Below are 54,900 nucleotides of genomic sequence, written 5' to 3'. Positions count from 1 at the left end.
TGCGCCATCGCCTCAGCCTCAATGGCCGTCGGCACCTGTTTCTTCTGCCCGAAAGGGCTGATGCCGCCAACATGGTAACCCGTGGCGCGTTCCGCATCGGCCGGTTTCATCATGCTGGCGGATTTGCCGCCGAAAGCGGCGGCGAGCTTCTTCATGCTCACCTCGCGATCAGACGGGACAACGACGCAGATCGGCTTGCCGTCCAGCTCAGCCATCAGCGTTTTCAACACCAGATGCGGCGGTTCGCCGATCGCCTCAGCCGCCTGCAGGCCGATCCTGTCGGCATTTGGATCGTAGTCATAGCTGATGGTGGTGAAGGCGACGCCAGCCTTGGCCAGCATTTGGGTAGCGCGGGTCGTTTTGGACATTGGGAACGGCGTTCAGGCAAAGAGGGTCTGGTAGGTTTCCGGTTTGAAGCCGACGGTGATCTTGCCCTTCGCTTCCAGCACGGGGCGCTTGATCATTGAGGGCTGCTCCAGCATCAGCCCGATGGCCTTTTCGTGGTCAAGATCGACCTTCTGGCTGTCATTCAGTTTCTTGAAGGTCGTGCCGGCCCTATTAAGAACCGTTTCCCAGCCTGCGGCATCACACCATGTTTCGAGATGGGCGCGGTCGATGCCGGTCGCTTTATAATCATGGAAAGAATAGTCGACACCATTGGTTTCCAGCCAGCTTCTGGCTTTCTTCATCGTGTCGCAGTTCTTGATGCCGTAAATCGTAATCGTCATGCTGCCAGCCTCTTTGTCTTCAAGCTCTCCGGCATAACAAAATATACGCCTTATTCAACCGTCCGCTGAAGTGCCCTGCGTCGTTTGAGAGCGGTAGCACCCAAGCCATGCAGAATCGCAATGGCTGATATCCAAACGAGCGCGAGCAAAGCTGCATGGCTTCCCTGCTACATCATGAGTTGTAGAACCGGCCCGAAATGCCCATTATCTGGGCATCAAAGATGGAGAGAAAAATGCGTCAGGTTGCAAAGACATCGCGTAACTTCTTCGGCGAAACTTTCGCCGTTCTGGGTGCAGCACTTTCGGTTTCGGCCGCTGTTCGCGCGCACCGCAAGCCGGCCCGCGCCGACCTCGAAGCCCTCGGCATCGATGGCAAGGCTTTCGACAAGGTTCAGCTCTAAGCTGTTATCATTTGTAGCGAGGCGGCACCGCCTCGCTTGCGCTCGGGGTCGAAATCCATGCCGGTTTCGACGGGCGAGGTGGATGCGTCGCCGATGGCTCAAGACGCGTTCCGTATTCACACAGGAAGGTTGCCCCGTAGTCCTCGGAGGACAGATGCGGGATAAATTGTCAGCGCGGGATTGTTGCGCCGCTTTGAGTGCACGTCATCGAGATACTGCACTCTGTTTCGGCCGCTTCGACGGGCCGATCACTTTTTCCGATAAATATAACTGGCTCTCAGGCCGCTCATAACGATCCGCCTTCGCTGAAAGCGCAAAGCGTGCCAGCAGCTCGTGCCTTGTTTCGCCATTATGGCTGAAGACAAGTTCGAAATTGCCCGCCAGCCAGCTATAGGGTTTACCGGCGGGCATAAGCTCAATCTTCCCACAGCCATAGATCATGGTGAGATGCGGCGTAAAAGATGATGCTGTAACAAAGGGAAGATTTGCCCGCCAAAGGGCGCGTTGCAATATCTTCACGAGAGCCTTGATTTCCGGCATGTCGCGGCTGCTTCGCAGCACCAGACTATTGCGATTACCAAAAAGCGACGTTTCTTCGAAAGTGACAGGAACGGGCCGCGCATTGATTTCCCCCAGCGCCGCCTTCAGCCTGTTTATCAGCCCGTGAGGCACCGTCTCGAAACATCCGATACAGAGCAGCGTGATATGCAGAAGCTCTGCCGGATAGGCTGCACGCCTTGTCCGTCCTTCCGCATACTGTGAAGCATCGGCAAAGATTCTATCGGCCAGGGCTGCCGGCGGCTTCAACAATAAGAGAAGCTTGCTGCGAAATCGCGGATTGAGGCGCTGTATTTTCGGCGTCTCCAGCCCTTCAAAGAAAAGCTGCCTTACACCTCCTTTATCCGTCAACTCGAAACCCATGACGATACTCCACGGCCTTTGCCAAGGCCGCGATATTATCATTGCCAGAAGAAATTAAAAGAACGAAAAGAGAACAAATGCATTCCCGACAGGCAGGGGAACTCCAGAAAATAACAGCATGGTGCGTTGAGTTGACAATCTACCTACTAGTTGGTAGGCAATGAATATGAGAAACCCACAAACCAAGGCCGATGAAATTCTTCGTTGCGCGCGTATCCTGATTGTAAGCGGCGGCTACAACAGTTTCAGCTACGCCGATATTTCCAGCGTGGTCGGCATTCGCAATGCCAGCATTCACCACCATTTCCCGAGCAAATCAGACCTGGTCCGCAAACTGGTCGAGCAATACAGGCAGGAAGCTGCAGCCGGACTCGCCGAGCTGGAGCGAAACATCTCTGATCCGCTCGAAGAGCTTCGCGCCTATATCGGCTATTGGGAAGGCTGTATCGCTGATGCGACCCATCCCTTCTGCGTCTGCGCTCTGCTTGCCACTGAAATACCGGTCCTTCCCGAATCTGTGGTTCTTGAAGTGCGTGCGCATTTTCAAAGCCTCTCGGACTGGCTCGCCGCCGTGCTGGAGCGCGGGGCTGCCCAAGGACGCCTTGTGCTGACAGGAACAGCGCACACCAATGCCGAAATGTTCATGGCCACCGTGCATGGTGCAATGCTCTCGGCCCGCGCCTACGGTGATGCCGCAGCCTTTGGCGCGATAACCCGCCCCATGCTGGAGCGCATCACAGCTTGAAAATGAAACGTCGCGAGGGAGGTGAATGCATGACCTGAGCGACATCCCGACCCGATAAATAGACAGCATTACGCTTCCAGATCAGTCGTCAACAGTCTGCTTCCCCGGGCCGTCATCGCCCCTGTGGAAGAGAAAGGCAATCTCTCATGTTCGGAATTTCTCCGCTTGGCTGGGTCCACACGCTCGGCAGCCTGCCCGCCATTCCCGTGGCCATTTACATGTTTGCCCGTCACGGTCGGATCGTTCCGCGATCCAGGCCGGGTTCAATCTATTTTGTGTCCATGCTGATTGGCGCTGCGACGGCCTTCCTCGTGGCGCATCAGCCGGTCAGCTACGCCATCGGCGCGCTGACCATCCTGTTCCTGCTCGCAGGTTACGGAATTGAACGCATTCTCGGCTCAACGCGCACCGCCAGATATATAGAAACCATCTGTCTGAGCGTGAGCGCATTTCTCCTGATGGTACCGACGGCGACCGAGACCCTGCGTCGTGTTCCGAATGGTCATCCCTTTGTTACCGATTTAAAATCGCCGCTGCTTCTCGGTGTTCAGGGCGGGTTGCTGGCGATCCTCGTCCTCGGCCTAACCGCCCAGATCATCTACCTCGCAAGACAAAACAGAAACGCCGCGAGCTAGTCGCGGCGTCATCGTCTAAGCTATGCCTATTGTAGGCGTTATTCCCACTCGATCGTGCCGGGCGGCTTGCTGGTCACGTCGTAGACGACACGGTTGATGCCACGCACCTCGTTGATGATGCGGGTTGCCGCACGGCCAAGGAAGTTCATGTCATAAGGATAGAAATCCGCCGTCATGCCGTCCACGGAGGTCACGGCGCGCAGCGCACAGACAAAGTCATAAGTGCGGTAGTCGCCCATGACGCCCACGGTCTGTACCGGCAGCAGAACGGCGAAGGCCTGCCAGATGGTGTCATAGAGACCGGCCTTGCGGATTTCGTCGAGATAGATCGCGTCCGCCTTGCGCAGAATATCGAGCTTCTCGCGGGTAATTGCGCCGGGGCAGCGGATCGCCAGACCCGGACCGGGGAAGGGGTGGCGGCCGATGAAGCTTTCCGGCAGGCCGAGTTCGCGGCCAAGCGCGCGGACCTCGTCCTTGAAAAGCTCACGCAGCGGCTCGACGAGCTGCATGTTCATGCGCTCGGGAAGACCGCCGACATTGTGGTGGCTCTTGATGGTGACCGAGGGGCCGCCGGAGAAGGAGACGCTTTCGATGACGTCAGGGTAAAGCGTGCCCTGCGCCAGGAAATTCGGTGCGCCCTTGCCGTCGGCGGCGATCTTGGCCGCTTCGGCCTCGAAGACCTCGATGAACAGGCGGCCGATGGTCTTGCGCTTCACTTCCGGGTCAGAGACGCCCGACAGTTCGCCCAGGAACAGATCGGCGGCATCCACATGCACCAGCGGAATATTGTAATGGTCGCGGAACATGCCGACCACCTGCTCGCTTTCGCCAAGCCGCATCAGGCCATGGTCGACGTAAACGCAGGTGAGCTGGTCGCCGATCGCCTCATGGATGAGGATCGCCGCAACCGAGGAATCGACGCCGCCGGAAAGGGCGCAGAGCACACGACCGGTGCCGACCTGGTCGCGGATCTTGCGGATCATCTCGGCGCGGTAGGCCGCCATTGTCCAGTCGGATTTGAGGCCAACGATCTTGTGTACGAAGTTGGAGAGCAGCTTGCCGCCGTCAGGCGTGTGCACCACTTCCGGGTGGAACATGGTGGTGTAATAATGGCGTGTCTCGTCGGCAGCGATGGCGAAAGGTGCGTTTTCCGATGTCGCAATGATCTCGAAACCTTCCGGTAGCTTCGTCACGCGGTCGCCATGGCTCATCCAGACCGGATAGCTCTTGCCCTGTTCCCAGAAGCCCTCGAAAAGCGGGCTCGCCTTCTTGATGTCGATATCGGCGCGGCCGAATTCCGCCGCGTGACCGCCCTCGACTACGCCGCCGAGCTGCGTGCAGAGCGTCTGCTGGCCGTAGCAGATGCCGAGGATCGGAACCTTGCTGTCGAACACCGCCTGCGGCGCGCGCGGGCTTCCTTCCGCCGTCACGGATGCGGGGCCGCCGGAGAAGATCACGCCCTTGGGCTGAAGCTTCTCAAACGCCTCTGCGGCATTCTGGAACGGATGGATTTCGCAATAGACCCCGGCTTCGCGGATGCGGCGCGCAATGAGCTGCGTCACCTGGCTGCCGAAATCGATGATGAGAATGCTGTCGGGATGGGCTATCTGGGTCATGGCGAGCCTTTAAAGAAAATGGCGGCTTTAGGCAACCCGCAAGCGGGCATCGAACAGCGGAAATTTGCGAAAATCGCAAGGTTTCAAAGGGCGATCGCACCATCCTCGATCGCGCGGCAAAGCCGGTCGACGGCATCCGCCAGCTTTTCATCGATGATGTGCAGATACTCCGTCCAGTCGTCCACATGGTTCACATCGGCCTTGCCATCGGAAATACCGCGCAGGCCGATGAGCGGCACGCCGAAGCGCTGGCAGGTTCTCAGGATGGCAAAGGTCTCCATTTCCACCATATCGGCATCTATTAGCCCATAGGCCGCGCCGGAGACAACGTTGGCGCCCGTGGAAAGCCGCGCCTCGGCTATTTCGGGTATCCGTAAGGGCAGGGCCACCTCGGCCGGCAGATCAAGCAGCGGCGTGCAGCCCTTTTCGAAACCGAAGGCAGAGGCGTCCATGTCGCGATAGGAAACCGAAGTCGCCTGATAGATACCCGTTTGTTCGAGCGTTCGCGAACCGGCAGAACCGAGCGAAACGACAAGGTCCGGCAGATGGTCGGCGGCATCGAGACCGGCAAGAACGGCCGTGACTGCAATCGCCGCCTCCACCGGGCCGATGCCTGTCATCAACGGCGCGATGCGAGCCTGGAGATGGGGACCATATTCGGGGGAAGCCGCCATGACAAAAAGAACGGATTTATCCGCAACCTGCGAAAGCCGGTAATTCATCCGGTAATATCCTCGCGACCCTTCATCACCATCATTGTCCCTGTCATGGAGGCGATCAGCTTCGCTGGCCCGTCCGACAGTGCGTAGGCGCGGCCATCGGCGACGATGAGATTGTTTCCGGGCTTGATGATTTCGCCACGAAACAGGAACCGCTCGCCGCGTCCGGGCGACATGAGGTTGACTTTGAACTCGATGGTCAGCAGCGAGGCTTCCGGCTCGATGATCGTGTAGGCGGCATAGGTGCAGGCGGTGTCCAGACCGGCGGCAATGACACCCGCATGCAGGATGCCGTGCTGCTGCGTCAGCTTCTCATGAAAGGGTAGTTCGATTTCCACCAGCCGGTGTTCGATACGGCTGATCTCGGCGTTGATTGCCTGCACCACTCCCTGTCGCGCAAAACTTTTTTCTATCCGCTGACGAAAATCGCCGGGATCCGTGATCTCCATGGCCTACCTGCCTGCTTTTAGTCCCCATCGCAAACTGACATGGCGCGTGGCGGCGGGCAAGGCAAGGGTTGCGCGGGCAAAATTTAGTTCAGCCAGTCGATACTTGCGTTCAGCAGGGTGGCAAAGGCGACCCAAACGGCATAGGGCACAAAAAGCCACATCGATACCCTGTCACGGCTATAGGTGAGCGTGACGAAAGCGATGATGCAGATCAGCATTGGAATGATGATGACCAGTGCACCCGTTGGGCTTTGCATACCGAAAAAGATCGGCGACCACAGGAAATTCAGCACCATCTGGGTGAACCACAGGCGCATGCGCGTTCCCATCGGCTTGCGGATCCATGTCCGCGCACCGGCGATGCCGATCAGCACGTAAAGCGTCGTCCAGACCGGCCCGAAGATCCAGTTGGGCGGATTGAAGAATGGTTTCTGGAGTGATTGATACCACTCGCCGGGCACATTGTTGACACCGATCAGTGCCCCAATGGCAACAACTGCAACCACGAAAACAATGTACACGGTAAGGTTTTTCATGACCCATCCAATGCGCTGGCCATGCTTTTGTTCCCTTGCCTTTTCAGTATTTTAGCCAGAAAGCCGCACGATGTGCTGATCCCATGCCACGTCGCTGCGAACGGCCTCGAAAAATCCGTCATAGGAAGAAACGGCAATGCCGCTCGCCGCCGGGGCGACGCCCGCCGCCTCCCGGACGGATGTCTCTGCTACAACACGCCCGGTTTTAGCGTCCAGCGTCACCGCAGCATTGCCATTGGGGGAGGTCAGGCCCACCAGCCCTTCATGCCGGTTGACGGCGATGGCCCCGACATAATTGGCAAGACGCACCGTCGTTTCCTCCGGCAGATCGATGAAAGACAGGTCCTCGCCCTTCGAAAAATGGCCGACAAGCGGTGGAAGATCGTTGCGCGGCCCCTCATATTGGCAGGCGAACCAGATGCGCCCGTCATCGCCGAGATCGACATGGCGGGTGGAAAGTTGCCGCAGTCGATCCGGCATCGCGTGTTTCTGGATCAATTCGCCGCTTGCAGCATCCAGAAGCACGAGAGACGGTTCCATGCTGTCGATATTGAGCTTGGTGCGGCCAAAATCCGGGTGAGTCTCGATGCCGCCATTAGCGATGACGATCAGCCGCCCGTCATCGCTCACCGTCATGTCATGCGTACCGACGCCGTGGGCGTCATATTCGCCGATGCGGGCAAATCCGTTACGCGCGTCGTAGAGTCCGATAACGCCGCGATTGCCGTCGAAGTCGTTTTCGCTGGCATAAAGGATCGCCCCATCGGGGGAAAATTGCCCATGGCCGTAAAAATGGCGGTTCTCCGGCGTGTGCATCACGACAGGCTCGCGTCGCCGCGCGGGATAGAAGGCCATGAAGAACGTTCCCGGCCGACGCGCAAAGGCCACCGTCATGCCCGTGGCGTGGCTTGTCGCCATTCCATGGGCGCGCGCGGGGAGCGCAACGCGGTCGATGATCTCGCCGCGCTCGCTCACCGTTGCGATGCCGTAGGACCCGTCACGGGCGCGGAAGGCAGAAGCGAAGACGGCGTCGGCGCGTTCGAGCGCATGGAGTGAACGGGGAGCCAGCGCTGCGAGAAAGGGAATACCCGCTGCCTTGATGAAGCTGCGCCGGTCTATCAGCATCCGCTTCTTGCCTGTTATCATCGCCTCAGTCTCCGTCGGCGAAGGAAAAGCCGGAGCTGAGACCGATCGCACCGCCATACTGGTCGTTGAGGCGGTAGATCAGGTCTTTGCCGTTGAGCAGCAGGTAATCCACCTTGGCGCGCTGATCATCCTTGTCCAGCGCCTTTTCCACATCCGTATCGATCGTCCCCGCAATACGGATCATCGATTTGGCGATGAAATCGATGGAATTGACGATGGAGCGCTGGTCGGGAGGCACGAGTTCAACCATATCCGCCGTGTGCAGCAGGGTTTGAACGGCCTTGATATTGGCCGAAATGCTTTTCCAGGTCAGGCCAGAGCGCCAATAAATGGCGGTGCGGGGAAATTTGGCCTTGTCCGGCCCCTTGTAGAAGGTTTCAATCCGCTGGTCGCGGATTGCCTCGGAGCCGTGCACGAGAATGCCGAGCAGGGCAACCAGCGCCTCGCGCTCGTCGCGAAAGACGGGATTGTCCGGTCCCGGCTGGGTCCAGTTTTTCTGTGCGCCATCGGGCGCGTTCCAGCCATCGGAAAGCTCCGCCGCGACATTGGCGATATTGCCGGCGATGGCCGCGCCGAAGCGGCAGCGGAAATCACCTTCCTTGCCAAGCAATTCATCCGCGCCGGTGCCGTAGAGCACGAATTCCAATGCCCCGAGGCCCTGCGCTGCAACGCTTTTACCCTTCAGGCCGTCGGCGCTCGTAACGCTTTCGTCCTTTTCCGCAAGATAACGCTGCACCTGCTTCAGGCCGAGGCCCTTCTTGTCGGGGTAATAGAGCACACGCTCGAAGCGGTTCTGCTCGATCACCGGGCCAATCCGCACGATCTCGATCGTGGACCAGCTTGAGACCGTATCGGCAAAGGCTGCCTTGGCCGCCTCATCCGCCGTTTTGGAAGGGGCGGCGCAGAAAGCCTTCATGCTGTCTTGCAGATTCTCTGCCGATTGCCGGAAGTGGTCGTAACCGGGACGAATGAAACCGTTCACCGCCTTTTCCATGACGCTCCGCACCTGTGCGGGATCGAGGGGCGGCGGCGGCATCAACTCCACATCCTGCGCCATTGCGGGCTGATGGGTCATAAGCAGCAGCACGGACATGAGGCCGGAGATTTTTCGCATGGCATTTTTCATCAAAGGGACTCCAGAAAAGCCAGCAAAGCCTGCCGGTCGGTTTTTTGCAAGGCGGCAAAGGCGTCGCGCGCTTTTTGCGCTTCGCCGCCGTGCCATAATATCGCTTCCGTCAGGCTGCGCGCCCGGCCGTCATGCAGGTAAAAACTGTTGCCGTTCACCCGTTGCGTCAGGCCGATACCCCAGAGCGGCTGGGTACGCCATTGCCGCCCGTCTGCTTCGCCCACCTGCTGGCCGTCGGCAAGCGCCTCTCCCATGTCATGCAGGAGGAAATCCGAATAGGGCCAGATCAGCTGGGAAGAATGCATGGGGTCGCTCGCATCGCGACGGGTGACGAATTTCGGCCTATGGCAGGCGGTGCAGCCGGATGTGTAAAAAATCTGCTTTCCCTTGAGGACGGTCGGATCGTCGACATTGCGGCGTTGCGGCACGGCAAGATTCTCGGTGTAGAAGGTCACGAGATCGAGGACAGGGTCCGGCGCTTCCACCGGCCCCAGCCGTGGCTGCACGCCGGTCGGCATGGCAAGACAGTCCTTCTGGGCATCCGTGCAATCGCCATAGGCGTTCGGTGCGTCCGGTGTAGAAATGCCAATATCGTGGGAAAAGGCGCTGGCGCTCTGATCGCGCACACTCGCATTCTGGGCCTTCCAGCCAAACCGGCCAAGCCTGACCTCGCCCGTGCGATGATCTCTCACAAAGGCCGGACGCCCGGAAATGCCGTCGCCATTTTTGTCATCGGGATCAGCGCCTGCCACAATATCGGCCTCGGCAATCGCCTCGATCAGCCCAAGCCCGAGGGTGGGCATGGCGATGCGGGCCGAAAGTGTCGTGTCGGGGCCGAGGGGACCATATTGCAGCTCGGCCACCGCATAATCGGGCTTGCGCAGCATCACCACTTCGCCATCCAGAAGGCGCACCGGCTTTTCGGTATAGGTGACGACCGGCTTGCCCTCGGCGGCGAGACCGGGAATGGCGAGGTTCTGCAATTGCCGGCCATAGGTTTCATCGGGAAAATTCAGCACCTCATGGCGTGCAATCGCGGCCCGTTCTGCCTCGTTGCGGGCCGGTCGGGCCAGCCGGAGAAACAGGGAGACCGCATCTTCCCCGGCAAGCGGCGGGCGACCCCTGCCGTCCTTCACATGGCAGGTCTGGCAGGATCGGGCGTTGTAGAGCGGCCCCAGCCCGTCCGAGGCCTGTGTGGAGGAGGGGGAAGACACCCAGAGTTTCTGGAACAACGCATTGCCGAGCTTGAAATCCAGTTTCCGCTCGAACGACATGGTGGCGGAAGGATTTGAAAACGCGCGACTATCGGCCTTGCTGGTGCTGGTCGTCGCCCCGCCGGACATGGCCTCGAAGGGTTCCGGCCCGGTGAAATCCGTCGCGGGCGCGGTCATGGTCTGGCGGCTGCTCCGGTCTTTCTCGGTCAGATCGTCCCGCAGCGGTTCGGCAAGCGTCATCGATGCCACAAGGCAGGCTGCCCCGGTGAAGAAGAACGGCTTACGGATCGGCGGCAGTGAAAATCGCATGGGCGTAACGGGCCGCAGCAATCTGCGGCCCGCCTTGGCACTTACTTGGAGACGGCGCTCGGATTGTCGAGGCTGTCGGATCCTTCAAGCTCGATCTTGCCGAGATCAAGCGCGGCGATGACACGCTCGACGGTCTTCGTCTGGTCGATCAGGCCGTCAATGGCCGCCTGAACCACGGCGTTGCCTTCCTTGTTGCCTTCACCGATCATCTGGTCATAGGCCTCGACGGTCTGGGCGCGCTTTTCCATCGCATGCATGGCGTCGAGCGTCTTGTTCAGCTTCGCCGTCATCTCGTCGTTCAGCGCCTTGTCCTTGGCGCCCACAAGTTCCGCCAGCGAGGCACCGGTCATCTTCGTGCCGTCCACACGGGTATAGTTGCCGGTATAGGCCGAAGCGATGCCGATGGCGTCGTTGAGATGCGAATTATAGGTGTTGTCCGAGAAGCAATCATGCTCCTCTTCCGGGTCGTGCAGCAGAAGGCCAAGCTTCATGCGCTCTCCCGCCAACTCACCATAAGAGAGCGAGCCCATGCCGGTGAGAATGGCGGTGAGGCCAGCTTTCGGATCGGCTTCCACCGCCTTCGTGGCTTCACCCTCCGGCGCCCAGGCATCCACCATCTCCTGAAGATCCTTGATCAGCAGGGTGGAGGCGGATTTCAGGTAATCGGCGCGGCGGTCGCAATTGCCGTTCGTGCAGCTCTTCTTGTCATAGTCGGTATAGGGACGGTTGCCCGCGCCGGGTCCGGTGCCGTTCAGGTCCTGGCCCCAGAGCAGGAATTCGATGGCATGGTAACCGGTGGTCACATTGGCTTCGACATCGCCCGCCTCGTGCAGGCTTTCGATCAGCTCGGGGGTGATCTTCGAGGTATCGACCTCTTCACCGCTGATCTTGATCTTCGGATTGGCGATGATGTTGGCGACATAAAGCTCGTTCTCGTCGCTTTCCGTGCCATAGGAGCCGTCGACATAATCGATCAGACCCTCATCCAGCGGCCAGGCGTTCACCTTGCCTTCCCAATCGTCAACGATCGGGTTGCCGAAACGATAGACTTCCGACTGTTGATAGGGAACACGCGCCTTGATCCACGCTTCGCGGGCGGCCTTCAGGGTTGCTTCGCTCGGCGTTGCGATAAGCGCATCGATCGCCTTGTCCAGCGCCTTCGCCGTGGTGAGCGAATCCTCGTATTTCGCGTGCGCGACATCGGTATAATGCTTGATCACGGCGGCGGCGTCGGTCGCGGCCTGTGCGGGAAGCGCGGTGAAAGCCGCCGATGCGGCAAGAAGCGCAAAAGACGCGCTGAGAATGGTTTTGCGGATCATGATCCCTCTCCTTGGGCAGGCATGAAAAGACTTCACGCCGCGGCAAGCGAGTTCTGACCCAATCACAAACTTGTGTCAAACATTCTAGTTTAGAATGTTTTGAAACAAGTTTGATCGGCATTTTCCAAGTAAAATCGCTGCGTGCAAATCCGGTTTTATGCTTTGCGTTTCATCAAGCAGAAGAAGAAACCGTCCGTATCTGTGGTTGCAGGCGTCAGCGTCACTGTCTGTCCGTCGGAGGAATGCGGTTTTCTGGCATTGTCGCCGAAAGTCGTCTGCCAGCGTTGCAACGCGGAACTGATGGAGAATTCCGCATTTTCCTCGCAGAAGCGCCTCACCTGCTGTTCGTTTTCTTCAGGCAAAACGGAACAGGTCACATAAAGCAGTTCACCGCCCGGGCGCACGAAACCCTTTGCCTGCGAAAGCGCTTCGCCCTGCTGCTGCACGCGCTCTTCAAGATTGCGCGCGGTCAGCCGCCATTTTGTATCAGGGCGTCGGCGCCATGTTCCCGTGCCGGTGCAGGGCGCGTCCACCAGGACGCGGTCGAATTTCTCATGGAAGGGGACCAACCCGGCTGCGCGGTCATGAACCTGCACATTGCGTGTGCCGGCCCGCTTCAGCCGCTCGATGATTGGCGCGAGCCGCTTGCGGTCGGCATCGAAGGCGTGAACCTGGCCCTTATTGTTCATGCTGGCCGCCATGGCCAGCGTCTTGCCGCCGCCACCGGCGCAATAATCGAGGACCTGTTCACCCTCACGCGCGCCGGCGAGATCGGCGACGATCTGCGATCCCTCGTCCTGCACTTCGAACCAGCCCTTCTGGAAGGAGAGTTCGGCGGTTACATTCGGTAGGCGGGAAGGACCCTCACCGGCGGGGATGCGTACACCCTGCCGGGCGATATGTGTGGCTTCCGCGCCGCTTTCCTCAAGCGCCTTCAGCACCTTGTCGCGGGTTGCCTTCAGCGTGTTGGCGCGCAGGTCAAGGGTCGGCCGCTCGTTCAGCGCCTGCGCCTCGGCGAGCCAGCCCTCTCCGAATGCCGCCTCAAAGGAAGGCTGCACCCATTCGGGGATGTCGCCCTGAATATGGGCTGGTGCATCGGAAAGTGAGCGGGAGAGAAAGGCTTGCTGCCTTTGTTCGTCGGGTGCGTCGGGGGCGAATTTATCGCCATCAAATTCCGCCGCCAGTTCAGAAAAGCTTTTGCCCCATTGACGTAGCAGCACGGCATAACCAAGCGAGGCGGCGCTGTCGTCATCCATCAGCCAGGCGTGCGACAGTTTCATGCGCAGCGCGTCATAGACAATGTTGCCGATTGCCGCCCTGTCGCCGGAACCGGCGAAACGATGGGCAAGGCCCCAATCTTTCAGAGCATCGGCGACGGGACGCCTGCGTCCCTCAATATCCGCCAATACTTCGATTGCTCCGGCCAAACGCCCGCCTAAACGCATTGTCTACCTCATCTTGCTGATAGGCCGGTTGGTAGACGCGAATGGCGGCAAGGGCAAGGCTCAATCGGCTTTGACGATCTCGTAGCAGACCTTGGCGGTGCCGGAGCTTATCATGCCGATGTTCTTGGCGGCTGCCTTCGAGAGATCGAGAACGCGGCCCTTGATGAACGGACCGCGGTCGTTGATGCGCACCACCACGGCCTTGCCGTTGCGGGCATTCGTCACCTTGACCTTGGTGCCGAACCGCAGCGAGCGGTGGGCGGCGGTCAGGTTGGCGGCGTTCATGCGCTCGCCAGAAGCAGTCTTGGAGGTCAACGCATACCACGATGCGCCTCCACAACCATTTGCCGCATTCGCCTGAAGAGGCGCGATGATGGAACAGGCGGCTATAGTTGCAGCGGTGAAAGTTATACGACGGATATTCAACAAACTGTGCTTCCCTGAAAACCGGCCCCGCGCCGGTTGTTTGTGCCCTTGCTAAACGGCCATTTGCTGGCCTGAACGCCTTTTGATGCGAGATTGTAGGGCGAGGGAAAAATGGCGAAAAAAAGCTGAGCTCAAATCACGAACTGTTACAGTCTGTAATATTTGTGATCGTTAGCCGGAAAGGCGCCTCGAGGCCCCTATTGTCACAATTCGGAAAAAATAATGCAGAATCAATGCTCAATGGAAATGCTATTGCAAGTCACTGCTTCGTGAATCCACTTCACGAAATGTCACTGAAATATTTTTCTAATGACTATGATTTTAGCGATTTTTGTTTGGTTAATAAAATCCTAATTGACTGAAATGCGACGAAAACCATCCGCAAAAGTGGGTTTGGAAGGATTTTTCATCGCTTTCCGTGGCGGGATTTTCAGCCCCGCCAAAGGTCGTTTTTCCACAATTGGGCCAGCGACATTTTGTAGTCCGGGAACCCGAAATCAAAGCCGAGGCGCCTGATCCTGGCGTTGGAAACGCGTTTGTTCTCGCCATAAAAGGAGCGGGCCATCGGCGTCAGATCGGCGGTCTCGAATGGCTGTTCAGGCGGCGGCTCAATGCCCATCAGCGTGGCGGCATAGCTCACCACATCCTGCGGCGGGCCGGGTTCGTCATCCGTCACGTTGAAGACGCCGCGTTGGTTTCTCTGTGCCAGGAAAGCCAGAGCCGCGCCGATATCCTCGACCCGGATGCGATTGAACACCTGATCCTTCTTCACCAGCCTTCGCGCCGTTCCCTTTTCGAAATTCATGAAGGCATTGCGTCCGGGACCGTAGATTCCGGAAAGACGCAGGATTGCAAGTGGCACATCCGCCCTTTGAGCGGCCGTAGCCCAGGCGGTCTCAGCGGTAACCCGTTCCACGGACCGGGCGGAAACCGGGCGGCAGGGCGTATCCTCATCTACCCAGGCGCCGTCATGGTCGCCATAAACGCCGACGGTGGAAAGATAGGCCAGCCATTTCAGATTGGGCAGCAGCCTTTTCAGATCATCGCCGAGCAGTGCAAGCAGAGGGTCGCCTTCCTTGCCCGGTGCAATGGATTGCACCAGATGCGTGACATTACCCATGGCAGTGATGAGCTCGTCATTGAGATGCGCACCGTCAAAGAGAAAGGGCGTCATGCCTGCGGCGGTCAGGCTTGAGAATTTGTCTTCGCTGCGGGTGGTGCCGGCAATGGTCGCAGCTTCGGTTTTCAGCGCGTTTGAGATGGCCTTGCCTGAATATCCCGCGCCGAAAATCATCACATGCATGGTTCACGCCTCTGCCAGTTGCCATTCCATTTCCGCCTCCGGATCAGTCTCCGGTGCGCGCGTGGCAGAGTATGTACGGAATTCCTCCCTGTCCATAAGCCGCGACAAGGCCCATGCGGCCATACCACGCACCTCCGGCGAAGGATCTCTCTCGGCGAGCGCCTTGCATTGCTCGAGGAATTGCCGGTCGTGGGAGTTTCCCGCCGCGATCAGGACATTGCGAATAAAACGGTTGCGGCCGATACGCTTGACGGGCGAGCCGCTGAAGAAGCTGCGGAAGGCGGCATCGTCAAGCGTCAGCAGGAAGGCGATCGAGGGTTCCTTTAAATCCTCGCGCGCCTGCAATTTCATCTCGGAGGCGCTGGCCGCGAACTTGTTCCAGGGACAGGCGGCAAGGCAATCGTCGCAGCCATAGATGCGGTTACCGATCATAGGGCGGAACTCGTGCGGGATCGGCCCCTTGTGCTCGATGGTGAGGTAGGAAATGCAGCGGCGAGCGTCCAATTGATAGGGGGCGGGAAAGGCAGCCGTCGGACAGGCGTCCAGACAGGCACGGCAGGAACCGCAATGATCCTTCTCGGCCTCATCAAGACAGAGCTCGGCGGTGGTGAACATGCTGCCGAGAAACAGCCAGGAGCCATGGGTGCGGCTCACCAGATTGGTGTGTTTGCCCTGCCAGCCGAGACCGGCTGCCGCGGCAAGCGGCTTTTCCATGACAGGGGCAGTGTCGACGAAGACCTTCACATCCTCGCCGGCGCGCGCTGCAAACCGGGTGGCGATTTCCTTCAGCCGCCCCTTGATAACGTCATGATAGTCGCGATTGCGGGCATAGACCGAAATTGCCGCCTTGTCCGGTTTCGAAAGTACACCACGCGGGTCTTCCTCCGGGCCGTAATTGAGCCCGAACATGACGATGGAGCGCACGTCACCCCACAGCGTTTTCGGCTCTGCCCGGCGCGCCTCGTTCTCCTCCATCCACGCCATCGTGCCGTGGTAGCCCTTGTCGAGAAACTGCCTCAGCCGCTCCGGCGCGAGCGGAATGCTGTCAGGCGCCGTGATGCGGCAGAGATCAAAGCCAAGCGAAAGCGCCTCCTGACGAATGAAATCCGTCAGTTTGCGTGCGCGTATCCGCTGCTTGTCGCTGGCGACGTCGATAGCCGTTTCTCCCGCAGGTTATTCTGCGACATATATATGCCTGGTGCGCGCCGCAGCAAATAACCGGAAGACCGGAAGTTAGAAATCCAGATCGGCGTAGTGGGAGGAGGGGGCGAGGCGCGGAATGCGCTCGCTCAGGAAGGGCCGGAAGGACGGCCGCGATTTCAGCCGCTGATACCATTCCTTGGCGATGGGTGCTTCGAGCCAGTTGATCTCACCGAGATAGTCCAGCACCGAAACGCCGGCGGCGGCGGCGAGATCGGCATAGCTCAGCCGGTCGCCGGCAAGCCAGGTGCGCGAACCCGCCAGCCATTCCAGATATTTGATGTGCTGGCGGATATTGTTGCGGGCGGTGCGCAGAAGCTTGGAGTCCGGCGGCCCGCCACCCTGTGCGGCCGTCATCTGCAATTTATAGACACGCTCCCGCACCAGTGGCCGGGTCACGTCATTTTCCATCTTCTGCAGGAACCATTCCGTCAGGCGGCGGATTTCCGCGCGCTGAAACGGGTCTTCGGCCAGCAACCGCCTGTCGCGCTTCAAGACCCCGTGCGTTTCGTCGAGAAACTCGGCAAGCACATAAGGCCCACTAAGCGATCGCATGTTATCGTCAAGATAGACCGGCAGGGTGCCGGCCGGATTGAGCGCCAGAAACTCCCGCCGTCTTTCCCACGGCTGCTCCTCGACGAGATCGGTCTGGAACCCGTATTCCGAAAGGATCAGACGAACGAACCGGGATGCGGTCGACATCGGAGAATGATAGAGAGTTGGCATTGGTACTCAATTTTTACGATTGGTTGTCATGATCGGCATTTGCCGGAAAACTTTTTCAGTTTCGCTTCATCAAGACGCTATAAGAGCTTGGCTACTTTAAAACAAGTTTAACGCAATTGCTTTCCATTGCCGCTTTCCCCTGAAAAAAAGGATACCTCATGGGTGACCAATCGATCATCAGCGCGCTTCTGCTGGGCATTATCGAGGGTCTGACGGAGTTCATTCCCGTTTCCTCAACGGCGCATGTCCTGCTGGCCGGCCATTTCCTTGGCTTCAAATCGCCGGGCAACACCTTTGCTGTCCTCATCCAGCTTGGCGCGATCCTTGCCATCCTTCTTGTGTATTTTCAAAAGCTTGTGTCGATCGCGCTCGCTTTGCCGACAAGTGCCAAGGCGCGCCGTTTCGTGCTGGCCGTCGCTCTAGCCTTCCTGCCGGCGGCGGTCATCGGGGCGTTGGCGCATGATTTCATCAAGACGGTGCTGTTCGAAACGCCGATGCTCATCTGCGTTGTGCTGATTATCGGCGGCGTCATATTGCTGGCGGTCGACCGGATGCCGCTGAAACCGAAATATACCGACATCATGGACTATCCGCCGTCGCTTGCCTTCAAGATCGGCCTCTTCCAGTGCCTTGCCATGATTCCCGGCACGTCGCGGTCCGGGGCCACGATCGTCGGATCGTTGCTGATGGGCACCGACAAGCGCTCCGCCGCCGAATTTTCGTTTTTCCTGGCGATGCCGACCATGCTCGGCGCTTTTACTCTCGATCTCTACAAGAATCGCGACGCGCTGAGTTTCGATGATGGCGCGCTGATTGCCGTCGGCTTCATCGCCGCATTCGTCTCCGGCCTCTTCGTCGTTCGCTCGTTGCTGGACTTCGTCTCGCGACGCGGTTTTGCGCCTTTTGCCTGGTGGCGCATCGTCATCGGTTCGCTCGGCCTGATAGCACTTCTGGTTTTCGGTTGAGCCGATTCTAGAAATAGCCGCTCATTTTGAATGGCCGGACTGAAAACGAAAAAGCGCCCCGGAGAACCGGAGGCGCTTTTTCTTTGAAACTCTCAAAGGCCGATCAGTTCGTGCTGATCGAAGCCGTTGCGCAGGGGTCGACGCCATAAGCGGGAGCGCAACCGCTCTTGCCCGCTGCCACCGTTCCCGGCGCCATGAAAGAACCCGCCAGAACCACCAAAGCCGCACACGCAAAAAAGAGTGCGATAGATCTGCCCATTTTATTATTGCCTTTCAGACGTTCGTTCGCGCGGATTACGCCGCCGTGTGTGAAGTGAGGGTTCTGGATATGTTTGGAATGTGGCCATTATCAATAAAGCGGCTTGCTGAATACCGGGTTAATGCGAAGTCTTTTCCACAGTTGCGCTTGTGCCACGCTTGCGTGTGGAGGCCAGATGGCCGCTAAATTTTACCCGGCTTTTCAAAGCAGCTTTAGTCGATTGTACACATCCCCTTTAGTTGAGGGGGAAATGCACAAATAGCGGTTTGGTTGCGATTGAATTGCGCAAAAACAAAAAGCGGGAATGGCTCCCGCTTTCGTTTAGATCGCTGGTATCCGAGGGAGCCTCAGGCCGCCTTGCCTGCATTTGAGAACTGGCCGTGCGGGCGATATTGCACCATGTAGGACGGCAGGACGGAAGCGACACGAACAGGTGTGATGCCGATACCTTCTAGCGTCAGGCCGTTCTTTTCCGCGTCTGCGGAAACGACATTGTCCTTTTTCAGCATGGTTACCTGATCAACCGTCAGCGGCGGTGCGATGAGCGGCACCAGCGATGTGATCTTGGCGATCGTCGAGGCAATGCCGAAAGGCAGATTGACGAAAGGACGCTGGCGATAGGTTGCAGCGAGAACCGCCTCGAGACAGTCACGGAATGTCATCACATCCTGGCCGCCGAGTTCGTAGATGGCGCCGGGCTTCAGCTTGCCATCGACGCTGCGGGCCACGGCCTCGGCGACATCCTCAACATAAACCGGCTGGAACTTTGTTTTTCCCTCGCCGATCAACGGCAGGAAGGGTAGGCCACGCGCCATCTTGGCGAATTTGTTGAAGAAATCGTCTTCAGGGCCAAAAATGATCGATGGACGCAGAATAACCGCGCCGGGCAGGATGGAATGAATGGCGGCTTCTGCGCGGCCTTTGGTGCGGCTATAACCGGTAGGAGAGCCCGCTTCCGCGCCGATAGCGGAGATATGAGTCAGCGTTGCGCCTGCATCGCGGGCGGCTTCGGCAATGGCCTTCGCACCGAATTCCTGCACGGCGTCGAAGGTGTTGCGGCCGCTTTCAGTCAGAATGCCGACGCAATTGACCACATGGTCGGCGTCTTCGACGGCTTTGACGATGGAATCGCGATAACGCAGGTTGGCCTGTGCAAAGGAAATCTGACCGACATTGCCCAGCGGCTGCAGGAAGCCGGCAAGATCGGGACGGCGCACGGCGACACGGATGCGGTAGCCGCGCTTGGCGAGCATTCTCACGACATGACGCCCGACAAAACCCGAACCGCCGAAAACGGTGACGAGGGGTGGAAGGTTGGCCAAGGTCATGGGAGGCTCCTCAGAAGCTGTCGATAAAGCGTTTTTCAGTCTCTTAGCCCAAAGCCGGGCGCAGGTGAAGAGACGTTGTCGTGCAGCCCGGGTCTAGTTTTGGGGCCGGTTTTCGAAATGCGGTTGACGACCGTCAAATTCCCTCGACGATCATCATCTCCGCATCCGCAATTTCCTGGCGGATTTTGGCCGCGGCCTGGTATTCGGGCGAATTGTAGCAATCGATGGCGTGTTGCACGGAGGGGAACTCGATGACGACATTGCGCGCACGCGCCTTGCCTTCCAGTTCGGTCAAGGCGCCGCCACGGGCCAGGAAATTGGCGCCGAACCGCTCGAAAGCGGGTTTCGCCGTCGTGACATAATCCTTGTAGCGCTCGCTGTCGCGCACATCGACGCGGGCGATCCAATATCCCTTGGGCATGTCATCTCCTTCTGTCGTTATTGATTGGCCGGAAAGCTGGCGCGCAGCATGTCATCCAGAATGGCGCGGGCTGCCGCCTTCGGGTCCTCCGCCCTGACGATCGGGCGGGCGACGACCAGATGGCTCGAACCGGCCTTGATGGCGTCGTAAGGCGTCATCACCCGCTTCTGATCGCCGAGATCCGCGCCGGCAGGGCGAATGCCGGGGGTGACAACGGCAAGATCAGGGCCGAGGATTTCACGCACGGCGGTCGATTCCTCCGCCGAACAGACGATGCCGCCCATGCCCGCTTCGCGCGCCTGTTGCGCCCGGCGCAATACGAGCGAACGGGCATCCGCGGCGTAACCGGCCTCAGCAAGGTCGGTGTCGTCCATCGAGGTCAGCACGGTGACACCCAGCAGGCAGAGGCCGGAGCCTTCGGCAGCCTTGACAGCGGCGCGCATGGCTTTGGGATAGGCATGCAGGGTCAGCATCGACATGCCCATGCGGGCGATGTTTTCGACACCGGAGGCGACGGTATTGTCGATATCGAGCAGCTTCATGTCGAGAAAGACTTTCTTGCCGCTCTGGACAAGGTCACGCGCGAATTCGAGGCCGCCGGCGAAAACCAGCTGATAGCCGATCTTGTAGAACAGAACCTCGTCGTCGATTTTCGACACGATGTCTTCGGCCTGCTGCACAGTCGGAACATCGAGCCCGACGATGAGTTTTTCGCGCGCGGTCATTGTCTTATCCCTGCCATGTTTCCATTGCCGTCCAGTCGCATGTGGGGGACGCGGCTGCAAGAGAAAAGTCGGCGATGGAAAAGCGGAAAAGATTACCGCCGCCGGGCGGCTGGTCCTTGCTGCGGCTGATGCCGCGGCCTTCTATATGGCATTTGAGAAGTGTGCCCACGCCACCATGGCCGACAAAGGCGATCGGCTGCTGCGGGTCGTGCCGGTCGAGAACGGCTCTGACAGCATCGACAATCCGCACTTGCGCATCGATTGCCCTTTCCCAGCCGTGAAAACTTTCCTGCGGATGGGCGAAGAACCAGTCAGCCGCTTTCTCGAACTCCGGCGGCGGCAGGAAACCGGTGGCCGACCGGTCGTTTTCATGCATCGTCTCAATGATGTCTATTGTCGCACCGGATGTCTGGCAAAGGATGCGGGCGGTTTCGATCGCCTTGGTTTCGGCACTGGAGACGATGCGCCGCAATGCCTGCGCCCAGGGCAGGCGGCTCGCCTCCCGCACCCGCTCGGCACCGATGTCAGAAAGTCCCCACTCGGGAACGGGAACCGCCAGATCGATCCTGACCTGGGGGTGGGTGATGTAGAGCGCATGCATCAAAATCGGTCCTTGATGGCGATGGAAAGGGTAACTCAAAACCCTAACCATCCGTCACGACCGGGAAATGACGGTCTTGCCCATTCTGCCGCGCGGTCAGGCCCGCGTATAGGTCCACAATTGCGCCGGCGGAATATTGCGCACGATGAAATCGAAATGGCGGATATGGTAGAGATGCGGCTGCGCGACGATCGGGGAAATGGCGCCGTAGGATATCTGCACGACGGGGCGGCCGTGCGGCACGCGCTTCAGCAATTCGTCGAGAAGCTTGATGCGGGCGGCCATCGGGAAATTCAGCATCGGCACGGCGGAAATTACGCTGTCGAACATCTGCCCCTTGTGCTCGCCGAGTGTCGCATCGAGATCGAAGGCGTCGCCATTGACGAAATTGACGCCGGGATAGCTTCTGAGCAGCTGATTGTAGAAATCGGTCGAATATTCAATGGCGGTCAGGTTCTCGGGTTTGATGCCGCGCGCCAGAATAGCCTTGGTGATGACGCCGGTGCCCGGGCCGAGCTCAAGAACAGGCAGGCCGGAATGGGGATTGATGACGCTTGCCATTTTTTTTGCCGTGATGGAGGAGGTCGGGACGATGGCTCCCACTTTTTTCGGCTGGCTGACCATGCCTTTGAAAAAACGGATTTCTTCCTCGAATTTCTGTTCAAGGCGTCGCTTCAGGTTAAGTGCCATGATTCCCCTCGGATAAATTTTGGTCATTGTCAAAAAACGGTTACGTACTGTTGATCCCATTTGGCGCAAAAACAAGGCAAAATGTCGTAACTGGAAAAATTCACTTAAGGTTTGAAATGCGCAGCCGCCGAATCAAAAAACGCCGGTGAAGCGATCCACCGGCGTTTTTGATTAAATTGAAGAAAATGGAGGCGGTTTAGACGCGCATCGGCATCAGAACGTAAAGCGCATCGTCACCGGCAGTGTCGCGAACGAGCGTCGGCGAGCCGGCATCCGCCAGAAGGAAAATCGCGTCGTCGCCGGATAGCTGTGAGGTGATGTCGAGAAGATATTTGGCATTGAAGCCGATTTCCATCGAATCATTATCGTAGCCCACAGCCACTTCTTCGGTTGCGCTGCCCGAGTCGGGATTGTTGACCGTCAGCGTCAGCTGGCCATCTGTCAGCGCCAGTTTCACGGCGCGGCCGCGCTCGGAAGAAATGGTCGAGACGCGGTCGACAGCCTGCGCGAAGGTCTGGCAATCCACGCGCATTTCCTTGTCGTTGCCGGTGGGGATGACGCGCTGATAGTCGGGAAAGGTGCCGTCGATCAGCTTCGAGGTCAAAACGACCGAGCCGATGGTCAGGCGGATTTTCGCATCCGAGACTTCAACGGTGACTTCCAGTTCAGGATTGTCCATCAGCTTCTGCAATTCGCCGACGGTCTTGCGCGGAATGATGATGCCGGGCATGCCTTCGGAACCTGCGGGCGCATCCACATCGGCGCGCGCCAGACGGTGGCCGTCCGTCGCAACCGCGCGCAGCTTCAGCTCGCCATTGCTTTCGATGGTGTGGAAGAAAATGCCGTTCAGGTAATAACGCGTCTCTTCGGTCGAAATCGCAAATTGCGTCCGGTCGATCAGCATCTTCAGATCGGTCGCCTTCAGTTTGAAAGTGTGGCTGAAGGTGCCGGCGGTCAGATCCGGGAAATCGGTTTCCGGCAGGCACTGCAGTGAGAATTTCGAACGGCCGGAGGCAACCGTCATCGTGGAGCCGTCTGGATTGGTCGCCAGAAGCACTTCGGAACCATCAGGCAGCTTGCGCACGATTTCATAAAGCAGGTGCGCCGGCACGGTGGTGGCACCCGCCTGCTCAACCATGGCCGGTGTCGCTTCGGTGATTTCGAGATCGAGGTCGGTCGCCTTCATGTCCAGATTGGCGCCGGATGCGCGCAGGAGAACGTTGGACAGGATCGGGATCGTGTTGCGACGCTCGACAACCCTGTGGACGTGGTTCAGCGATTTAAGAAGGTTCGACCGCTCAAGAGTAATACGCATGGACGCTACCGCTTTCAACCGTTGCGAACCGGCCACCGCCGGATCGGCAAGAAGAGTCTTGACCGGCCCAAAAGCCGGATAATGTGGACGGGCAAAATGGCAGAGTTATTGCAGAAAATGCAAGAGCCGAGTGCATCTGCGGGAGGTCATTTTGCTGCTATACAGCATGATCCACAGGTTGCGGCAGCCCGCAGACCTTGTTCGCCGCTTCCCTATTGCCCATAAAGGGGCGAAAATGGAGCGACCGGCCGTCAATGATCGGCCAGAATGATTGGAAGCCGCGTGACGGAAGAAATAGCGAACAGGGACCTCAAACCGACGAACAGGGAGTTCAGGATCGGCACGGCCACCATTCCGGCGCGGCCGCTGGAGCCGGCACTTTATCTCGTTGCCACCCCCATCGGCAATCTGGGTGATATCACCATCCGGGCGCTGGAAACGCTGGCATCCGCCGATGTTCTCGCCTGCGAGGATACCCGCGTCACCCGCATCCTGCTCGAACGTTACGGTATTCGCACGCGCCCGCTTTCCTATCATGAGCATAATGCGAACGAGGCTGGTCCCAAGCTCATCGCCGCGCTTGAGGCTGGAAAGTCCGTGGCGTTGGTGTCGGATGCCGGAACGCCGCTCGTCTCCGATCCCGGTTATCGTCTGGGTCAGCTTGCGCTCGAGGCCGGTCATCGCGTCGTACCGGTGCCGGGTGCGTCCGCACCGCTTGCCGCCCTCGTCGGATCGGGCATGCCGAGCGATGCCTTTCTGTTCGCGGGCTTCCTGCCGGTGAAGGATCGTGGCAAGCGCGACCGATTTGCGGAACTTGCGAAAATTCCCGCGACCTTGATGTTTTTTGAATCGCCGCACCGCATCGGCGCCACCGTCAGGGTTGCCTCGGAAGTGCTCGGTCGCGACCGTCGCGCCGTGGTCTGCCGCGAATTGACCAAGACTTTCGAGGAGTTCCGTCGTGGCACGCTCGGCGAACTTGCAGATTATTATGACGGCGACCGCGTGGTGAAGGGCGAGATCGTGCTTTTGGTGGAGCCGCCCTCCTACGATGAAATTCCCGATATCGAAGACGTTGAGAAGCTGTTGAAGGATCTCGTCACAACGATGCCTGCCGCCAGGGCCGCCGCCGAGGCGTCGAAGCTGACCGGCCTGCCGCGCAAGGAGCTTTATCAGCGGCTGCTGGATATGAAGGACGCGGATGGCCGCTGACGGGCGAAACAACAAAAGACGCGAGGCCGAGCGACGCGGCCACGCCGCGGAATATTGGGCCGCGCTTTATCTGCTGTTGAGAGGCTATCGTATCCTCGCCATTCGATACCGCACCCGACTTGGGGAAATCGATCTCATTGCCCGCAAGAAGGATGTCGTCGCCATCGTCGAGGTCAAGGCGCGATCATCCGCCGAAGGCGCGGTCGACGCCGTCGGCTGGCGTTCGCAGCAACGCATCCGCGCGGCGGCCGATCTCTGGCTGTCCCGGCGCAGGGATGCAGGGCGATTTTCGCTGCGTTTCGATATCGTCGCCGTTCTGCCGCGACGCCTGCCGCAGCATTTCATCGATGCATTTTGAAGGGGAGGGACAATGATGCCGACCGAGCGGGAAAAAATGGCCGCGGGCGAATGGTACAGCTGCATGGACGCCGAACTGGATGTGTTGCGTTCCCGCGCCCGGCGCGCGGTTCACCAGCATAATACCATGCCGCCGGATGAGCGCGGAGCCATGGCGCCATTGCTGGGGGCGCTTTTCGCCGCCAGCGGGGAAGGGGTATTTATTGAAGCGCCGTTTCATTGTGCCTACGGCTTCAACATCACCCTTGGTAAAAACGTCTACCTCAATACCGGCTGCACGATCCTGGATTCGGCAAAGGTGACGATAGGCGATGGCTCGATGCTGGGACCCGCCGTGCAGATCTATTGCGCCGAGCACCATCTGGACCCGGTTCCGCGTTCGCAGGGCATTGAAATCGCAAAGCCGGTGACGATCGGCCGTGATGTCTGGATCGGCGGCGGAGCGATCCTTCTTGCGGGCGTCACCATCGGCGACGGCGCAATCGTCGGTGCCGGTTCGGTGGTAACCAGGGATGTGCTGCCGGGCACGACCGTGGTGGGAAATCCGGCCCGTCCGATAAAGCGCAGGGACCCGTGAGGCACGCGTTTTTGAGGGAGCGGCCTCCATTCGCAGGCGCTGTAACAAATCTGACATCAAACTGTTAAAGAGGCGTCATGGAACGTCTCTATTCGCATCCTCACCCCACTAACTGGCGGAGAGGACAAAATTATGTTGAAGAAGATTTCCATGGCCGCGGTGGCCGTCAGCATTTCGGCTACATCTTCCATGGCGGCGACCAACATCACCTGGTGGCACGGCATGGGCGGCCGCAACGGCGAAGTCATCAACGAAGTCGCCCAGAAGTTCAACGAAGCCCAGAAGGAATGCGCGCTGACGCCGGTTTCCAAGGGCTCCTACGAAGAAGCACTGGCAAGCGGCATCGCCGCCTTCCGTTCGGGCGAACAGCCGAACATTCTCCAGGTTTTCGATGCTGGCGCTGCCACCATCATCAACGCCAAGGGCGCTGTCATTCCCGCGGAAGACCTCATCAACAAGGCCGGCTACAAGTTCGACCGTGACGCCTTCATCAACGGCGTGCGTTATTTCTACGCTGCTGCTGACGGCAAGTTCGTCGGCATGCCGTTCAACTCTTCCGCGCCGATCATGTATGTCAACGACGAAGCCCTGAAAAAGGCCGGCGTCGAAGCTCCGAAGACCTGGGAAGACTTTGAAAAGGTCGCTCCGAAGCTGAAGGAAGCTGGCTACATCCCGCTCGTCCAGTCGCAGCTGACCTGGCAGTTCACGGAGAACTTCTTCTCCCGCAACAATATCCAGTTCGCAACCAACAATAACGGTTACGACAGCGTTGCCGACACCAAGCTCAAGGTCACCGACCCGAACCTCGTCATGATGTTCGACAAGCTGAAGGACTGGAAGGACAAGGGCCTGTTCGCTTATTATGGCGCTGGCTGGAACGACAACCAGAAGCCCTTCGAAGAAGGCAAGGTTGCTTTCTGGATCGGTTCTTCGGGTTCGTTCGGCGGCCTGCAGAAGACGGCGACCATGCCGTTCTCGGCAACCTTCCTTCCCTACTGGGGCTCCATCAAGGGTGCCGGCACCAACTCCTTCATCGGCGGTGCAGCCCTCTTTGCAATGTCGGGCAAGTCCGAAGCCGAAAACAAGTGCGTGGCTGACTTCTTCCAGTTCCTGACCTCGCCGGAAATCCAGGTCTTCTACCACAAGGCAACCGGTTACGTCGCCATCACCAAGGCTGCTTACGAAAAGGCCAAGGCTGAAGGTTTCTACAAGGAAAAGCCGATTGCCGAAGTTGGTATCCAGCAGCTGTCGCTGCCGGGCGGCGAATGGTCCAAGGGTTACCGTCTCGGTTTCTACCCGCAGATCCGCGCCATCATGGAACGTGAATACAACCGCATCTTCTCCGGCGAAGTCACGCCGAAGGACGCCTTCGACATCATCGAGAAGGAAGGCAACGACCTTCTGGCCCGTTTCGCCAAGACGGCCGGCTGATCGATCTTTTCGAAACCAATGATCGTTGTCGAGCCTCCTTTCCAACGGAAGGGAGGCTCGCTTCTGGATAAGGAGGCGCAAGCGTGGCCTATACATCGTCTCAACCGCGTCTGGCCCGGTTTTTGTCCGGCCGGTCCGCAAAGGCTGGAAAACCCGTCAGCGCCGCCGAAGCCGGCATGAAGCGCGTGCAGTTCTCCTCGTCCTTCGTGCCCTATCTGTTTCTGGCGCCGCAACTGGCGGTGATTTTCATCTTCTTTTACTGGCCTTCCGTTCAGGCCGTGCATTCATCGTTTTATATTGAAGACCCCTTCGGCTTCGGCGCCTCTTTTGTCGGGTTCGCCAATTATTCGGACGCGATATTCAATCCGGAATATCTCAGCATCGCCAAGTTCACGGTCATCTTCACCGTGCTGGTGACCTTCTTCTCGCTGGCGCTTGGCCTGCTGCTCGCCGTCAAGGCCGATGCCGTCATTCGCGGCAGTTCGACCTACAAGACGGTGCTTATTTCCGTCTATGCCATTGCGCCGCCGGTCGCGGGCCTCATCGGCATGATGTTCTTCGACCAGCATATCGGGCCTTTCGTCAAGATGGCCGCGATGCTCGGCTGGGACATGAAGGTCGGGCTCAATTATTTCGATACGGCTTTCGCCATGGTGGTCGTCGCTGTCTGGAAGCAGATTCCTTACAATTTCATCTTTTTCCTGTCCGGCTTGCAGGGTGTCTCCGTCGCTGTGCGTGAGGCTGCCGCCATCGACTGCCGCTCGGGTTTTCGCCGGTTCTGGACGGTCATCATGCCGTTGCTTGCACCCACCGCCTTCTTCCTGCTCATCATCAACATCACCTATTCCCTGTTCGATACGTTCGGTGTCATCGACGTGATGGTGAAGGATAAGGCAGCCAACAACCCGATCACCCTGGTCTACAAGGTGTTTCTCGACGGTTTCCGCGGCAATGACATCGGCGGTTCCTCGGCCCAGTCCGTCATCCTGATGCTGGTCGTCTTTGTCCTCACCATCATCCAGTTCCGCTTCATCGAGAAGCGCATCCATTACAATTGAGGGAAAAGACGATGTACAAGACAAAACCCCTCGATCACCTGGTGCTGATCATTGGCGCGCTGTTCCTGATCTTGCCGGTCGTCGTGGCTTTCATGACTTCCACCCATACAGCGGCGGAAATTCACCGCAGCGGCCTGACGCTGGTTCCCGGTGATAATTTCATCGAGACCTATGAAAAGGTCCTGACGCAGAAGGGTGGCTTCACCGGGCAGATCACCGGCATCAACATGGTGATCAACTCGCTCATCCTCGGCATCGGTTTTGCCGTCGGCAAGATTATCCTGTCGATGACGGCGGCCTATGCGATCGTCTATTTCCGCTTTCGCTTTGCGACGCTTGCCTTCTGGATCATTTTCACCACGCTGCTTCTGCCGCTCGAAGTGCGCATCATGCCGTCCTACGAGGTGATGAGCAAACTCGGGCTCCTGAACTCCTATACCGGGTTGATCGTGCCGCTTCTGGCGTCTGCGACAGGCACCTTTTATTTCCGGCAATTCTTCAAATCCATTCCGGAGGAACTGCTGGAAGCCGCCCGCATCGATGGTGCCGGTCCGGTCAAGTTCTTCATCGATGTCATCATTCCGCTTTCCCGTACCATGATGGCGGCGATCTTCATCATCATGTTCGTTTATGGCTGGAACCAGTATCTCTGGCCCATGCTGATGACGACGGATGAGAGTTTCTTCACCCTGATGCGCGGCATCAAGTCGATCCTGCAGGTCTGGGTCGGTTCGCAAATTCCCGACTATAACGAAGCTTTCGCGCTTGCCGTCCTGGCCATGCTGCCGCCTGTGCTGATCGTCGTGATCTTCCAGCGCTGGTTCATCAAGGGCCTCACCGAGAGCGATAAATAAGGAGACCGAAATGGCCGCGATAGAAATCAGTCAGGTCTGCAAGGATTATCATGGCGGCGTGCGCGCCGTGCATCACGTCGATATCGACATCAGGGACGGTGAGTTCATCGTTCTCGTCGGCCCCTCCGGCTGCGGCAAGTCCACGCTTCTGCGCATGGTGGCCGGGCTTGAGGATATCTCCGAAGGCACGGTGAAGATCGGTGACCGATTGGTCAATCAGGTCGATCCGGCCGACCGGGATATCGCCATGGTGTTTCAGAACTATGCGCTTTATCCGCATATGTCGGTGCGGCAGAACCTGGAATACGGCTTGAAGAACCGCAAGACGCCGAAGGCGGAGATTGATGCGCGCGTTGCTGAGGCCGCCCGCATGCTGCAGCTCGAACCTTATCTTGACCGCAAGCCGCGTGCTCTTTCCGGCGGTCAGCGGCAGCGAGTCGCCATGGGTCGCGCCATTGTGCGCAAACCGGCGGCCTTCCTGTTCGATGAGCCTTTGTCCAACCTTGACGCCAAGCTGCGTGTTTCGATGCGCGGCGAGATCAAGCGCCTGCAGAAGCGCCTTGGCACAACCTCCATCTATGTCACCCATGACCAGCTGGAAGCCATGACCCTGGCCGATCGTCTGGTGGTGCTGAATGGTGGCCGCATCGAGCAGATCGGCGCGCCGCTCGAGGTTTATCACACCCCGGCTTCCACCTTCGTTGCGAGCTTCATCGGCTCTCCCGCCATGAACCTCCTGAACGGCGAATTGCACGGGGATGGCCTTGCCATCGGGCCGTCGCTGGTCTCGCTTGGCGGTTTCGCGCCGACCTCCGGTCCGGTCACGGTCGGCATGCGGGCGGAAGATTTCCGTCTGGCGGCGGAAGGCGAGCAGGGTTTCGTGCTGCGCGTCGATTATATCGAGGAGCTCGGCTCCCAGCGTCTCATCCATGGTATGATCGGCGATCAGAACCTTACCGTGGCGTTTTCGCCCGAGGTTGAGGTTCCTGCTACCCTGTCGGTCGCCATATCCCCGGAGAAGCTGCACTTCTTCTCCAGCGAAACCGGCAAGCGGATTTCCGGCAAGGCGGAGCAAGCTGTGGTGCAGCCGTCTGAACTGGCAACGGCCTGACTATATCGCGAGAAATCGGCGCGATGGCTAAAATTGCGCCGATTGTCAAAACCGGTTTGTTACGATCCCGGTGATAGAAGACCTCCAATATCTCACGGGGGTTTTCTGGCATGTCTTTCAAAATGATGTTCGCGACGGCGGCAACCATGGCGATCCGCTCGGTGCCGATATTGCCGGCCTCTTTGCGCCGGGCAAAGGACGAAAGTGTCGTCAGCGCATCGTGCACGGATCTGCGGCTTCAGCCGGCCCCCATCAACCCTGACTGGATTATTTCCGGTAATCCCCAGGCGCGCGCGGCGGATCACTCCAGAAGCGGCGACCGCGCCTCCAGTACCGCCATGTGGGATTGCACGGCGGGTGAATTCCGCTGGTTCTTCGGCTGGGACGAGACCGTCTATATTCTCGAAGGCGAGGTGCATGTGACCGCCGAAGACGGCTCGGTCAGCATCCTGCGGGTTGGCGATGTCGCATATTTTCGTGCGGGAACCTGGGCCACCTGGCGGGTGGATGAATATGTCCGCAAGGTCGCTTTCATGCGCCGCCCGTTTCCCACGGCATTGGCTCTGGCCTACCGGGTCAAGAACAAGCTGTTTGCCGGTCGATCCTACAAGCTCGCGGCCTGAAACGATAAAACCTTCCGGCCGACGAGCCTGCCGGGCGTCGTCGGCTGAATTGTGAAGGTTCAATAAAACTCACAAAAAGTACCCCTCGCAGCAGTTGCGTTTGAATGGTCGCTGCCCTACATCTTCAGGGTTTTCTGAAGCATTTCCGGGTCACTTCCGGTCCTGCCGGGAATCGGGAAAAGACGAGGCAATGGGCACGGCGGACCGGCAAAGCGTCCGCATGCTGCAAGAGGAACATGCGCATGGCGAAGATCAAAAACGTCGCGATCCAGATGGATCATGTCTCCGGCATCAACATCGCCGGTGACTCCACCTTCGCCATGAGCCTTGAGGCGCAGGCACGCGGATACCGGCTGTTCCACTACACACCTGACCGTCTCTCCATGCGCGACGGCAAGATTTACGCCACCGTCGAACAGATGGAGCTGCGCGACATCAAGGGGGACCATTTCTCGCTTTCCGCGCCGGAGCGTGTCGATCTGTCGACCATGGATGTCATCCATCTGCGCCAGGATCCGCCATTCGACATGGCCTACATCACCTCGACCCACCTGCTGGAACGCATTCATCCGAAAACGCTGGTGGTCAACGATCCCGCCTGGGTCCGCAACTCGCCGGAAAAGATTTTCGTCACCGAATTCGCCGATCTGATGCCGAAAACGCTGATCACCAAGGACGTTGCCGAGATCGCCAGATTCCGCAATGAAATGGGCGATATCATCCTCAAGCCCCTTTACGGCAATGGTGGTGCCGGCGTCTTCCATTCGGCACGCGATGACCGCAATTTTTCCTCGCTGCTGGAAATGTTCGGCCAGATGTTCCGCGAGCCTTACATCGCCCAGCAATATCTTCCCGATGTTCGCAAGGGCGACAAGCGTATCCTGCTGGTGGATGGCGAGCCGGTTGGCGCAATCAACCGCGTGCCGGCGGAAAATGATGCCCGCTCCAACATGCATGCCGGCGGCCGGCCGGAACCGACGGAACTGACGGCGCGCGAAAAGGAAATCTGCCGCCGCATCGGTCCTGCCCTGCGCGAGCGTGGTTTCCTGTTTGTCGGCATCGATGTGATTGGTGATTATATGACGGAAATCAACGTCACCTCGCCGACCGGCATTCGAGAAGTGCAAAAATTCGGCGGTGCCGATGTTGCAAGCCTGTTGTGGGACGCGATCGAGAAAAAGCGCGAAGCGCAGGAATTCTGAGGCGCGCCACCGGCCTCCCTTTGTTCCATGCGTACAACTCGGTGCAACTAAAATACACCGATCGCGTGAAATTGTTCCTTTGATGTTCTTGTTTTATTCTTTGCTGCGTGGCACGTTGCTTGTGGGTGGCGCGCCATGGAGCATGAAGCTCTGATGTCGTGGCCGGTTTGCGGGGGCAGGCCATGGTGGCACGGGTCAATACGGTTGCATTTCAGGGCATAGAGGGTGTGCCGGTCGAGGTGCAGGTCATGGTCGCACCCGGAAGGGTCGGAATCCAGATCGTTGGCCTGCCGGACAAGGCGGTGGCCGAAAGCCGGGAGCGGGTGCAGGCCGCCCTGCATGCCTCGGGTCTGGCGCTGCCGGCAAAAAAAGTCACGATCAATCTGGCCCCTGCCGATTTGCCGAAGGAAGGGTCGCATTTCGATCTTCCCATTGCTCTGGGTCTCATGGCCGCTTTGGGGGCCATACCGGCGGAAGCATTGGCAAAATATGTGGTTCTCGGCGAACTCAATCTCGATGGCACCATCGGTATGGTTTCGGGCGCTCTGCCTGCTGCCATTGGCGCCAATGCACTTGGCAAGGGACTGATCTGCCCGGCCGAAAGCGGGCCGGAGGCAGCCTGGGCCGGAGCCGGTATCGATATTCTCGCCCCGCGTAGCCTCATTGCGCTCGCCAATCATTTTCGCGGCACCCAGCTCCTGTCCCGCCCCACGCCCGCCATCCGGGCCAATCCCGTCAATCTGCCTGATCTTGCCGATATCAAGGGGCAGGAGAGCGCGAGACGGGCGCTGGAAGTCGCGGCGGCCGGCGGCCATAATCTGCTCATGGTCGGTCCGCCCGGGTCGGGCAAATCCATGCTCGCGGCGCGCCTGCCTTCCATCCTGCCGCCGCTCGAGGCGGCGGAATTGCTGGAAGTATCCATGGTTCATTCCATCGCCGGCCAATTGTCCGGCGGCAAGCTGTCGGATCGTAGACCGTTTCGCACGCCGCACCATTCCGCCACCATGGCGGCGCTGATTGGCGGAGGATTACGCGCCAAACCGGGCGAGGCCTCGCTTGCCCATCACGGCGTTCTTTTCCTCGATGAGTTCCCGGAATTTTCACCGCAGGTGCTGGATGCGCTTCGCCAGCCGCTGGAAACGGGCGAATGCATCATTGCGCGGGCCAATCACCGCGTCAGCTATCCGGCGGAAATCCAGCTCGTCGCGGCAATGAATCCCTGCCGGTGCGGCATGGCGGGAGAGCCGGGTTTCACCTGCGCCCGCGGCCCGCGATGTGTGACGGATTATCAGGCCCGCATTTCCGGCCCGCTGCTGGATCGCATCGATATCCGCATCGAGGTTCCCGCCGTCTCCGCCACCGATCTCATTCGGCCCGTGGCGGCCGAGCCGAGTGCCATGGTGGCCGCCCGTGTCGCCCGGGCGCGCCTTGCGCAGCAGGAACGCTATGCGGCGGCGGGATTTGCCGCCATTCGCACGAATGCCCGCTGCACGACGACCCTGATAGAAAAATATGCCGAGCCGGATGCGTCCGGGCTGCAATTGCTGCGCGACGCGGCCGAGAGGCTGAAATTTTCCGCGCGCGGTTATCATCGCATTCTCAAGGTTGCCCGTACCTTGGCCGATCTGGATGGCAAACAGACGGTCGGCCGCATCCATGTCGCGGAGGCCGTGTCCTATCGCATCGCAGGCGAAAGGCTGACGGCGGCAGCCTAGAGCATTTCCGGGGAAAGTGCGAAGTGGTTCTAAGTCCGTAAAATGCGTGAAAACAAAGAGCTAGAGTAAGCTCGGCGACTCCGTCTAAACCGGATGTGCACTAAAAGGCCGCCATTTGTGCACCGCCTGAAAATCAATGTGCCGCCAGCGGGGCCAGCGGCACATTGGAATATTTGCTAATCTGGCACGCGATCACGCCGCGCCTGAAGGCGTGGCTTAAAGCCCAAGCCCTTCGAAAAGCGCCGTCGAAAGGTAACGTTCCGCGAAGGAAGGAATGATGACGACGATGTTCTTGCCGGCATTTTCCTCGCGCGCGCCGACCTTGATCGCCGCCGCCAGCGCAGCACCGGAAGAGATACCGACAGGCACGCCTTCCAGTTTCGCCACCAGACGGGCCGTTTCGAAAGCCTCGTCATTGGTAACAGTGACGATCTCGTCATAGATTCCGGTGTCGAGGATAGCGGGGGCGAAGCCTGCGCCGATGCCCTGAATCTTGTGGGGGCCGGGATTGCCGCCGGAAAGCACCGGGCTGTCGGCGGGCTCGACCGCAATGACCTTTACCTCCGGCTTGCGGGATTTCAGCACCTGGCCCGCGCCGGTAATCGTGCCGCCTGTGCCGATGCCCGAGACCAGAATGTCGACCGTGCCGTCGGTATCGTTCCAGATTTCTTCGGCTGTCGTCCTGCGGTGAACATCCGGATTGGCGGGGTTTTCGAACTGCTGCGGAATGATGGCGTCGGGCAGCGTTTCTGCCAGTTCCTGCGCCTTGGCGATTGCGCCCTTCATGCCCTTGGGGCCTTCGGTCAGGACCAGCTCGGCGCCCAGCAGGGCCAGCATTTTCCGGCGTTCGACCGACATGGTCTCCGGCATTGTCAGGATCAACCTGTAGCCCTTGGCAGCGGCGGCAAAGGCGAGCGCGATGCCGGTATTGCCTGATGTCGGCTCCACCAGCGTCGTCTTGCCGGGGGTGATCTTGCCCTGCGCTTCCAGAGCCTCGATCATGGCGACGCCGATGCGGTCCTTCACGGAAGCGATGGGATTGAAAAATTCGAGCTTGGCGAGAAGATTGGCCTTCACGCCCTTCTCCTTCGCCAGCTTGTCCAGCCGCACGATCGGCGTATCGCCGATTGTTTCCGTGATGGAGGAATAGACGCGTCCGCGTCCGGGCTTTCTGGCTTCGGGCATGATGCTCTCCTGTATGAAGGCCACAGAATAGTGACCGCAAGATTTGAGCGGCAGAATAGGAGCAATCGTCGCGTCAATCTAGCGAACGTTCATCCTTATATGGCTGGTTTAATGGAAAAATTTCACGATAAAACAGCCAAATGCACGAATTTATTTTAGGTGCTGCGGATCGCGATCATGGTCGCCGTTCCGGCCAGAATACCGGCCGCGGTGCGGTTGAGAATCGTCAAGGCACTCGGCCTTTTCAGGAGGTTACGTGCCTTGGCTGCGAGCAGGATGTAAGGCAGCAGAACCGCCATCAGCACGACGAAGGTGATGGCGAGAAGTGTCGCATATTCCGAAGGGCCGATCATGCGGATATCGATCAGCGTCGGCACCAGCGCCACGTAAAACAGCATTGTTTTGGGATTGCCAAGCGTGATCAGCAGGCCGGACAGGAAGGACATGGACATGCTGGTGCTCTTTTTAGCCTTCAGGTCCTGCGGCAAAAGGCCGGCGGTCCAGAGCTTCCAGGCGATGTAGAGGAGATAGGCCGCGCCCGCGAATTTCAGGACCATGAAGGCCTCCTGAAAGGTCTGCGCCACAAAGGCGAGGCCCAATATCACGCCGGTCAGGTAGATCATGTCGCCCAGCACCAGCCCGAGGCCCATGAAGAAAGTTTCCCGGAAGCCCGATCCCAGCGCCCGCGCCACGATTGCCGTCATGCCGGGACCAGGAATGGCGGCGGCTATGAAGAGGGCGGTGGCATAGGCAAGCAGGGTCGTCAGCGTCATGGTCGTCTTTCCCGGAAATCCGCTAAATCCATAGCGAAATCGCCGGGTAAAAACAATCGGATCATGAAGGCCTGCTGGTCAGATCCCTGTCGAACCGAAACCGCCGGCGCCGCGTGCTGTCTCGGATGTCTCGGTTACTTCACTGACGACAACCTGCGTTACGGGAGCGATCACCATCTGGGCGATGCGCATGCCGCGCTCGATGACGAAATCATCCTGCCCCAGATTGGCGAGAATGACCTTCACTTCGCCGCGATAATCGCTGTCCACCGTGCCGGGGGAATTGAGGCAGGTAATGCCGTTCTTGATGGCGAGGCCGGAGCGGGGGCGGATTTGCGCTTCATAACCTTGCGGAACTTCGAAAACGAAGCCTGTCGGCACGAGCGTCCGTTCGCCGGGTTTGATGGTCAGCGGTTCATCTAAGGGTACCGCCGCGCGCAGGTCCATGCCGGCCGCGCCACGGGTTTCATAGGAGGGCAATTCGAGGTCTGCGCCATTGGCGAGACGGACGAGCCGGAGGAGGGGTCTATTGTCGTTTTGAACGGTCATGGGGCATTAGTTTGCCGAGATCGCGGCAAGGTCAATTGCAAAAGCGGGCCTGAAACGCTAGATACCCCGCAATTCCACAGGATTTGTCAGATGGCCGAAACACTTGCCGAGGCGGTCTCCCGCCGCCGCACCTTTGCTATTATTGCGCACCCGGACGCGGGTAAGACCACGCTTACGGAAAAACTGCTGCTGTTCGGCGGAGCGATCCAGCTTGCCGGTGAGGTGAAGGCGAAGAAGGATCGCATCCAGACCCGTTCGGACTGGATGAAGATCGAGCGCGAGCGCGGCATTTCGGTCGTCACCTCGGTCATGACCTTCGAATATAACGACCGCGTTTTCAACATTCTCGATACGCCCGGCCACGAGGATTTCGCCGATGATACCTACCGCACCCTGACGGCGGTGGATGCGGCGATCATGGTCATCGATGCCGCCAAGGGTATCGAGCCGCGCACGCTGAAGCTCTTCGAAGTCTGCCGCATGCGCGACATTCCGATCATCACCTTCATCAACAAGATGGACCGCGAAAGCCGCGACCCCTTCGAGATTCTGGATGAGGTGGAAGAGAAGCTCGCGCTGGATACTGCGCCGATCACCTGGCCGGTCGGGCGGGCGAAGACTTTCTGCGGCGCCTATAATCTCGCTGAAAACACCTTCCGCGGCAACGATACCCAGGTGGACGGGCTGCCGGTAAACGGCCCCCGGGCTGTTGCCGACCGCCTGCCGGAAAATGAACGCCACCTCTTTGTCGAAGAAACCGAACTGGCGCTGGAAGCCTGCCGTCCTTTCGATCGTCAGGCATTTCTCGAAGGTCACATGACGCCGGTTTTCTTCGGTTCGGCGCTGCGCAATTTCGGTGTGCGCGATCTCATCAATGCGCTTGGTGACTTCGCGCCGCCGCCGCGCGATCAGGTGGCGGATACCCGCACCGTCCATGCGGCTGAAGAGAAAATGACGGCCTTTGTCTTCAAGATTCAGGCCAATATGGACCCGAACCATCGTGACCGTATCGCTTTCGCCCGCATCTGCTCGGGCAAGCTGGAGCGCGGCATGAAGGCGCGGCTTGCTCGCACCGGCAAACAGATGGGCCTTACCGCGCCGCAATTCTTCTTCGCCTCGCAGCGCCAGCTGGCCGATACGGCCTTTGCGGGCGACGTGGTCGGCATCCCGAACCATGGCACGCTGCGCATCGGCGATACGCTGACCGAAGGTGAAAACCTCGTCTTCCAGGGCGTACCGAACTTCTCGCCGGAAATCCTGCGGCGTGTACGTCTGGAAGACGCCATGAAGGCCAAGAAGCTGAAGGAAGCCCTGCAGCAGATGGCGGAAGAGGGCGTCGTGCAGCTCTTCTCGCCGGAAGACGGTTCGCCCGCTATCGTCGGCGTTGTCGGCGCGCTGCAGCTCGACGTGTTGAAGGAGCGTCTGATGGGCGAATATGGCCTGCCGGTCTCCTTCGAAATGTCGCGCTTTTCCGTCTGCCGCTGGATTTCTTCCGATCAGCCGGCGGAAATGGACAAGTTCCTCAACGTCAAGCGCGGCGATATCGCCCGCGATCTGGATGGCGATCCGGTGTTTCTGGCGCAGGACGCTTTCTCGCTCCGCTATGAGTCCGAGCGTTTTCCGGCGATCAAGATGGTCGCGATCAAGGAATATCACGTCGCCAAGGCGGCGTGATATCAGCCGGATTGCACTTTGTATGCCAAGGGCCGAGCATTTTCAGGAAAAGTGCGCAGCGGTTTTCCGTCCGGAAATGCGGAAAAACAAAGAGCTAGAGCATTGAAGGTGATTACGTTTTCACCGGAAATGCTCTAGTTTCCCCGTTAAACGGGAAACTGGTCCGGTATCATGACGCTTTCAGGCAAACATATTCTTCTCATCATCTCCGGCGGCATCGCGGCCTATAAGAGCCTTGATCTCATCCGCCGCCTGAAAGAGCGCGGCGCGAAGGTGACGCCTGTGATGACGAAGGGCGCCCAGGAATTCGTCACGCCGCTTGCCGTCGGCGCACTGTCCGCCACCCACGTTTTCACCGAGCTTTTTTCCAGACAGGACGAGCAGGATGTCGGGCATATCCGGCTTGCGCGCGACTGTGACCTCGTGCTGGTCGCGCCCGCCACTGCCGACCTGATGGCAAAGATGGCGCATGGGCTGGCTGACGATCTTGCCTCCACGATCCTTCTGGCGACCGATCGCAAGGTGCTGGTCGCACCTGCAATGAACCCGAAAATGTGGTCCGCCAGGCCGACAGCGCGCAATGTCGAAATGCTGAAAAAAGACGGCGTGTCTTTCATCGGCCCCATGGCGGGCGAGATGGCGGAAAAGGGTGAGGCGGGTCTTGGCCGCATGGCGGAGCCGTTGCAGATTGTCGAAGCCGTGGCGGCGCTGCTCGACGCTGGGCCGAAGCCTCTGAAGGGCAGGACGGCCATCGTCACCTCCGGCCCCACCCATGAGCCGATCGATCCGGTCCGTTACATCGCCAATCGCTCCTCCGGCAAGCAGGGCCATGCCATCGCAGCGGCGCTGGCGGAACTGGGAGCCGAGGTCACGCTGGTCTCCGGTCCGGTCACTATTTCCGATCCGGCGGGCGTTGCAACAATCCACGTTGAGCGCGCCGAGGAGATGCGCGATGCGGTGATCTCAAGACTGCCGGCGGATATTGCCGTCATGGTGGCGGCCGTCGCCGACTGGCGGGTGGCAGGCGCGTCGGAACAGAAGATCAAGAAGCAGCCGGGCGATGCCCCGCCTGCGCTGCAACTGACGGAAAATCCCGATATTCTCAAAACCGTCGGCCACCACGAAAAGCGGCCGAAGCTGGTGGTGGGTTTCGCCGCCGAAACGCAGGATGTTGAGAAGAATGGCCGGGCCAAGCTGGAACGTAAGGGCGCGGATTATATCGTCGCCAATGATGTGTCCGCCGAAACCGGCATCATGGGGGGAGACCGCAACAGCGTGAAGATCATTTCGGCTGACGGTGTCGAGGCTTGGCCGGATCTGGACAAGGCAGACGTCGCAAAACGCCTGGCGGCTCTTATCGCGGAGAAACTGGCATGAGCCTGTTCGATCAAAAGACCTTCGACCGGGTGCTTGGCGAATGGCCGGGCGCGCGTTTTGTCGATCAATGGGATTCCCATGTCGCCAAGGTCGGAGACAAGGTCTTTGCGGTGCTGGGAGAGCGAGTGGATTGGCGGCTTGTGGTGAAATGTTCGGAGGAAAGCTTCGAAATCCTCACCTCACTGGAAGGCATCGGTCAGGCGCCCTATTTCGCCAAACGCAAATGGGTGTCGATTGCCGACCATTCGCCGCTCGAGGAGGAAGAGCTGGAGCATTATGTGCGCCGCTCCTACGAACTTGTCGCAGCCGGCCTGACGAAGAAGCTGCGGGGCGAACTGGGCATAGTGATCGACACTGCGCCAACCATATAGTTTCTCGTTTCAGTTGACCTTCTTGTCTTTGCCGATGATCTGGCGGACGCCTTCCTTGGTGAAGGGTTGCAAAAGCTGCGGCACAAATCCCTTCGCGATCTCACCCTTGATGCCGATATCGGTGGAAGAGGGCCGATCCGGATTGTGGTAGGAGCCGAAGATCACATCGAAGATTACGAGATTCTCACCGTAATTGGTGTTTCCTTCCGGAAGCTGCTTTGAATGGTGCCACCGGTGCAGCCGCGGCGTGCTGAACACGTAGTCGAGCAGCCCAGTCTTCATGTCGACATTGCAATGGGTCAGAATGCCGATGAAGGCGGTAACGGCCCCAAGCCACCAGAAAACCTGCAAAGGCGCGCCCATGAAATAGAGCGGTATCTGGCTGAGCGCGATCTTGAAAAGCGAGTCCGCCACATGAAAGCGGCCCGTATTGACCACCCACAGTCGGACAACGCTGTGGTGCAGGGCATGGAAACGCCAGAAGAACACGGTTTCATGCGCGATGCGGTGGGCCCAGTAGAGACCGAATTCGGCGATGATGACCGCAAGTGCGACCTGAACCACCATCGGCAGATCGGAAGGCCACATGTCGAACCGCATGGCTGCAAGCGGTTGCAGCACATTGGCGGTGACCATTGGAAAGATCGCCCCCGCAACGGCGGCAAGCTGGACAAGACCCTTGGTCAAAAGTGTGTGGCCAATGCTGGTTGCGGTCTCACCGTCACCCTCAAGCCATTCGACCTCATAGGGAATATAGCGTTCAAGAAGAAACAGAGCCATCACCGCACAGGCATAGACGGCGAGGAACCCCGTTATCGGGTGGCTGCTCGTGAAGGCGACATAGGAGCCGGCAAGGCCGGAGAAAAACACCATCGGCCACGAAGCGTAGGTAAGGACCTGTTTTATTGCCTGAGTTTTTGCCATGAATCTCAATTCCCGTCCGGCAATCATCTAACATCCAACCAGCGGCGCAGCTCCTCGCAGGATCGCGGTTGCCCGTCGCTGAAGCGCCCGTCCCGGCAGGGATCGGTTCGCATTGGCCGCGTCGGCCGATAATATTCCCATTCCCTGCGGCCATGCCTCTCGGTGCGCCGCAGTTCACGCTTCAGCTCGCCGCAACTGCGCGGTTTGCCATCACTCATGCGACCATCCTTACAGGGGTCGTAAAACATATGTTCCGCCATCACTTCCGGCGCTGACACCGGCGGAAGGCTGAGGAATATCGAAGCCGCCAGAAACGTGAGCAATCTCATCGGTCACCTGTTCCGTTAAAAGATCAGGTGACTATTCCTCGTTAGATTGCATGAGCATGGCATGCTTCGATCATATTGGTCGGGCAGAGGCTTCCAACCGTGCGTGCTGACCCTCCACGTTCGGCTCACCCTTAACTGATTCGGATTGCAATATAGAGAAGCGTCAGCGCAATCACCCAGAGCGCTGCTCGTCCCCATCTGGTATGTCGCGCTTCCGCCTTTCCGATGGCTTCCGCCGTCTTGGCGTCGAAACGCAGGCCGTTTTCGCTCATATACATCAGCTCCGAATGCAGCTTCTCCGTCTTGGCGGCGATCTCGGGTGCTGCCTCCGCAAGCTTGAGGGCCGCCTTCACGCCGTCCTTCAGGTCGGTGACGATGCGTTTCGGGCCGAGATTATCCCTGATCCAGCCGCCGACGACCGGATCGGCCGCCTTCCACATGTTGAAGCGCGGATTGAGCATGCGCGACACGCCCTCCACCACCACCATGGTCTTTTGCAGCATCACCAGTTCCGGGCGCGTTTCCATGTCGAAGAGTTCGGTTACTTCAAACAGCAGCGTCAAAAGCTTGCCCATGGAGATTGTCTCGGCCGGCTGGCCGTGAATCGGTTCGCCGATGGCGCGGATCGCCTGGGCGAAGCTGGCTTTGTCGTGATGACCTGGCACATAACCGGCCTCGAAATGCACTTCCGCCACGCGCATGTAATCGCGGGTGATGAAGCCGTAGAGGATTTCGGCGAGGAAACGGCGCTCCTTTTTGCCAAGGCGTCCGGCAATGCCCATATCGACGGCGACGATCTCGCCCTCAGCATCCACGAAGAGATTGCCGGGATGCATGTCGGCATGGAAAAAGCCGTCGCGCAGCGTGTGCCGCAGGAAAGACTGGATCAGCGTGTCGGCAAGCTGGTTCAGGTCGTGACCGGCGGCTTTCAGCCCCTCGATATCCGACATCTTGACGCCGTCGATCCATTCCATGGTGACGACATCGCGGCCGGTGCGTTCCCAGTCGACCTCGGGAACGCGGAACCCGGGATCGTCCTTGGTGTTTTCCGCAAGTTCGGAAAGCGCGGCGGCCTCAAGCCGCAGATCCATCTCGATCTTGGTGGTCTGTTCCAGCGTGCGCGTGACTTCAACCGGGCGCAGGCGACGGGCGGAGCGGACGAAACGCTGCTGCAGGTCGGCGATCAGATACATCGCCTCGAGATCGTTCTGGAAGCGCTGGCGCACACCGGGGCGAATGACCTTGACGGCCACCTTGCGCGGCCCTTTCGGCGTATCCACTATGGCCGGGTGAACCTGGGCGATGGAAGCGGCGGCGATCGGATCGCCGAATTCCCTGTAAAGCTCTGAAACCGGGCGCCCGAGTGAACCTTCGATATTGGCCTTCGCCGCGGCTGCGGGAAAAAACGCCATGCGGTCCTGAAGGCTCGCGAGATCATCGGCAAAATCAGCGCCGACGACATCGGGCCTTGTGGCCAGAAACTGACCCATCTTCACATAGGAAGGGCCAAGCCGCTCGACAGCCGTGGCCAGCCGGTCGCTGCGCTGCGCCCGCTTGGCCTTGCTGCGGGCGAAGGGCTTCAGCACCGCTTTCAGCAATTGTGCTGGCGCAGGCAGGTCATCGGACGGCAGTGCCAGCACAACGCCTTCGCGCACGAGAACCCAGCCAACCCTTGCGAGGCGGAAATATGCGCCCAAAGTGCTCATGCTTATGCCTGTCTCCTGCTCTTGCCGGCCATTATCTTATAGCTTCCAGCCGGAATGCAGGGCGGCGATGCCGCCGGTGTAATTCGTATAGCTCACGCGGGAAAAGCCTGCGGTGCGGATCATCGCCGCGAAATCCTCCTGATTGGGGAATTTGCGGATCGACTCGACCAGATATTGATAGGGCTCTGCATCGCCGGTGATCATCTTGCCGAATTGCGGAATGGCGTTGAACGACCATGCGTCGTAGACGCGGTCGAGCAACGGCATTTCGACTTCGGAGAATTCCAGGACCAGCAGTCGCCCGCCACGCTTGAGCACACGGTGAGCCTCTTTCAGCGCCACATCGATGCGCGGCACGTTACGAATGCCGAATGCGACCGTATAGGCATCGAATGTGTTTGCCTCGAAGGGCAGCTCCTCGGCATTGGCCTCCACGAAGGTCAGATTGTCGGAAAGCTTCTTTTTCGCCGCGCGCTCCTCGCCAACCGCCAGCATAGAGCCGTTAATGTCGAGAACGGTGGCATGCGCCAGACGATTGGAGGCTTCGACGATGCGGAAGGCGATATCGCCGGTGCCGCCCGCCACGTCCAGAACCTTGTAGGAGGCATCCTTGCGCGGCGAAAGCGAGGAGACCATGGCGTCTTTCCACAAGCGGTGCATGCCAGCCGACATCACGTCGTTCATGATGTCGTAACGCTTGGCCACCTTGTGGAAGACCTCGTTGACCAGCCCCTGCTTCTTGCCTTCGTCCACCTTGTGGAAGCCATAGGACGTTTCCATGCCGCCTTGGGCAGTGGTACGGGCGTCGGTCATCGTCTGTCTCCATATTTATTGCGTGGCGGACCATAGCGGAAACGCCATGGCGACGCTATCTGTTGCCGCATCGCCTGGGCGCGACATTTCGCGTGCACTGTATAGACCACATGGTCCTAACGATAAACTGCCGGATAAGCCAGATGCCAGAATTGCCAGAAGTCGAAACCGTCAGACGCGGCCTTGCACCAGCCATGGAAGGAGCAAGCATCCGCAGGCTCCATCTCGGCCGTCCCGATTTGCGCTTTCCGTTCCCTGAGGATTTCGCGGCGCTGATCGAAGGCAAGACAATCATATCGCTCGGGCGCCGGGCGAAATATCTTTTGATCGAACTGGAGGACGGGCTGACCATCGTCGCTCATCTGGGCATGTCCGGCTCATTTCGTATTGAGCCGGAGATCGATGGGGTCGGTGACAGGGACGCGCCCGGCGCGTTTCATTATGCCCGTTCGAAAGACGGCAAGCATGACCATGTCGTCTTTCATCTCGACAAGGCAGAAGAGCGCGTCTGCGTCATCTATAACGATCCGCGCCGCTTCGGTTTCATGCATCTTGTCGAGCGCAACAAGCTCGACCTTTACCCTGCCTTTGCGGAGCTCGGCCCGGAGCCGACCGGCAACGCGCTCAGCGCCGATTATCTGGCGAGCCGGTTTGACGGCAAAAGCCAGCCTTTGAAAAGCACGCTGCTGGATCAGAAGATCATAGCCGGTCTCGGCAATATCTATGTCTGCGAGGCGCTGTGGCGCGCGCACCTTTCACCCTTGCGGGCGGCGGGAACGCTGGTGACGAAAACCGGCAAGCCGAAACCGCAGCTCGTCGATCTCACGGAAAAAATCCGCGACGTGATTGCGGACGCCATCGCCGCCGGCGGTTCTTCCCTGCGCGACCATATACAGACGGATGGAACGCTTGGTTATTTCCAGCATTCCTTTTCGGTCTACGATCAGGAAGGCCAGCCTTGCCGGACACCCGGCTGCGGGGGTACGGTTGAAAGGGTGGTGCAGGCTGGTCGTTCGACCTTCTATTGTGCCGCCTGCCAGAAATAGCTGAGTTGGAATAGCGGAGAAGGGGAGACTGCCGTGGATTATGAAACGATACTGGTGGAGAAACGCGATGAGGTGGGCGTCATCACGCTCAATCGCCCCAAGGCGCTCAACGCTCTCAATTCGGTGCTTCTGAAAGAACTGCGGCACATTCTTTCCTCATTTTCCGCCGACGATTCCATCGGTGCGATCATCATCACCGGATCGGAAAAGGCATTTGCCGCAGGCGCCGACATCAAGGAAATGCAGGGGCTGGATTTTGTCGACGCCTATGTCGGCGACTTCCTCGGCGGCTGGGAAGAGGTCGCATCGACACGCAAGCCGGTCATCGCCGCAGTCTCCGGCTTTGCGCTGGGCGGCGGGTGTGAGCTGGCGATGATGTGCGATTTCATCATTGCTTCGGACACGGCGAAATTCGGCCAGCCGGAAATCACGCTCGGCGTCATTCCCGGCATGGGCGGTTCGCAGCGGCTGACGAGGGCCGTGGGCAAGGCAAAGGCCATGGATCTGGTTCTGACCGGCCGCATGATGGATGCGGCGGAAGCCGAGCGCGCCGGTCTCGTGTCGCGGATCGTGCCGGCTGCAAATCTCATGGATGAGGCAGTGGAGGCTGCGACACGCATCGCCTCGCTGTCGCGCGCTTCCGTCCTCATGGCCAAGGAAAGCGTCAATCGCTCCTTCGAGGTCCCTCTGGCAGAGGGGCTCAGATATGAAAGACGATCCTTCCAGTCGCTCTTTGCAACGGCGGATCAGAAGGAGGGCATGGCGGCCTTCGTCGAAAAGCGCAAACCCGCTTTCCGGAATCGCTAAGGATTCGGAATATCGGCGCTTTTAAGCGTTTTGCGCGTTGACGGGCGTAAGCTTTAGCGGTATATGCCCGCCCACGGTTAAGGAAAGCCATCCGGCTTGTCCGAAATTACTCCCGCATTCTTGGGTTACGTGAGGTCGTCGAACGACCCGATCCTGTGGTTGCGGAATTTGGTTTGAATTCGAAGAGAGGCATACATGGCCAATACAACTTCGGCGAAAAAGGCGACCCGCAAGATCGCTCGCCGTACCGCAGTCAACAAGGCTCGCCGTTCGCGCGTTCGCGGCTTCATCCGCAAGGTCGAGGAAGCGATTGCTTCGGGCGATCTGGCAGTAGCCACCGAAGCTCTGAAGGCAGCTCAGCCCGAGATCCAGCGCGCCGCCACCCGGGGCGTTCTGCATGGCAACACCGCATCCCGCAAGGTGTCGCGTCTCGCACAGCGCGTTAAGGCCCTTTCCGCCTAATCCGGCTAATCACAAATAATTATTCTAAAAGCCTGGTCTTTTGACCGGGCTTTTTGTGATTCTAACCACCTGTTAAGCAATCCTGCCGTAACGTGACAAACGCGTGTCAGATGGACGACAGGAAATATTGAATAAAAACAATATCTTGCCGGAGGTGTCTCTGGAAATGGGAGGCTTTCTCTACGGAAGTCCCGACGAGTTTTGAGTCAAGAAGATTTTTATTTTTTTGCCAAAATCGCCTCTTAAAAAATGCCAAAATTGAATCTCATTGATTCATAAGCGATTCTGCTTCGGACCTTGCCCGTAATGCAAAACGGTCTTTGCGAGTCAATGGCCGATCTGAGTTTTTGCAGAAAAAACGCCATTGATCTCTCCCCACGATCCTGCCTAAATGCATTTCAACAAGGGGTGCGGATCGCAGTCCACAGATTATCGTGATGATCACATCGACGGTATTCACCTTCTTGCTGGCGGGTCTTTCGAGGTCCGTTTTCTCAGGTCATGGAGCTTTTTGTGCCGTTTCGGTCTCGGAACGGGCGGGAGCTTTTTGTCCTTAAGAATGCGCCTTTAGGTTGTGATGAAAGGAGCGTCTTTAGCGTGTCGCAGGCCTCTCCATGAGGGGGAGGGAAATGGGATAACCGGCTCGCAAACGAGTAGAAGCCTTTGACGTTCTTTCGAGGGGAGCGCTGAAGGCAAGAATAATACGAGGGGGATCCCTGGCGATCGATTTTTGGTCGTCAGGCTATGATTGGCAATTTGAAAGGCGGCAATATGCAATTGAATTTGGCGATGGGTGCGGTGGCTGATGGGGACCGCGCACCGAAGGCTTGTGATGCAGCTTGCTCAGATGCGGCAGGGGACAAATCGGCAATGAAGCATGATGCGCTGTTTGAACGTTTTAGCGCGCGGCTCAAGGCACAGGTTGGTCCCGAGGTCTATGCAAGCTGGTTTGCACGGCTCAAACTCCATTCCGTTTCGAAAAGCGTCGTCCGTTTTACCGTTCCGACGACCTTTCTGAAGTCCTGGATCAACAACCGTTATATGGATCTGATCACCAACCTCGTGCAAAGCGAGGATGCGGATGTGCTGAAGGTGGAAATTCTTGTCCGCTCTGCCAGCCGTCCGGTCCGTCCCGCGCAGGCCGAGGAGAGGGTGCAGCCGGTTCAGGACATGGGCACTGTTGCGCGCAACAAGTCCTTCATTCCGTCGCAGCCCGCGACGACGCCTGCTGCACAGCCCGCGGCGGCCCAGGCAACCCTGCGTCAGGGTAGCTCCGGCCCGCTATTCGGCTCACCGCTTGATACACGCTTCACCTTCGATACCTTTGTCGAAGGCTCGTCCAACCGCGTGGCCCTTGCGGCGGCGAAGACAATCGCGGAAGCGGGTGCTGGCGCTGTGCGCTTCAATCCGCTGTTCATCCATGCGGGCGTCGGCCTCGGGAAGACGCATCTTCTGCAGGCGATTGCCAATGCCGCCATCGACAGCCCGCGCAATCCACGCGTGGTCTATCTGACGGCCGAATATTTCATGTGGCGTTTCGCGACCGCGATCCGCGACAATGACGCGCTGACGCTGAAGGACACGCTGCGCAATATCGATCTGCTCGTCATCGACGACATGCAGTTCCTGCAGGGCAAGATGATCCAGCACGAATTCTGCCACCTGCTGAACATGCTGCTCGACAGCGCCAAGCAGGTCGTGGTCGCTGCTGACCGCGCGCCCTGGGAGCTGGAATCGCTCGATCCGCGTGTCCGTTCGCGTCTTCAGGGCGGTATGGCCATCGAGATCGAAGGTCCCGACTACGACATGCGTTATGAAATGCTCAACCGTCGCATGGGTTCGGCGCGTCAGGACGATCCGTCTTTCGAGATTTCGGACGAAATCCTGACCCATGTTGCCAAGAGCGTGACGGCAAGCGGGCGTGAGCTTGAAGGCGCCTTCAACCAGTTGATGTTCCGTCGCTCATTCGAGCCGAACCTCTCGGTTGACCGCGTCGATGAGCTGCTGTCTCACCTCGTCGGAAGCGGTGAGGCCAAACGCGTCCGCATCGAGGATATTCAGCGCATCGTCGCCAAGCACTATAATGTGTCGCGGCAGGAGCTGGTGTCCAACCGTCGTACCCGTGTCATCGTCAAGCCGCGCCAGATCGCCATGTATCTGGCCAAGATGCTGACGCCGCGTTCCTTCCCCGAGATCGGTCGCCGTTTCGGCGGTCGCGACCACACCACGGTTCTCCACGCGGTGCGCAAGATCGAGGAATTGATTTCCGGCGATACCAAGCTCGGCCATGAGGTTGAGCTGCTGAAGCGCCTGATCAACGAAAACAACGCCTAATAAAAGCGGCCTTCGGGCCGCTTCAGCTTTTTGGCAATCATATCCTGACACGCGATGTCATCCTCGGGCTCGCCCCGAGGATTCAACCACGTTTCGGAAAGTCAATCGTTTGCAGATGCTCGGGACAGGCCCGAGCACGACGCGAGGAGAGGTTTTCCTACTGCGTTGTTACCCTCAGCGGCCTCTGGGCCGCTTTTTTATTGGCTTTTCGGGTCCCGCAGGTCAGCAGGCGAGGTCGGCCACCACCGCATCCAGAATGAGCATGCCGGAAGGCGTGCAGCGCAGGCGGGAATTGCCGAGCCTTTCCACGAAACCGTGCTGGAGAAGGAATTCTTCCTTTTCCGGGTCGAGATCGCGGCCGGACAGATCGCTCCAGCGGGCAAGATCGATACCCTCGCGCAGGCGAAGCCCCATCAGCAGCAATTCGTCTGCCTGCTCATCCACGCCAAGCATTTCCTGGTCGACCATGCCGTGGCCTTCCCGCTCAACGGTTTCGAGCCAGTTTTCCGGATGCCGCTCGGTGGCGGTTGCGAGCTTGGAAGCGCCTCTCGTCAGGCGTCCATGCGCGCCGGGGCCAATGCCGGCATAATCGCCATAACGCCAATAGGTGAGGTTGTGGCGGCTTTCCGCGCCGGGCCGGGCATGGTTGGAAACCTCATAGGCCGGCATGCCGTAACGCTCGGTGATTTCCTGCGTCGCCTCATAAAGCACGGCTGAATGCTCTCCATCCGGCACGATGAGCTTGCCTGCCTTGTGCAGCCCGTAAAAGGGCGTGCCTTCCTCAATGGTCAACTGGTAGAGCGACAGATGGTCGACGGCATAGGAAACCGCCTCCTTCAGTTCGGCGTCCCATTCGGCCACCGTCTGGTTCGGGCGGGCATAGATGAGATCGAAGGACATGCGCGGGAAAATCTCCCGCGCCAGCCTTATGGCTTTCAAGGCATCGGCAACATCATGCAGGCGGCCAAGGAACTTCAGGTCCCGATCGTTCAGCGCCTGTACGCCGAGCGAGACGCGGTTGACACCCGCTGCCCGATAGCCACGAAAGCGCTCCGCCTCAACGCTGGAAGGGTTCGCCTCCATCGTGATCTCGATACCGTCGGGCACATGCCAGAAGCGCGAGACGCCATCAAGAAGCGCCCCCACGGTCTGCGGGTCCATCAGCGATGGTGTGCCGCCGCCCATGAAGATGCTGGTGACGACGCGCGGGCCGCTCAATGCCCGCATATGTTCCATTTCACGGAGAAAGGCAGCCGTAAACCGTTCCTGATCTACCGGGCGGTGGCGGACATGGCTGTTGAAATCGCAATAGGGACATTTGGCCGCACAGAAGGGCCAATGCAGATAGATCCCGAAGCCGGGATCGCCCGTATCCGGCAGAAGCGATGCGCCGGGGGCAGAAAAATGATGCTCCCCGACCATCGGGTTCATGCCTCCAGGCAGGTTTCTACGAATTTTTTAAAGGCGCGGGCGCGATGCGACAGCGCTGCCGCGTCACCCGGCTTCCAGCCGTGTTTTTCGTCCGCTGTCATCTCACCGAATGTAGTGTCATAGCCTTCGGGTTTGAAGACGGGGTCATAACCGAAACCGCTCGTTCCGCGCGGCGGCCACACAACAGTGCCCTCCACCTCGCCACGGAAATATTCGACATGCCCATCCGGCCAGGCGAGGCAAAGCACGCTCACGAACCGACCCGTGCGATCTTCGGGCTTTGATGCGCCACGCTCGGCAAGCGCATCTTCAACCTTCTGCATGGCCATGGCGAAGTCGCGCGTGCCATCGGCCGTCTCTGCCCAATTGGCGGTATAGACGCCGGGTGCTCCATCCAGCGCATCGATGACCAGACCGGAATCGTCGGACAAGGCGGGCAGACCCGATGCCTTTGCGGAGGCAAGCGCCTTGATGGCGGCATTGTCCTCAAAGGTGGTGCCCGTTTCATCCGGCTCTTCGAAATTCAGCTCGGCGGCCGACTTGGCAGAGAAGCCGAAAGGTCCGATCAGGTCGGCGATTTCGGCGATCTTGCCCTTGTTGTGGCTGGCGACGACGATCGTTCTGGTATCGAGCTTGCGCATGACGTTTTCCCGTGGCTCAGGCGATCGCCTGTTTCTGAAGGGCGACCAGTTCGCCGCAGCCCGTCTTGGCAAGGCTAAGCAGCGTCAGGAATTCCTCTTCGGAGAAGGGGGCGCCTTCCGCCGTTCCCTGAACCTCGACGATGCCGCCGGAGCCGGTGATGACGAAATTCGCGTCGGTCTCAGCGGAGGAATCCTCCAGATAATCGAGATCGATAACCGGCTGTTTTGCGAAGATACCGCAGGAGATCGCCGCGATATGATCCTTGAGGACCTTCTCGACCTTGATCATGTTGCGGGTTTCCATCCACTTCAGGCAATCATGGAGGGCTATCCATGCGCCGGTGATGGAGGCGGTGCGTGTGCCGCCATCGGCCTGAATGACGTCGCAGTCGATGCTGATCTGGCGCTCCCCGAGCGCCTGCAAGTCGACCACCGCACGCAGCGAGCGGCCGATGAGGCGCTGGATTTCCTGGGTGCGGCCGCCCTGCTTGCCGGAAGCGGCCTCACGCTTCATGCGCTCATGGGTGGAGCGCGGCAGCATGCCGTATTCGGCGGTGACCCAGCCCTTGCCGCTGTTGCGCAGCCACGGCGGCGTCTTTTCCTCGAGGCTTGCGGTGACGAGCACATGCGTGTCGCCGAATTTGACCAGACAGGAGCCTTCGGCATGTTTCGAGAAATTGCGCTCGAAGGAAACCTTGCGCATCTGATCGGTTTTTCTGCCTGAAGGCCGCATATGATCCACTCTCCATGTTGGTTCCTGCCTTCTAAGGCGAGGCCCGGGCATTTGCAAAGCCAATTTCCGTTTTGCCGCGGCGGCGCGACGCATTATATTGATGCAAACAGGATTTGGATGACAAAGAACGGACGAGATGGGCTTTTCTGCACCGCTTTCAAAAGATCAGGCATCGCTGCTGGATGAACGGTCGCGGGAGATTTTCCGGCGCATCGTTGAAGGTTATCTCGACACGGGTGAACCCCTGGGGTCGCGCAGCCTGTCGCGGCTGCTGCCCATGTCGCTCTCGCCGGCTTCCGTCCGCAACGTGATGAGCGATCTGGAGGAGCTGGGCCTCATCTATTCGCCGCATATCAGCGCCGGACGCCTGCCCACCCAGACGGGACTACGCTTCTTCGTTGACGCCTTCATGCAGGTGGGCGATCTGCCTGCTGAGGAACGGGCAAACATCGACCGGCAGATCGGCCCGGTCGCCGGCCACGAGCAATCGCTGGAAGGGCTGCTGACGGAGGCGAGCCGCATGTTATCAGGCATGTCGCGCGGCGCTGGCCTCGTGCTGACGGCCAAGAACGACGTCATCCTCAAACATGTGGAATTCATCCGGCTGGAACCCACCAAGGCGCTTGCCGTGCTGGTGGGCGACCACAATCAGGTCGAAAACCGCATCATCGAGTTACCTGCGGGCATTTCCTCGTCGCAATTGATAGAGGCGGCGAATTTCATCAATGCGCATCTGTCCGGCCAGACGCTGCAGGAGTTGCGAACTCAGTTCCAGAGGCAGCAGGCGGAGTTGCAATCGGAGCTCGGCACGCTGGCGCAGGATCTCATCGAGCGCGGCCTGGCCGTCTGGGCGGGCGACAATGAGGAGGGCAAGCTCGGCCGCCTCATCGTGCGCGGGCGCTCCAACCTGCTTGAGGGTCTCGCCGGCGAGGAAGACATTGATCGCGTGCGCCTGCTGTTCGACGATCTCGAGCGCAAGGAAAACCTCATCGAAATCCTCAATCTCGCGGAAAGCGGCTCGGGGGTCAGGATTTTCATCGGTTCGGAAAACAAGCTGTTTTCGCTGTCCGGTTCCTCGCTGATTGTCGCGCCCTACCGAGATGAGGAAAATCGCGTTGTGGGTGCGGTCGGCGTCATTGGTCCCACCAGGCTCAATTACGCCCGTATCGTGCCTATGGTGGACTATACCGCGCAGATCATGGCCCGCCTTTCCCGCAAGCAGAGATAGGATAAGCCCGCAAGGCCAGAGAATGCGGCAAGCTTTTCGCCGCAAGCCTTGATTTTTGCCCGTCAAACCTCGATATCGGGCGCAACCAACAACATTCAAATCTGGAGAACGTCATGACCGACGATACAAAAAAGCCCGGACCTGACGCTGATGTCGCCGAAGAGTTTGTCGAACCCACGCTTGCCGGGGAAGAGCCGTCTGAAATCGCCGAACCCGATCCGGTCGAGCTGCTGAAGTCTGAAAATGCCGATCTGCGCGACAAGTTCCTGCGCCTCGCGGCCGAAATGGACAATCTTCGTCGCCGTACCGAGCGTGACGTCAAGGACGCCAAGTCCTATTCGCTCGCCGGTTTTGCGCGCGACATGCTCGCCGTTTCCGATAATCTTCGCCGTGCTCTCGAGGCCATTCCCGACGAACTCAAGACCAATGGCGAAGCTGGTCTCAACGGCCTGATTGAAGGCGTGGAAATGACCGAGCGCTCGATGCTGTCGACGCTGGAACGCCACGGCGTCAAGAAGATCGATGCCGAAGGCCAGAAGTTCGACCCGAATTTCCACCAGGCCATGTTCGAAATCCCCAACCCGGCGGTTCCGAACAATACCGTGGTTCAGGTGGTTCAGGCCGGCTTCACCATCGGCGACCGGGTCCTGCGCCCCGCCATGGTTGGCGTCGCCAAGGGCGGCCCGAAAGTTGAGATATCCGCATCGGCCGAGCCGGGCACGTCTTCTCTCAATGAAAAGGATGCCTGAGGCATTCTCTTCTTACCCCAATAAAAAACGCGCCTTCAGGGCGCGTTTTTTATGTCATGAAAACTGAGGCCAGCAGGGAAGCGGCGATCAGGCCGCCGTCGCCTGCTCCTGATTGAGGAAGGCGTAGATTGCCGTATCGGAATCGGTGGCGCGCAGCTTGGCCACCAGTTCGGGGTCGCGCAGGGCGCGCGCAATTCTGGACAGGGCCTTGAGGTGATCCGCGCCGGCGCCCTCGGGCGCGAGCAGCAGGAAAACCAGATCGACCGGCTGGTCGTCCAGTGCTTCGAAATCAACCGGCGTTTCAAGGCGTGCGAAAACGCCGGTGATCTGATGGATGCTGTTGAGCTTGCCATGCGGAATGGCGATGCCGTGGCCCACACCGGTGGAGCCGAGCTTTTCACGCTGGAGGATGACGTCGAAAACTTCCCGTTCCGAGACTCCGGTAATTCTGGCTGCCTTTGCGGCCAGCTCCTGAAGCAATTGCTTTTTGGAATTCACCTTGAGGGCGGGAATAATCGCATCTTGTTGCAGCAAATCTGCCAACGCCATTCTCTTTTTCCTTCATGCCATCGAGACGATGTGGGAGGCAGATACGCTTTCGCGCCCTGCCTCCCACAGTCCTGTCAGACTGTTCAGCTCTTGATCGTTTCCGCGTCGATCCAGCCGATATTGCCGTCATGACGTCGGTAGACGATGTTGAGATATTCCTTGCCCGGGCTGCGGAAGAGCAGAACCGGTTCGTCCGTCATGTCGAGCGCCATCACGGCGCTGGCAACGGACATTGTCTTTATCTGTTTCGAACTCTCTGCCACGATGGTGGGTGCGTAATCTTCAGGGACCTCGTGATCCTCATCGGGAATAGCATCCATCACCGTATAGGCGATTTCCGGCATCACGCCATTTGCGCCGCTATGATGATCTTTCAGCTTGCGCTTGTAACGACGCAGGCGCTTTTCAATCCGCTCTGCGGCGGCATCGAAACTCGCTTGCGGATCATTTGCCTGACCCGCCGCATGCAATACAACGCCCGTATCGAGATGCAGCTTGCAATCGGCGGCAAAACGCGATCCCGACTTCTCCACGGTCACTTGGCCTGAATACCCCCCATCGAAGTATTTGGTAACCGCCAGACCTATATTGTCCTCAATCCGCTGACGGAAAGATTCACCGATCTCCATATGTTTACCAGATACACGCACACTCATGGAAATTTTCCTTTTTGTAGTGATTTGCGAGTACCAGCTTACGTCAAGCCGCGCGCGCATCCAAGCGTTTCGAAGACCTTAAAAAGCCCCCATTCGAATTTTACGCCCATGGACGGTGGAGATGAATCCGTTACAAATGACCTTGCTTACGTGTGCGGCGGGCTTCTAGCCCCTGGCGTGGCAAGAGTCAATGGTGCAGCCGGGATGCGGCAGCCGAGCCCTGAAAACGTGATCGCTTTCGCTGCTCAGTAGGCTGAGGCCCTCGCCAGCGCTTTCTTTTCCCGGCGCCTTTGCACGGAGGAGGGGATGTTCATCGCCTCGCGATATTTGGCGACGGTGCGGCGGGCGAGATCGATGCCGCTCTTTTTCAGATTGTCGACGATATCGTCATCGGAAAGCACGGCGTCGGCAGACTCCTGCGCGATCATGCCCTTGATGCGGTGGCGCACCGCTTCCGCCGAATGGCTGTCGCCGCCTTCCACGGAACTGATCGACACGCTGAAGAAATATTTGAGCTCGAACAGACCGCGCGGCGTCAGCATGTATTTTTTCGACGTCACGCGGCTGACGGTGGATTCATGCATCTTGATCGCATCGGCCACCGTCTTCAGGTTCAGCGGGCGCAGGTGATCCACGCCATTGACGAGAAAGGCGTCCTGCTGGCGAACGATTTCGGTTGCCACCTTCATGATGGTGCGGGCGCGCTGGTCCAGGCTGCGGGTGAGCCAATGGGCCGTCTGCATGCACTCGGCCAGAAAATCCTGATCCTCGCCCTGACGAACCTTGTGCCGTGAGACCTCGGCGAAATAGGTCTGGTTGATGAGCACGCGAGGCAGCGTTTCGGGATTGATTTCCACAAGCCAGCCGCCTGTGGAAGAGGGGCGCACGATGATATCGGGGACGATTGTCTCCGAAACGGTCGAATCGTAGCCCGCGCCGGGGCGTGGATTGAGTGTGCGGATTTCCGCCAGCATGTCGAGAAGGTCTTCTTCATCGACGCCGCAAAGTTTTTTCAGGGCCGCAAAGTCCCGTTTGGCCAGAAGTTCCAGATTGTCGACAAAGGCCCGCATCGCCGGATCGAGCCGATCTTTCTGGGCGAGCTGGATTGCCAGACATTCGCTCAGCGAGCGGGAAAACACGCCCGGAGGATCAAAGCCC

Annotated in this window: 57 protein-coding genes (2 of these 57 cut by a window edge); 23 read left to right on the top strand and 34 right to left on the bottom strand. The window is 59.0% G+C overall.

Annotation, left to right across the window (positions count from 1 at the left end):
• A protein-coding gene (gene ybaK, locus AC1ROR_RS11735) for a Cys-tRNA(Pro) deacylase (protein WP_498589480.1) crosses the window boundary here: on the bottom strand, window positions 1-368 show its 5' portion. It extends 109 nt beyond the left edge of the window; 368 of the gene's 477 nt are visible here — the first part of the coding sequence; its start codon is at window positions 366-368; its stop codon lies off the left edge, out of view.
• A gap of 12 nt (window positions 369-380) precedes the next feature.
• Window positions 381-728 carry an ArsC family reductase gene (locus tag AC1ROR_RS11730; RefSeq protein ID WP_498589479.1) on the bottom strand — a complete coding sequence of 116 codons (348 nt, stop codon included), beginning with the start codon at window positions 726-728 and terminating at the stop codon, window positions 381-383.
• Window positions 729-961: 233 nt separating this feature from the next.
• Here AC1ROR_RS11730 and AC1ROR_RS11725 point away from each other — a divergent pair, with 233 nt between their 5' ends.
• Window positions 962-1,129 (top strand): hypothetical protein, encoded by a 168-nt coding sequence (locus AC1ROR_RS11725; protein WP_003503889.1) that lies wholly within the window; start codon window positions 962-964, stop codon window positions 1,127-1,129.
• A gap of 204 nt (window positions 1,130-1,333) precedes the next feature.
• Here AC1ROR_RS11725 and AC1ROR_RS11720 read toward each other — a convergent pair whose 3' ends face one another.
• Complete coding sequence (locus AC1ROR_RS11720; protein ID WP_498589478.1) at window positions 1,334-2,050, bottom strand: 2'-5' RNA ligase family protein; 717 nt, start codon at window positions 2,048-2,050, stop codon at window positions 1,334-1,336.
• Between the two features lie 166 nt (window positions 2,051-2,216).
• Here AC1ROR_RS11720 and AC1ROR_RS11715 point away from each other — a divergent pair, with 166 nt between their 5' ends.
• Window positions 2,217-2,795 carry a TetR/AcrR family transcriptional regulator gene (locus tag AC1ROR_RS11715; protein ID WP_498589477.1) on the top strand — a complete coding sequence of 193 codons (579 nt, stop codon included), beginning with the start codon at window positions 2,217-2,219 and terminating at the stop codon, window positions 2,793-2,795.
• 146 nt (window positions 2,796-2,941) lie between these two features.
• The gene (locus AC1ROR_RS11710) at window positions 2,942-3,430 is read left to right on the top strand and encodes a hypothetical protein (RefSeq protein WP_498589476.1); all 489 of its coding nucleotides are present in this window, start codon (window positions 2,942-2,944) and stop codon (window positions 3,428-3,430) included.
• Window positions 3,431-3,468: 38 nt separating this feature from the next.
• Here the strand turns inward: AC1ROR_RS11710 and guaA are convergent, their stop codons facing one another.
• From guaA to AC1ROR_RS11645, 13 genes are all read right to left on the bottom strand, one after another.
• Entirely contained in the window at window positions 3,469-5,046 is a 1,578-nt protein-coding gene (gene guaA, locus AC1ROR_RS11705) for a glutamine-hydrolyzing GMP synthase (protein ID WP_498589475.1), read from the bottom strand.
• Window positions 5,047-5,129: 83 nt separating this feature from the next.
• Window positions 5,130-5,768, bottom strand: coding sequence for a 5'-methylthioadenosine/S-adenosylhomocysteine nucleosidase (locus tag AC1ROR_RS11700; protein WP_498589474.1), 639 nt, complete (start codon window positions 5,766-5,768; stop codon window positions 5,130-5,132).
• Window positions 5,765-6,214, bottom strand: a complete 450-nt coding sequence (locus AC1ROR_RS11695; RefSeq protein WP_035219336.1) for a PaaI family thioesterase — start codon at window positions 6,212-6,214, stop codon at window positions 5,765-5,767. The genes AC1ROR_RS11700 and AC1ROR_RS11695 overlap by 4 nt, the downstream gene beginning before the upstream one ends.
• Window positions 6,215-6,297: 83 nt before the next feature.
• Window positions 6,298-6,750: a TspO/MBR family protein gene (locus tag AC1ROR_RS11690; RefSeq protein WP_035219334.1), complete on the bottom strand. Its 453-nt coding sequence runs from the start codon at window positions 6,748-6,750 to the stop codon at window positions 6,298-6,300.
• A gap of 51 nt (window positions 6,751-6,801) precedes the next feature.
• Window positions 6,802-7,896: a DUF1513 domain-containing protein gene (locus AC1ROR_RS11685; protein WP_498589473.1), complete on the bottom strand. Its 1,095-nt coding sequence runs from the start codon at window positions 7,894-7,896 to the stop codon at window positions 6,802-6,804.
• Window positions 7,897-7,900: 4 nt separating this feature from the next.
• Window positions 7,901-9,022: an imelysin family protein gene (locus AC1ROR_RS11680; protein WP_498589472.1), complete on the bottom strand. Its 1,122-nt coding sequence runs from the start codon at window positions 9,020-9,022 to the stop codon at window positions 7,901-7,903.
• A complete protein-coding gene (locus tag AC1ROR_RS11675; RefSeq protein WP_498589471.1) occupies window positions 9,022-10,545 on the bottom strand; it encodes a di-heme oxidoreductase family protein in 1,524 nt (507 codons plus the stop codon). Before AC1ROR_RS11675 ends, AC1ROR_RS11680 begins: the two co-directional genes overlap by 1 nt.
• Before the next feature lie 41 nt (window positions 10,546-10,586).
• Window positions 10,587-11,864: an imelysin family protein gene (locus AC1ROR_RS11670; RefSeq protein ID WP_498589470.1), complete on the bottom strand. Its 1,278-nt coding sequence runs from the start codon at window positions 11,862-11,864 to the stop codon at window positions 10,587-10,589.
• Between the two features lie 155 nt (window positions 11,865-12,019).
• Window positions 12,020-13,309 carry an RsmB/NOP family class I SAM-dependent RNA methyltransferase gene (locus AC1ROR_RS11665; RefSeq protein WP_498589469.1) on the bottom strand — a complete coding sequence of 430 codons (1,290 nt, stop codon included), beginning with the start codon at window positions 13,307-13,309 and terminating at the stop codon, window positions 12,020-12,022.
• A gap of 60 nt (window positions 13,310-13,369) precedes the next feature.
• Window positions 13,370-13,738: a septal ring lytic transglycosylase RlpA family protein gene (locus AC1ROR_RS11660; RefSeq protein WP_035219318.1), complete on the bottom strand. Its 369-nt coding sequence runs from the start codon at window positions 13,736-13,738 to the stop codon at window positions 13,370-13,372.
• A gap of 427 nt (window positions 13,739-14,165) precedes the next feature.
• A complete protein-coding gene (locus AC1ROR_RS11655) occupies window positions 14,166-15,038 on the bottom strand; it encodes an SDR family oxidoreductase (protein WP_498589468.1) in 873 nt (290 codons plus the stop codon).
• A 3-nt stretch (window positions 15,039-15,041) separates the two neighbouring features.
• The gene (queG, locus tag AC1ROR_RS11650) at window positions 15,042-16,193 is read right to left on the bottom strand and encodes a tRNA epoxyqueuosine(34) reductase QueG (protein WP_498589600.1); all 1,152 of its coding nucleotides are present in this window, start codon (window positions 16,191-16,193) and stop codon (window positions 15,042-15,044) included.
• A 78-nt stretch (window positions 16,194-16,271) separates the two neighbouring features.
• Window positions 16,272-16,964 (bottom strand): glutathione S-transferase family protein, encoded by a 693-nt coding sequence (locus AC1ROR_RS11645; RefSeq protein ID WP_035219312.1) that lies wholly within the window; start codon window positions 16,962-16,964, stop codon window positions 16,272-16,274.
• Window positions 16,965-17,122: 158 nt separating this feature from the next.
• Here AC1ROR_RS11645 and AC1ROR_RS11640 point away from each other — a divergent pair, with 158 nt between their 5' ends.
• On the top strand, window positions 17,123-17,929 hold the full coding sequence (locus AC1ROR_RS11640) for an undecaprenyl-diphosphate phosphatase (RefSeq protein ID WP_052820219.1): 807 nt from the start codon (window positions 17,123-17,125) through the stop codon (window positions 17,927-17,929).
• Between the two features lie 606 nt (window positions 17,930-18,535).
• On the opposite strand, the gene AC1ROR_RS11635 is transcribed toward AC1ROR_RS11640, so the two are convergent.
• The 6 genes from AC1ROR_RS11635 to dnaN form a co-directional block, all read right to left on the bottom strand.
• A complete protein-coding gene (locus tag AC1ROR_RS11635; RefSeq protein WP_498589467.1) occupies window positions 18,536-19,516 on the bottom strand; it encodes a complex I NDUFA9 subunit family protein in 981 nt (326 codons plus the stop codon).
• A gap of 133 nt (window positions 19,517-19,649) precedes the next feature.
• Window positions 19,650-19,937 (bottom strand): DUF1330 domain-containing protein, encoded by a 288-nt coding sequence (locus AC1ROR_RS11630; RefSeq protein ID WP_035219305.1) that lies wholly within the window; start codon window positions 19,935-19,937, stop codon window positions 19,650-19,652.
• A 17-nt stretch (window positions 19,938-19,954) separates the two neighbouring features.
• Window positions 19,955-20,662 (bottom strand): orotidine-5'-phosphate decarboxylase, encoded by a 708-nt coding sequence (gene pyrF / locus AC1ROR_RS11625; RefSeq protein ID WP_498589466.1) that lies wholly within the window; start codon window positions 20,660-20,662, stop codon window positions 19,955-19,957.
• A gap of 4 nt (window positions 20,663-20,666) precedes the next feature.
• Complete coding sequence (locus AC1ROR_RS11620) at window positions 20,667-21,263, bottom strand: histidine phosphatase family protein (protein ID WP_498589465.1); 597 nt, start codon at window positions 21,261-21,263, stop codon at window positions 20,667-20,669.
• A gap of 96 nt (window positions 21,264-21,359) precedes the next feature.
• Window positions 21,360-21,953: a phospholipid N-methyltransferase PmtA gene (pmtA, locus tag AC1ROR_RS11615; protein WP_035219859.1), complete on the bottom strand. Its 594-nt coding sequence runs from the start codon at window positions 21,951-21,953 to the stop codon at window positions 21,360-21,362.
• A 196-nt stretch (window positions 21,954-22,149) separates the two neighbouring features.
• Window positions 22,150-23,268, bottom strand: a complete 1,119-nt coding sequence (gene dnaN / locus AC1ROR_RS11610; RefSeq protein WP_498589464.1) for a DNA polymerase III subunit beta — start codon at window positions 23,266-23,268, stop codon at window positions 22,150-22,152.
• Window positions 23,269-23,535: 267 nt separating this feature from the next.
• Between dnaN and rsmI the strand changes: the two genes are divergently transcribed.
• The 10 genes from rsmI (at window position 23,536) to AC1ROR_RS11560 (ending at window position 33,405) form a co-directional block, all read left to right on the top strand.
• The gene (gene rsmI / locus AC1ROR_RS11605; protein ID WP_498589463.1) at window positions 23,536-24,477 is read left to right on the top strand and encodes a 16S rRNA (cytidine(1402)-2'-O)-methyltransferase; all 942 of its coding nucleotides are present in this window, start codon (window positions 23,536-23,538) and stop codon (window positions 24,475-24,477) included.
• Window positions 24,467-24,835: a YraN family protein gene (locus AC1ROR_RS11600; RefSeq protein WP_080833239.1), complete on the top strand. Its 369-nt coding sequence runs from the start codon at window positions 24,467-24,469 to the stop codon at window positions 24,833-24,835. Before rsmI ends, AC1ROR_RS11600 begins: the two co-directional genes overlap by 11 nt.
• A gap of 15 nt (window positions 24,836-24,850) precedes the next feature.
• Complete coding sequence (locus AC1ROR_RS11595) at window positions 24,851-25,411, top strand: sugar O-acetyltransferase (protein ID WP_080836411.1); 561 nt, start codon at window positions 24,851-24,853, stop codon at window positions 25,409-25,411.
• 132 nt (window positions 25,412-25,543) lie between these two features.
• Window positions 25,544-26,842 carry an extracellular solute-binding protein gene (locus tag AC1ROR_RS11590; protein WP_035219290.1) on the top strand — a complete coding sequence of 433 codons (1,299 nt, stop codon included), beginning with the start codon at window positions 25,544-25,546 and terminating at the stop codon, window positions 26,840-26,842.
• An 83-nt stretch (window positions 26,843-26,925) separates the two neighbouring features.
• Window positions 26,926-27,900 (top strand): ABC transporter permease subunit, encoded by a 975-nt coding sequence (locus tag AC1ROR_RS11585; protein WP_175414386.1) that lies wholly within the window; start codon window positions 26,926-26,928, stop codon window positions 27,898-27,900.
• 11 nt (window positions 27,901-27,911) lie between these two features.
• On the top strand, window positions 27,912-28,754 hold the full coding sequence (ugpE, locus tag AC1ROR_RS11580) for a sn-glycerol-3-phosphate ABC transporter permease UgpE (RefSeq protein ID WP_035219289.1): 843 nt from the start codon (window positions 27,912-27,914) through the stop codon (window positions 28,752-28,754).
• Between the two features lie 10 nt (window positions 28,755-28,764).
• Window positions 28,765-29,865 carry a sn-glycerol-3-phosphate import ATP-binding protein UgpC gene (locus tag AC1ROR_RS11575; protein WP_498589462.1) on the top strand — a complete coding sequence of 367 codons (1,101 nt, stop codon included), beginning with the start codon at window positions 28,765-28,767 and terminating at the stop codon, window positions 29,863-29,865.
• 110 nt (window positions 29,866-29,975) lie between these two features.
• Window positions 29,976-30,488: a cupin domain-containing protein gene (locus AC1ROR_RS11570; RefSeq protein WP_035219285.1), complete on the top strand. Its 513-nt coding sequence runs from the start codon at window positions 29,976-29,978 to the stop codon at window positions 30,486-30,488.
• A 242-nt stretch (window positions 30,489-30,730) separates the two neighbouring features.
• The gene (gene gshB, locus AC1ROR_RS11565) at window positions 30,731-31,690 is read left to right on the top strand and encodes a glutathione synthase (RefSeq protein ID WP_498589461.1); all 960 of its coding nucleotides are present in this window, start codon (window positions 30,731-30,733) and stop codon (window positions 31,688-31,690) included.
• Window positions 31,691-31,872: 182 nt separating this feature from the next.
• Window positions 31,873-33,405 (top strand): YifB family Mg chelatase-like AAA ATPase, encoded by a 1,533-nt coding sequence (locus AC1ROR_RS11560; RefSeq protein ID WP_498589460.1) that lies wholly within the window; start codon window positions 31,873-31,875, stop codon window positions 33,403-33,405.
• A gap of 216 nt (window positions 33,406-33,621) precedes the next feature.
• On the opposite strand, the gene cysK is transcribed toward AC1ROR_RS11560, so the two are convergent.
• The 3 genes from cysK to dut form a co-directional block, all read right to left on the bottom strand.
• Window positions 33,622-34,590: a cysteine synthase A gene (cysK, locus tag AC1ROR_RS11555; protein ID WP_498589459.1), complete on the bottom strand. Its 969-nt coding sequence runs from the start codon at window positions 34,588-34,590 to the stop codon at window positions 33,622-33,624.
• A gap of 155 nt (window positions 34,591-34,745) precedes the next feature.
• On the bottom strand, window positions 34,746-35,363 hold the full coding sequence (locus AC1ROR_RS11550; protein WP_498589458.1) for a LysE family translocator: 618 nt from the start codon (window positions 35,361-35,363) through the stop codon (window positions 34,746-34,748).
• A gap of 78 nt (window positions 35,364-35,441) precedes the next feature.
• Complete coding sequence (dut, locus tag AC1ROR_RS11545; RefSeq protein ID WP_498589457.1) at window positions 35,442-35,912, bottom strand: dUTP diphosphatase; 471 nt, start codon at window positions 35,910-35,912, stop codon at window positions 35,442-35,444.
• Between the two features lie 90 nt (window positions 35,913-36,002).
• On the opposite strand from dut, the gene AC1ROR_RS11540 reads away from it, so the two are divergent.
• From AC1ROR_RS11540 to AC1ROR_RS11530, 3 genes are all read left to right on the top strand, one after another.
• Entirely contained in the window at window positions 36,003-37,586 is a 1,584-nt protein-coding gene (locus tag AC1ROR_RS11540) for a peptide chain release factor 3 (RefSeq protein WP_035219273.1), read from the top strand.
• A 171-nt stretch (window positions 37,587-37,757) separates the two neighbouring features.
• Window positions 37,758-38,963 (top strand): bifunctional phosphopantothenoylcysteine decarboxylase/phosphopantothenate--cysteine ligase CoaBC, encoded by a 1,206-nt coding sequence (gene coaBC / locus AC1ROR_RS11535; RefSeq protein WP_498589456.1) that lies wholly within the window; start codon window positions 37,758-37,760, stop codon window positions 38,961-38,963.
• Window positions 38,960-39,334: an MmcQ/YjbR family DNA-binding protein gene (locus AC1ROR_RS11530; RefSeq protein ID WP_498589455.1), complete on the top strand. Its 375-nt coding sequence runs from the start codon at window positions 38,960-38,962 to the stop codon at window positions 39,332-39,334. The genes coaBC and AC1ROR_RS11530 overlap by 4 nt, the downstream gene beginning before the upstream one ends.
• A 9-nt stretch (window positions 39,335-39,343) precedes the next feature.
• Here the strand turns inward: AC1ROR_RS11530 and olsE are convergent, their stop codons facing one another.
• The 3 genes from olsE to ubiE form a co-directional block, all read right to left on the bottom strand.
• Entirely contained in the window at window positions 39,344-40,258 is a 915-nt protein-coding gene (olsE, locus tag AC1ROR_RS11525) for an ornithine lipid hydroxylase OlsE (RefSeq protein ID WP_498589454.1), read from the bottom strand.
• Window positions 40,259-40,718: 460 nt separating this feature from the next.
• Window positions 40,719-42,293: a 2-polyprenylphenol 6-hydroxylase gene (gene ubiB, locus AC1ROR_RS11520; RefSeq protein WP_498589453.1), complete on the bottom strand. Its 1,575-nt coding sequence runs from the start codon at window positions 42,291-42,293 to the stop codon at window positions 40,719-40,721.
• A gap of 36 nt (window positions 42,294-42,329) precedes the next feature.
• Window positions 42,330-43,106, bottom strand: a complete 777-nt coding sequence (gene ubiE, locus AC1ROR_RS11515; protein ID WP_498589452.1) for a bifunctional demethylmenaquinone methyltransferase/2-methoxy-6-polyprenyl-1,4-benzoquinol methylase UbiE — start codon at window positions 43,104-43,106, stop codon at window positions 42,330-42,332.
• Window positions 43,107-43,249: 143 nt separating this feature from the next.
• Here ubiE and mutM point away from each other — a divergent pair, with 143 nt between their 5' ends.
• The 4 genes from mutM (at window position 43,250) to dnaA (ending at window position 47,755) form a co-directional block, all read left to right on the top strand.
• A complete protein-coding gene (gene mutM, locus AC1ROR_RS11510; RefSeq protein ID WP_142172763.1) occupies window positions 43,250-44,152 on the top strand; it encodes a bifunctional DNA-formamidopyrimidine glycosylase/DNA-(apurinic or apyrimidinic site) lyase in 903 nt (300 codons plus the stop codon).
• Window positions 44,153-44,185: 33 nt separating this feature from the next.
• Window positions 44,186-44,959 carry an enoyl-CoA hydratase gene (locus AC1ROR_RS11505; RefSeq protein ID WP_035219257.1) on the top strand — a complete coding sequence of 258 codons (774 nt, stop codon included), beginning with the start codon at window positions 44,186-44,188 and terminating at the stop codon, window positions 44,957-44,959.
• Between the two features lie 195 nt (window positions 44,960-45,154).
• The gene (rpsT, locus tag AC1ROR_RS11500) at window positions 45,155-45,421 is read left to right on the top strand and encodes a 30S ribosomal protein S20 (protein WP_003493474.1); all 267 of its coding nucleotides are present in this window, start codon (window positions 45,155-45,157) and stop codon (window positions 45,419-45,421) included.
• Between the two features lie 870 nt (window positions 45,422-46,291).
• Complete coding sequence (gene dnaA, locus AC1ROR_RS11495; RefSeq protein ID WP_237681181.1) at window positions 46,292-47,755, top strand: chromosomal replication initiator protein DnaA; 1,464 nt, start codon at window positions 46,292-46,294, stop codon at window positions 47,753-47,755.
• A 222-nt stretch (window positions 47,756-47,977) separates the two neighbouring features.
• On the opposite strand, the gene hemW is transcribed toward dnaA, so the two are convergent.
• The 3 genes from hemW to rph are packed head-to-tail and all read right to left on the bottom strand — an operon-like array spanning window position 47,978 to window position 50,560.
• Window positions 47,978-49,177, bottom strand: coding sequence for a radical SAM family heme chaperone HemW (gene hemW / locus AC1ROR_RS11490; protein WP_498589598.1), 1,200 nt, complete (start codon window positions 49,175-49,177; stop codon window positions 47,978-47,980).
• A 5-nt stretch (window positions 49,178-49,182) separates the two neighbouring features.
• On the bottom strand, window positions 49,183-49,827 hold the full coding sequence (gene rdgB, locus AC1ROR_RS11485; protein WP_498589451.1) for an RdgB/HAM1 family non-canonical purine NTP pyrophosphatase: 645 nt from the start codon (window positions 49,825-49,827) through the stop codon (window positions 49,183-49,185).
• Window positions 49,828-49,843: 16 nt separating this feature from the next.
• Window positions 49,844-50,560, bottom strand: a complete 717-nt coding sequence (gene rph / locus AC1ROR_RS11480) for a ribonuclease PH (protein WP_035219251.1) — start codon at window positions 50,558-50,560, stop codon at window positions 49,844-49,846.
• A gap of 136 nt (window positions 50,561-50,696) precedes the next feature.
• Here rph and hrcA point away from each other — a divergent pair, with 136 nt between their 5' ends.
• Both hrcA and grpE read left to right on the top strand, forming a co-directional pair.
• Window positions 50,697-51,788 (top strand): heat-inducible transcriptional repressor HrcA, encoded by a 1,092-nt coding sequence (gene hrcA, locus AC1ROR_RS11475; RefSeq protein ID WP_035219249.1) that lies wholly within the window; start codon window positions 50,697-50,699, stop codon window positions 51,786-51,788.
• Between the two features lie 113 nt (window positions 51,789-51,901).
• A complete protein-coding gene (gene grpE / locus AC1ROR_RS11470; RefSeq protein WP_142172767.1) occupies window positions 51,902-52,537 on the top strand; it encodes a nucleotide exchange factor GrpE in 636 nt (211 codons plus the stop codon).
• A gap of 87 nt (window positions 52,538-52,624) precedes the next feature.
• On the opposite strand, the gene ptsN is transcribed toward grpE, so the two are convergent.
• The 3 genes from ptsN to rpoN all read right to left on the bottom strand — a co-directional run.
• Entirely contained in the window at window positions 52,625-53,086 is a 462-nt protein-coding gene (gene ptsN / locus AC1ROR_RS11465) for a PTS IIA-like nitrogen regulatory protein PtsN (protein WP_003503792.1), read from the bottom strand.
• A gap of 83 nt (window positions 53,087-53,169) precedes the next feature.
• Window positions 53,170-53,742, bottom strand: a complete 573-nt coding sequence (gene hpf / locus AC1ROR_RS11460; protein WP_035219244.1) for a ribosome hibernation-promoting factor, HPF/YfiA family — start codon at window positions 53,740-53,742, stop codon at window positions 53,170-53,172.
• Between the two features lie 245 nt (window positions 53,743-53,987).
• On the bottom strand, window positions 53,988-54,900 hold the 3' portion of the coding sequence (rpoN, locus tag AC1ROR_RS11455) for an RNA polymerase factor sigma-54 (RefSeq protein ID WP_498589450.1). The gene runs 638 nt beyond the window's last position; the window shows 913 of its 1,551 coding nt (coding positions 639-1,551); its start codon lies beyond the right edge, outside the window; it ends in the stop codon at window positions 53,988-53,990.

The sequence above is a fragment of the Agrobacterium sp. GW821-FHT14E08 genome, from assembly GCF_058803865.1.
The sequence above is the reverse complement of the archived record's forward strand: the minus strand, read 5'-3'. Positions and strand labels throughout refer to the sequence as shown.

What these genes read in the sequence shown, in the direction of transcription:
- AC1ROR_RS11730 (WP_498589479.1), bottom strand. Translation starts at nt 728, where the DNA reads ATGACGATTACGATTTACGGCATCAAGAACTGCGACACGATGAAGAAA.
- AC1ROR_RS11725 (WP_003503889.1), top strand. Translation starts at nt 962, where the DNA reads ATGCGTCAGGTTGCAAAGACATCGCGTAACTTCTTCGGCGAAACTTTC.
- AC1ROR_RS11720 (WP_498589478.1), bottom strand. Translation starts at nt 2,050, where the DNA reads ATGGGTTTCGAGTTGACGGATAAAGGAGGTGTAAGGCAGCTTTTCTTT.
- AC1ROR_RS11715 (WP_498589477.1), top strand. Translation starts at nt 2,217, where the DNA reads ATGAGAAACCCACAAACCAAGGCCGATGAAATTCTTCGTTGCGCGCGT.
- AC1ROR_RS11710 (WP_498589476.1), top strand. Translation starts at nt 2,942, where the DNA reads ATGTTCGGAATTTCTCCGCTTGGCTGGGTCCACACGCTCGGCAGCCTG.
- guaA (WP_498589475.1), bottom strand. Translation starts at nt 5,046, where the DNA reads ATGACCCAGATAGCCCATCCCGACAGCATTCTCATCATCGATTTCGGC.
- AC1ROR_RS11700 (WP_498589474.1), bottom strand. Translation starts at nt 5,768, where the DNA reads ATGAATTACCGGCTTTCGCAGGTTGCGGATAAATCCGTTCTTTTTGTC.
- AC1ROR_RS11695 (WP_035219336.1), bottom strand. Translation starts at nt 6,214, where the DNA reads ATGGAGATCACGGATCCCGGCGATTTTCGTCAGCGGATAGAAAAAAGT.
- AC1ROR_RS11690 (WP_035219334.1), bottom strand. Translation starts at nt 6,750, where the DNA reads ATGAAAAACCTTACCGTGTACATTGTTTTCGTGGTTGCAGTTGTTGCC.
- AC1ROR_RS11685 (WP_498589473.1), bottom strand. Translation starts at nt 7,896, where the DNA reads ATGATAACAGGCAAGAAGCGGATGCTGATAGACCGGCGCAGCTTCATC.
- AC1ROR_RS11680 (WP_498589472.1), bottom strand. Translation starts at nt 9,022, where the DNA reads ATGAAAAATGCCATGCGAAAAATCTCCGGCCTCATGTCCGTGCTGCTG.
- AC1ROR_RS11675 (WP_498589471.1), bottom strand. Translation starts at nt 10,545, where the DNA reads ATGCGATTTTCACTGCCGCCGATCCGTAAGCCGTTCTTCTTCACCGGG.
- AC1ROR_RS11670 (WP_498589470.1), bottom strand. Translation starts at nt 11,864, where the DNA reads ATGATCCGCAAAACCATTCTCAGCGCGTCTTTTGCGCTTCTTGCCGCA.
- AC1ROR_RS11665 (WP_498589469.1), bottom strand. Translation starts at nt 13,309, where the DNA reads ATGCGTTTAGGCGGGCGTTTGGCCGGAGCAATCGAAGTATTGGCGGAT.
- AC1ROR_RS11655 (WP_498589468.1), bottom strand. Translation starts at nt 15,038, where the DNA reads ATGCATGTGATGATTTTCGGCGCGGGATATTCAGGCAAGGCCATCTCA.
- AC1ROR_RS11645 (WP_035219312.1), bottom strand. Translation starts at nt 16,964, where the DNA reads ATGCCAACTCTCTATCATTCTCCGATGTCGACCGCATCCCGGTTCGTT.
- AC1ROR_RS11640 (WP_052820219.1), top strand. Translation starts at nt 17,123, where the DNA reads ATGGGTGACCAATCGATCATCAGCGCGCTTCTGCTGGGCATTATCGAG.
- AC1ROR_RS11635 (WP_498589467.1), bottom strand. Translation starts at nt 19,516, where the DNA reads ATGACCTTGGCCAACCTTCCACCCCTCGTCACCGTTTTCGGCGGTTCG.
- AC1ROR_RS11630 (WP_035219305.1), bottom strand. Translation starts at nt 19,937, where the DNA reads ATGCCCAAGGGATATTGGATCGCCCGCGTCGATGTGCGCGACAGCGAG.
- pyrF (WP_498589466.1), bottom strand. Translation starts at nt 20,662, where the DNA reads ATGACCGCGCGCGAAAAACTCATCGTCGGGCTCGATGTTCCGACTGTG.
- AC1ROR_RS11620 (WP_498589465.1), bottom strand. Translation starts at nt 21,263, where the DNA reads ATGCATGCGCTCTACATCACCCACCCCCAGGTCAGGATCGATCTGGCG.
- pmtA (WP_035219859.1), bottom strand. Translation starts at nt 21,953, where the DNA reads ATGGCACTTAACCTGAAGCGACGCCTTGAACAGAAATTCGAGGAAGAA.
- dnaN (WP_498589464.1), bottom strand. Translation starts at nt 23,268, where the DNA reads ATGCGTATTACTCTTGAGCGGTCGAACCTTCTTAAATCGCTGAACCAC.
- rsmI (WP_498589463.1), top strand. Translation starts at nt 23,536, where the DNA reads ATGATTGGAAGCCGCGTGACGGAAGAAATAGCGAACAGGGACCTCAAA.
- AC1ROR_RS11600 (WP_080833239.1), top strand. Translation starts at nt 24,467, where the DNA reads ATGGCCGCTGACGGGCGAAACAACAAAAGACGCGAGGCCGAGCGACGC.
- AC1ROR_RS11595 (WP_080836411.1), top strand. Translation starts at nt 24,851, where the DNA reads ATGCCGACCGAGCGGGAAAAAATGGCCGCGGGCGAATGGTACAGCTGC.
- AC1ROR_RS11590 (WP_035219290.1), top strand. Translation starts at nt 25,544, where the DNA reads ATGTTGAAGAAGATTTCCATGGCCGCGGTGGCCGTCAGCATTTCGGCT.
- ugpE (WP_035219289.1), top strand. Translation starts at nt 27,912, where the DNA reads ATGTACAAGACAAAACCCCTCGATCACCTGGTGCTGATCATTGGCGCG.
- AC1ROR_RS11575 (WP_498589462.1), top strand. Translation starts at nt 28,765, where the DNA reads ATGGCCGCGATAGAAATCAGTCAGGTCTGCAAGGATTATCATGGCGGC.
- AC1ROR_RS11570 (WP_035219285.1), top strand. Translation starts at nt 29,976, where the DNA reads ATGTCTTTCAAAATGATGTTCGCGACGGCGGCAACCATGGCGATCCGC.
- gshB (WP_498589461.1), top strand. Translation starts at nt 30,731, where the DNA reads ATGGCGAAGATCAAAAACGTCGCGATCCAGATGGATCATGTCTCCGGC.
- AC1ROR_RS11560 (WP_498589460.1), top strand. Translation starts at nt 31,873, where the DNA reads ATGGTGGCACGGGTCAATACGGTTGCATTTCAGGGCATAGAGGGTGTG.
- cysK (WP_498589459.1), bottom strand. Translation starts at nt 34,590, where the DNA reads ATGCCCGAAGCCAGAAAGCCCGGACGCGGACGCGTCTATTCCTCCATC.
- AC1ROR_RS11550 (WP_498589458.1), bottom strand. Translation starts at nt 35,363, where the DNA reads ATGACGCTGACGACCCTGCTTGCCTATGCCACCGCCCTCTTCATAGCC.
- dut (WP_498589457.1), bottom strand. Translation starts at nt 35,912, where the DNA reads ATGACCGTTCAAAACGACAATAGACCCCTCCTCCGGCTCGTCCGTCTC.
- AC1ROR_RS11540 (WP_035219273.1), top strand. Translation starts at nt 36,003, where the DNA reads ATGGCCGAAACACTTGCCGAGGCGGTCTCCCGCCGCCGCACCTTTGCT.
- coaBC (WP_498589456.1), top strand. Translation starts at nt 37,758, where the DNA reads ATGACGCTTTCAGGCAAACATATTCTTCTCATCATCTCCGGCGGCATC.
- AC1ROR_RS11530 (WP_498589455.1), top strand. Translation starts at nt 38,960, where the DNA reads ATGAGCCTGTTCGATCAAAAGACCTTCGACCGGGTGCTTGGCGAATGG.
- olsE (WP_498589454.1), bottom strand. Translation starts at nt 40,258, where the DNA reads ATGGCAAAAACTCAGGCAATAAAACAGGTCCTTACCTACGCTTCGTGG.
- ubiB (WP_498589453.1), bottom strand. Translation starts at nt 42,293, where the DNA reads ATGAGCACTTTGGGCGCATATTTCCGCCTCGCAAGGGTTGGCTGGGTT.
- ubiE (WP_498589452.1), bottom strand. Translation starts at nt 43,106, where the DNA reads ATGACCGACGCCCGTACCACTGCCCAAGGCGGCATGGAAACGTCCTAT.
- mutM (WP_142172763.1), top strand. Translation starts at nt 43,250, where the DNA reads ATGCCAGAATTGCCAGAAGTCGAAACCGTCAGACGCGGCCTTGCACCA.
- rpsT (WP_003493474.1), top strand. Translation starts at nt 45,155, where the DNA reads ATGGCCAATACAACTTCGGCGAAAAAGGCGACCCGCAAGATCGCTCGC.
- dnaA (WP_237681181.1), top strand. Translation starts at nt 46,292, where the DNA reads ATGAAGCATGATGCGCTGTTTGAACGTTTTAGCGCGCGGCTCAAGGCA.
- hemW (WP_498589598.1), bottom strand. Translation starts at nt 49,177, where the DNA reads ATGGTCGGGGAGCATCATTTTTCTGCCCCCGGCGCATCGCTTCTGCCG.
- rdgB (WP_498589451.1), bottom strand. Translation starts at nt 49,827, where the DNA reads ATGCGCAAGCTCGATACCAGAACGATCGTCGTCGCCAGCCACAACAAG.
- rph (WP_035219251.1), bottom strand. Translation starts at nt 50,560, where the DNA reads ATGCGGCCTTCAGGCAGAAAAACCGATCAGATGCGCAAGGTTTCCTTC.
- hrcA (WP_035219249.1), top strand. Translation starts at nt 50,697, where the DNA reads ATGGGCTTTTCTGCACCGCTTTCAAAAGATCAGGCATCGCTGCTGGAT.
- grpE (WP_142172767.1), top strand. Translation starts at nt 51,902, where the DNA reads ATGACCGACGATACAAAAAAGCCCGGACCTGACGCTGATGTCGCCGAA.
- ptsN (WP_003503792.1), bottom strand. Translation starts at nt 53,086, where the DNA reads ATGGCGTTGGCAGATTTGCTGCAACAAGATGCGATTATTCCCGCCCTC.
- hpf (WP_035219244.1), bottom strand. Translation starts at nt 53,742, where the DNA reads ATGAGTGTGCGTGTATCTGGTAAACATATGGAGATCGGTGAATCTTTC.